This window comes from Streptomyces sp. CB02959, assembly GCF_002803155.1.
GTDB lineage: Bacteria > Actinomycetota > Actinomycetes > Streptomycetales > Streptomycetaceae > Streptomyces.
On sequence record NZ_NNBP01000006.1, the window covers coordinates 56,131 to 112,497 of the forward strand.

51 protein-coding genes, 1 pseudogene and 1 riboswitch (1 of these 53 only partly in view) are annotated in these 56,367 nt (G+C 73.8%); of the genes and pseudogenes, 28 read left to right on the forward strand and 24 right to left on the reverse strand.

Annotated elements, in window-relative coordinates; genetic code table 11:
• Window positions 1–984 carry the 5' portion of an S-(hydroxymethyl)mycothiol dehydrogenase gene (locus CG747_RS11795; RefSeq protein ID WP_100601650.1) on the reverse strand. 102 nt of this gene lie to the left of the window's left edge, so 984 of the gene's 1,086 nt are visible here — the first part of the coding sequence; the start codon lies at window positions 982–984; the stop codon falls past the left edge of the window.
• Window positions 985–1,238: 254 nt separating this feature from the next.
• A complete protein-coding gene (locus CG747_RS11800; RefSeq protein ID WP_257980347.1) occupies window positions 1,239–2,096 on the reverse strand; it encodes an IclR family transcriptional regulator in 858 nt (285 codons plus the stop codon).
• A gap of 168 nt (window positions 2,097–2,264) precedes the next feature.
• On the opposite strand from CG747_RS11800, the gene CG747_RS11805 reads away from it, so the two are divergent.
• From CG747_RS11805 to CG747_RS11815, 3 genes are all read left to right on the forward strand, one after another.
• Window positions 2,265–2,585 (forward strand): bifunctional 3-phenylpropionate/cinnamic acid dioxygenase ferredoxin subunit, encoded by a 321-nt coding sequence (locus CG747_RS11805; RefSeq protein WP_100601651.1) that lies wholly within the window; start codon window positions 2,265–2,267, stop codon window positions 2,583–2,585.
• Window positions 2,582–3,811 (forward strand): NAD(P)/FAD-dependent oxidoreductase, encoded by a 1,230-nt coding sequence (locus CG747_RS11810; protein ID WP_100601652.1) that lies wholly within the window; start codon window positions 2,582–2,584, stop codon window positions 3,809–3,811. The genes CG747_RS11805 and CG747_RS11810 overlap by 4 nt, the downstream gene beginning before the upstream one ends.
• Window positions 3,812–4,003: 192 nt before the next feature.
• On the forward strand, window positions 4,004–4,993 hold the full coding sequence (locus tag CG747_RS11815) for a DMT family transporter (RefSeq protein WP_100601653.1): 990 nt from the start codon (window positions 4,004–4,006) through the stop codon (window positions 4,991–4,993).
• Here CG747_RS11815 and CG747_RS11820 read toward each other — a convergent pair.
• Window positions 4,888–5,241, reverse strand: a complete 354-nt coding sequence (locus tag CG747_RS11820; RefSeq protein WP_100601654.1) for a PH domain-containing protein — start codon at window positions 5,239–5,241, stop codon at window positions 4,888–4,890. The two genes, CG747_RS11815 and CG747_RS11820, sit on opposite strands and share 106 nt — an antisense overlap.
• A 175-nt stretch (window positions 5,242–5,416) precedes the next feature.
• Here CG747_RS11820 and CG747_RS11825 point away from each other — a divergent pair, with 175 nt between their 5' ends.
• Window positions 5,417–6,016, forward strand: a complete 600-nt coding sequence (locus CG747_RS11825; protein WP_257980348.1) for an AAA family ATPase — start codon at window positions 5,417–5,419, stop codon at window positions 6,014–6,016.
• 139 nt (window positions 6,017–6,155) lie between these two features.
• On the opposite strand, the gene CG747_RS47910 is transcribed toward CG747_RS11825, so the two are convergent.
• The 6 genes from CG747_RS47910 to CG747_RS47140 all read right to left on the reverse strand — a co-directional run bounded on the left by CG747_RS47910 (window position 6,156) and on the right by CG747_RS47140 (window position 13,517).
• The gene (locus CG747_RS47910; RefSeq protein ID WP_180985492.1) at window positions 6,156–6,332 is read right to left on the reverse strand and encodes a hypothetical protein; all 177 of its coding nucleotides are present in this window, start codon (window positions 6,330–6,332) and stop codon (window positions 6,156–6,158) included.
• A gap of 212 nt (window positions 6,333–6,544) precedes the next feature.
• Window positions 6,545–8,206 (reverse strand): peptide-N4-asparagine amidase, encoded by a 1,662-nt coding sequence (locus CG747_RS11830; RefSeq protein WP_100601655.1) that lies wholly within the window; start codon window positions 8,204–8,206, stop codon window positions 6,545–6,547.
• Window positions 8,207–8,356: 150 nt separating this feature from the next.
• Complete coding sequence (locus tag CG747_RS11835) at window positions 8,357–10,744, reverse strand: ATP-binding cassette domain-containing protein (protein WP_308303771.1); 2,388 nt, start codon at window positions 10,742–10,744, stop codon at window positions 8,357–8,359.
• 413 nt (window positions 10,745–11,157) lie between these two features.
• Window positions 11,158–11,709 (reverse strand): sigma-70 family RNA polymerase sigma factor, encoded by a 552-nt coding sequence (locus CG747_RS11840; RefSeq protein WP_100601656.1) that lies wholly within the window; start codon window positions 11,707–11,709, stop codon window positions 11,158–11,160.
• The gene (locus tag CG747_RS47915; protein WP_180985493.1) at window positions 11,706–12,944 is read right to left on the reverse strand and encodes a helix-turn-helix transcriptional regulator; all 1,239 of its coding nucleotides are present in this window, start codon (window positions 12,942–12,944) and stop codon (window positions 11,706–11,708) included. The genes CG747_RS11840 and CG747_RS47915 overlap by 4 nt, the downstream gene beginning before the upstream one ends.
• A 243-nt stretch (window positions 12,945–13,187) precedes the next feature.
• The gene (locus tag CG747_RS47140) at window positions 13,188–13,517 is read right to left on the reverse strand and encodes a hypothetical protein (RefSeq protein ID WP_146022066.1); all 330 of its coding nucleotides are present in this window, start codon (window positions 13,515–13,517) and stop codon (window positions 13,188–13,190) included.
• Window positions 13,518–13,796: 279 nt separating this feature from the next.
• Here CG747_RS47140 and CG747_RS11855 point away from each other — a divergent pair, with 279 nt between their 5' ends.
• Complete coding sequence (locus tag CG747_RS11855; protein WP_100601658.1) at window positions 13,797–14,228, forward strand: protein-tyrosine phosphatase family protein; 432 nt, start codon at window positions 13,797–13,799, stop codon at window positions 14,226–14,228.
• Window positions 14,229–14,285: 57 nt separating this feature from the next.
• Window positions 14,286–14,687, forward strand: coding sequence for a DUF4345 domain-containing protein (locus CG747_RS11860; protein ID WP_100601659.1), 402 nt, complete (start codon window positions 14,286–14,288; stop codon window positions 14,685–14,687).
• Between the two features lie 267 nt (window positions 14,688–14,954).
• On the opposite strand, the gene CG747_RS11865 is transcribed toward CG747_RS11860, so the two are convergent.
• The 5 genes from CG747_RS11865 to CG747_RS11885 all read right to left on the reverse strand — a co-directional run bounded on the left by CG747_RS11865 (window position 14,955) and on the right by CG747_RS11885 (window position 19,294).
• A complete protein-coding gene (locus CG747_RS11865) occupies window positions 14,955–15,248 on the reverse strand; it encodes a hypothetical protein (RefSeq protein WP_100601660.1) in 294 nt (97 codons plus the stop codon).
• Window positions 15,245–15,970 carry an HNH endonuclease family protein gene (locus tag CG747_RS11870; protein WP_100601661.1) on the reverse strand — a complete coding sequence of 242 codons (726 nt, stop codon included), beginning with the start codon at window positions 15,968–15,970 and terminating at the stop codon, window positions 15,245–15,247. The genes CG747_RS11865 and CG747_RS11870 overlap by 4 nt, the downstream gene beginning before the upstream one ends.
• Before the next feature lie 245 nt (window positions 15,971–16,215).
• Window positions 16,216–17,226 carry a DUF418 domain-containing protein gene (locus CG747_RS11875; RefSeq protein WP_100601662.1) on the reverse strand — a complete coding sequence of 337 codons (1,011 nt, stop codon included), beginning with the start codon at window positions 17,224–17,226 and terminating at the stop codon, window positions 16,216–16,218.
• Between the two features lie 125 nt (window positions 17,227–17,351).
• Window positions 17,352–18,074: a response regulator transcription factor gene (locus tag CG747_RS11880; protein ID WP_257980349.1), complete on the reverse strand. Its 723-nt coding sequence runs from the start codon at window positions 18,072–18,074 to the stop codon at window positions 17,352–17,354.
• Entirely contained in the window at window positions 18,071–19,294 is a 1,224-nt protein-coding gene (locus CG747_RS11885; protein WP_146022067.1) for a sensor histidine kinase, read from the reverse strand. The genes CG747_RS11880 and CG747_RS11885 overlap by 4 nt, the downstream gene beginning before the upstream one ends.
• Before the next feature lie 260 nt (window positions 19,295–19,554).
• On the opposite strand from CG747_RS11885, the gene CG747_RS11890 reads away from it, so the two are divergent.
• Complete coding sequence (locus tag CG747_RS11890) at window positions 19,555–20,151, forward strand: hypothetical protein (RefSeq protein ID WP_100601665.1); 597 nt, start codon at window positions 19,555–19,557, stop codon at window positions 20,149–20,151.
• Between the two features lie 169 nt (window positions 20,152–20,320).
• Here the strand turns inward: CG747_RS11890 and CG747_RS11895 are convergent, their stop codons facing one another.
• Window positions 20,321–21,361, reverse strand: coding sequence for a DUF5954 family protein (locus CG747_RS11895; RefSeq protein WP_100601666.1), 1,041 nt, complete (start codon window positions 21,359–21,361; stop codon window positions 20,321–20,323).
• Between the two features lie 154 nt (window positions 21,362–21,515).
• Between CG747_RS11895 and CG747_RS11900 the strand changes: the two genes are divergently transcribed.
• Together CG747_RS11900 and CG747_RS11905 are read left to right on the forward strand one after the other, a co-directional pair.
• A complete protein-coding gene (locus tag CG747_RS11900; RefSeq protein WP_257980350.1) occupies window positions 21,516–22,010 on the forward strand; it encodes an NUDIX hydrolase in 495 nt (164 codons plus the stop codon).
• Between the two features lie 129 nt (window positions 22,011–22,139).
• A complete protein-coding gene (locus CG747_RS11905; RefSeq protein WP_100601887.1) occupies window positions 22,140–22,856 on the forward strand; it encodes an N-acyl homoserine lactonase family protein in 717 nt (238 codons plus the stop codon).
• A 210-nt stretch (window positions 22,857–23,066) separates the two neighbouring features.
• On the opposite strand, the gene CG747_RS11910 is transcribed toward CG747_RS11905, so the two are convergent.
• A complete protein-coding gene (locus CG747_RS11910) occupies window positions 23,067–23,498 on the reverse strand; it encodes a maleylpyruvate isomerase N-terminal domain-containing protein (protein WP_257980351.1) in 432 nt (143 codons plus the stop codon).
• Window positions 23,499–23,512: 14 nt separating this feature from the next.
• Between CG747_RS11910 and CG747_RS11915 the strand changes: the two genes are divergently transcribed.
• The 8 genes from CG747_RS11915 (at window position 23,513) to CG747_RS11950 (ending at window position 34,869) form a co-directional block, all read left to right on the forward strand.
• Window positions 23,513–24,142, forward strand: coding sequence for a C39 family peptidase (locus tag CG747_RS11915; protein WP_100601668.1), 630 nt, complete (start codon window positions 23,513–23,515; stop codon window positions 24,140–24,142).
• 210 nt (window positions 24,143–24,352) lie between these two features.
• A complete protein-coding gene (locus tag CG747_RS11920; protein ID WP_146022068.1) occupies window positions 24,353–24,604 on the forward strand; it encodes a hypothetical protein in 252 nt (83 codons plus the stop codon).
• A gap of 165 nt (window positions 24,605–24,769) precedes the next feature.
• Window positions 24,770–26,419 carry an APC family permease gene (locus CG747_RS11925; RefSeq protein ID WP_100601670.1) on the forward strand — a complete coding sequence of 550 codons (1,650 nt, stop codon included), beginning with the start codon at window positions 24,770–24,772 and terminating at the stop codon, window positions 26,417–26,419.
• A 334-nt stretch (window positions 26,420–26,753) separates the two neighbouring features.
• A complete protein-coding gene (locus CG747_RS11930) occupies window positions 26,754–27,548 on the forward strand; it encodes a class I SAM-dependent methyltransferase (protein ID WP_100601889.1) in 795 nt (264 codons plus the stop codon).
• A 58-nt stretch (window positions 27,549–27,606) separates the two neighbouring features.
• A complete protein-coding gene (rodA, locus tag CG747_RS11935) occupies window positions 27,607–28,806 on the forward strand; it encodes a rod shape-determining protein RodA (protein ID WP_374701768.1) in 1,200 nt (399 codons plus the stop codon).
• A gap of 229 nt (window positions 28,807–29,035) precedes the next feature.
• Window positions 29,036–29,479 (forward strand): hypothetical protein, encoded by a 444-nt coding sequence (locus CG747_RS11940; protein WP_100601671.1) that lies wholly within the window; start codon window positions 29,036–29,038, stop codon window positions 29,477–29,479.
• Window positions 29,480–29,536: 57 nt separating this feature from the next.
• Entirely contained in the window at window positions 29,537–33,910 is a 4,374-nt protein-coding gene (gene eccCb, locus CG747_RS11945) for a type VII secretion protein EccCb (RefSeq protein WP_100601672.1), read from the forward strand.
• Between the two features lie 197 nt (window positions 33,911–34,107).
• Window positions 34,108–34,869 carry a GNAT family N-acetyltransferase gene (locus tag CG747_RS11950; protein ID WP_100601673.1) on the forward strand — a complete coding sequence of 254 codons (762 nt, stop codon included), beginning with the start codon at window positions 34,108–34,110 and terminating at the stop codon, window positions 34,867–34,869.
• On the opposite strand, the gene CG747_RS11955 is transcribed toward CG747_RS11950, so the two are convergent.
• Together CG747_RS11955 and CG747_RS11960 are read right to left on the reverse strand one after the other, a co-directional pair.
• Window positions 34,856–35,590, reverse strand: a complete 735-nt coding sequence (locus CG747_RS11955; RefSeq protein WP_100601674.1) for a DUF4389 domain-containing protein — start codon at window positions 35,588–35,590, stop codon at window positions 34,856–34,858. The genes CG747_RS11950 and CG747_RS11955 overlap by 14 nt on opposite strands.
• Window positions 35,591–35,772: 182 nt before the next feature.
• Window positions 35,773–37,221, reverse strand: coding sequence for a glutamate decarboxylase (locus CG747_RS11960; protein WP_100601675.1), 1,449 nt, complete (start codon window positions 37,219–37,221; stop codon window positions 35,773–35,775).
• A 227-nt stretch (window positions 37,222–37,448) separates the two neighbouring features.
• On the opposite strand from CG747_RS11960, the pseudogene CG747_RS49265 reads away from it, so the two are divergent.
• The 5 genes and pseudogenes from CG747_RS49265 to CG747_RS11980 all read left to right on the forward strand — a co-directional run bounded on the left by CG747_RS49265 (window position 37,449) and on the right by CG747_RS11980 (window position 44,451).
• A pseudogene (locus CG747_RS49265) lies at window positions 37,449–37,732 on the forward strand (DUF6309 family protein).
• Between the two features lie 340 nt (window positions 37,733–38,072).
• Window positions 38,073–38,231, forward strand: coding sequence for an SCO0268 family class II lanthipeptide (gene lanA / locus CG747_RS11965; protein WP_100601676.1), 159 nt, complete (start codon window positions 38,073–38,075; stop codon window positions 38,229–38,231).
• Window positions 38,232–38,381: 150 nt separating this feature from the next.
• Window positions 38,382–41,672: a lantibiotic dehydratase gene (locus CG747_RS11970; RefSeq protein WP_100601891.1), complete on the forward strand. Its 3,291-nt coding sequence runs from the start codon at window positions 38,382–38,384 to the stop codon at window positions 41,670–41,672.
• Window positions 41,669–43,075, forward strand: a complete 1,407-nt coding sequence (locus CG747_RS11975; protein WP_100601677.1) for a lanthionine synthetase C family protein — start codon at window positions 41,669–41,671, stop codon at window positions 43,073–43,075. Before CG747_RS11970 ends, CG747_RS11975 begins: the two co-directional genes overlap by 4 nt.
• A gap of 335 nt (window positions 43,076–43,410) precedes the next feature.
• The gene (locus CG747_RS11980; protein WP_100601678.1) at window positions 43,411–44,451 is read left to right on the forward strand and encodes an alcohol dehydrogenase catalytic domain-containing protein; all 1,041 of its coding nucleotides are present in this window, start codon (window positions 43,411–43,413) and stop codon (window positions 44,449–44,451) included.
• A 68-nt stretch (window positions 44,452–44,519) separates the two neighbouring features.
• Here CG747_RS11980 and CG747_RS11985 read toward each other — a convergent pair whose 3' ends face one another.
• On the reverse strand, window positions 44,520–45,476 hold the full coding sequence (locus CG747_RS11985; RefSeq protein ID WP_100601679.1) for a helix-turn-helix domain-containing protein: 957 nt from the start codon (window positions 45,474–45,476) through the stop codon (window positions 44,520–44,522).
• 70 nt (window positions 45,477–45,546) lie between these two features.
• On the opposite strand from CG747_RS11985, the gene CG747_RS11990 reads away from it, so the two are divergent.
• From CG747_RS11990 to CG747_RS12005, 4 genes are all read left to right on the forward strand, one after another.
• Complete coding sequence (locus CG747_RS11990) at window positions 45,547–45,891, forward strand: cupin domain-containing protein (protein ID WP_257980353.1); 345 nt, start codon at window positions 45,547–45,549, stop codon at window positions 45,889–45,891.
• 560 nt (window positions 45,892–46,451) lie between these two features.
• Window positions 46,452–47,492, forward strand: a complete 1,041-nt coding sequence (locus tag CG747_RS11995; RefSeq protein WP_100601893.1) for an ATP-binding cassette domain-containing protein — start codon at window positions 46,452–46,454, stop codon at window positions 47,490–47,492.
• Complete coding sequence (locus CG747_RS12000) at window positions 47,489–48,286, forward strand: ABC transporter permease (protein ID WP_100601680.1); 798 nt, start codon at window positions 47,489–47,491, stop codon at window positions 48,284–48,286. The genes CG747_RS11995 and CG747_RS12000 overlap by 4 nt, the downstream gene beginning before the upstream one ends.
• A gap of 118 nt (window positions 48,287–48,404) precedes the next feature.
• On the forward strand, window positions 48,405–49,673 hold the full coding sequence (locus CG747_RS12005; protein ID WP_100601681.1) for a cytochrome P450: 1,269 nt from the start codon (window positions 48,405–48,407) through the stop codon (window positions 49,671–49,673).
• Between the two features lie 74 nt (window positions 49,674–49,747).
• Here the strand turns inward: CG747_RS12005 and CG747_RS49270 are convergent, their stop codons facing one another.
• Window positions 49,748–50,674, reverse strand: coding sequence for a GNAT family N-acetyltransferase (locus tag CG747_RS49270; RefSeq protein ID WP_257980354.1), 927 nt, complete (start codon window positions 50,672–50,674; stop codon window positions 49,748–49,750).
• Between the two features lie 286 nt (window positions 50,675–50,960).
• Complete coding sequence (locus CG747_RS12015) at window positions 50,961–52,382, reverse strand: DUF5685 family protein (RefSeq protein ID WP_100601682.1); 1,422 nt, start codon at window positions 52,380–52,382, stop codon at window positions 50,961–50,963.
• A gap of 291 nt (window positions 52,383–52,673) precedes the next feature.
• Between CG747_RS12015 and CG747_RS12020 the strand changes: the two genes are divergently transcribed.
• Entirely contained in the window at window positions 52,674–53,117 is a 444-nt protein-coding gene (locus CG747_RS12020; protein WP_100601683.1) for a hypothetical protein, read from the forward strand.
• A 7-nt stretch (window positions 53,118–53,124) separates the two neighbouring features.
• On the opposite strand, the gene CG747_RS12025 is transcribed toward CG747_RS12020, so the two are convergent.
• Complete coding sequence (locus tag CG747_RS12025; protein ID WP_100601684.1) at window positions 53,125–53,994, reverse strand: bifunctional 5,10-methylenetetrahydrofolate dehydrogenase/5,10-methenyltetrahydrofolate cyclohydrolase; 870 nt, start codon at window positions 53,992–53,994, stop codon at window positions 53,125–53,127.
• A 27-nt stretch (window positions 53,995–54,021) separates the two neighbouring features.
• Window positions 54,022–54,109: riboswitch (ZMP/ZTP riboswitch) on the reverse strand.
• 68 nt (window positions 54,110–54,177) lie between these two features.
• A complete protein-coding gene (locus CG747_RS47925) occupies window positions 54,178–55,239 on the reverse strand; it encodes a hypothetical protein (RefSeq protein ID WP_180985495.1) in 1,062 nt (353 codons plus the stop codon).
• Window positions 55,240–55,414: 175 nt separating this feature from the next.
• On the opposite strand from CG747_RS47925, the gene CG747_RS12035 reads away from it, so the two are divergent.
• Window positions 55,415–55,813, forward strand: a complete 399-nt coding sequence (locus tag CG747_RS12035) for a hypothetical protein (protein WP_100601685.1) — start codon at window positions 55,415–55,417, stop codon at window positions 55,811–55,813.
• A gap of 81 nt (window positions 55,814–55,894) precedes the next feature.
• On the opposite strand, the gene CG747_RS12040 is transcribed toward CG747_RS12035, so the two are convergent.
• Window positions 55,895–56,359 (reverse strand): hypothetical protein, encoded by a 465-nt coding sequence (locus tag CG747_RS12040; protein ID WP_146022069.1) that lies wholly within the window; start codon window positions 56,357–56,359, stop codon window positions 55,895–55,897.
• Window positions 56,360–56,367 lie beyond the last annotated feature (8 nt).

Sequence of the window (56,367 nt, forward strand, 5' to 3'; positions counted from 1 at the left end):
GTCGAGCCGGCCGCTGAGGTAGCGGTCGATGAGGACGGGGAAGTCGCGACTGGGGAGGCAGTCGCCGTACCAGGAGGACTTCAGCGCGCCGCCGCGGGAGAAGAGGTCGATGAGCGGCAGTTCGATCTTCATGGCGGGGTCGGGCACCCCGACCTGGACCAGGGTGCCGGCGAGGTCCCGCATGTAGAAGCCCTGGCGGTAGGTCTCGGGGCGGCCGACCGCGTCGATGACCACGTCGGCGCCGTGCCCGCCGGTCAGTTCCCGGACCGCCTCGACCGGGTCGGTGCGGCGGGAGTTGACGGTGTGGGTGGCACCGAAGCGGGTGGCGCCGTCCAGTTTGCGTTCGTCGATGTCGACGGCGATGACGCGGCGGGCCCCGGCGATCGAGGCGCCGGCGATGGCGGCGTTGCCGACGCCGCCGCAGCCGATGACGGCTACCGTGTCGCCGCTGCCGACCGCTCCGGTGTGGACGGCGGCGCCGTAGCCGGCCATCACCCCGCAGCCGATCAGCCCGGCAGCCTCGGGCCGGGCCGAGGGATCGACCTTGACGGCCTGTCCGGCGGCGACCAGGGTCTTCTCGGCGAACGCGCCGATGCCGAGGGCGGGGCTGAGCGGGGTGCCGTCCAGGAGGGTCATCGGCTGGGCGGCGTTGCGGGAGTCGAAGCAGTACCAGGGTCGGCCGCGCCGGCAGGACCGGCACCCGCCGCACGGCGCCCGCCAGGCGAGCACCACGTAGTCACCGGGCGCGAGGTCGGTGACACCGTCGCCCACGGCCTCGACGATCCCGGCCGCTTCGTGGCCGAGCAGGAAGGGGAACGCGTCGCCGACGGCGCCCTCGCGGTAGTGCAGATCGGTGTGGCAGACGCCGCAGGCCTGGACGTCGACGAGCACTTCTCCCGGGCCGGGATCCGGGACCAGAATCATCTGGGGACCGACGGGTGCGCCCTTCTTCGCCGCGACGACGGCATGGACTCGGTGTGGCATGCCCTACCCCTCAGTGTTGCGCCCTGCACGACTGGTTGCGCGATGGGAGACATACTGGGAACGGCGTATCGGCACCGTCAAGAGGTGCGCGCTAGCGGTTTGTAAAGGGCTGGTTACGCATCCGAACGCGGGGCGCACCGCCCGCGCACGCCCCGTGCACACGGAAGCGGGGCCGGATGGCACCACCCGGCCCCGCCGCGGACGACCGTCACCCGGCGGTCAGCGGGCGCCGCGCCCGCTCCGCCCGGATCCCGTCAACAGGCGTACCCCATCCGCCGGGAGAGCTCCTCACCAGCGGCGACGGTGCGCTTGACCACCTCCGGCAGCCGCTCGTCGTCCAGCCGGTACGCGGGCACCGACACGCTGATCGCGCCGATCACCGAACCGTCGTGCGCCCGGACCGGTGCCGCGACCGCGCGCAGCCCGAGTTCCAGCTCCTCGACCGCGACCGCGAAGCCCCGCTCGACGACCTCGGCCAACTGGTCGCGCAGCGCGACCGCGGAGGTCACGGTCCGCTCGGTCAGCCGGGGCAACTTCCGCGCCAGTACGGCCTCCTGGACCGGAGACGGCTGGTACGCGAGCAGCGCCTTGCCGCTGGACGTGGCATGCAGCGGCGTCCGCCGGCCGAGCCAGTTCTGGGCGGTGACCGACGCCGGTCCACGGGCCTGCATGATGTTGACCGCGGCATCGCTCTCCAGGACCGCGATGTTGACCGTCTCGCCCAACTCGTCGGCGAGCGTCCGGCAGACCGCCGCACCCTCCTGGGAGATGTCCAGCCGGACGGCCGCGGCCCCGGCCAGCCGCAACACCCCGGCGCCGAGGTAGTACTTGCCGCGTTCCTGCTCCTGGGCGACCAGTCCGCGGTTCTCCAGCACGCCCAGCAGCCGGAACGCGGTCGACTTGTGCACGCCCAGCTCGTCGGCGATCTCGGTCACCCCGGCCTCGCCGAGTCTGGCCAGGATCTCCAGCACGGTCACCGCCCGGTCCACCGACTGGACCGCGCTCACCGCACCTCTGGGCGGCTTCTCCGCCACGGTGTCGTGCGGCTTCGGGTCCGGCCCGCCCGCCGGCTGCCGCTCCCCCCGCGCCTCCGCCTTGGCCGTTTTCGTCATAGGTCCGTGTCACCACCCAGCTCGCTGCCACCATCCAGCGGCCCGATCGGGCCGGCTTTCCCGGGGAACGCTTGACGCGCCGCGCCCCCGTCTGGATTCTGTTGCGCATAACGCTCTGTCGTGCGGATTGCGAAACTCGATAGTACCGAACAGTAACAGGGGGGCCCAGTGATACCCGTCTGCCACCTCGCTGATCTGCCCGCCGGCGAGTCCGTTCGCCTCGACACCACGCCTCCGATCGCCGTTTTCCACGCCGACGGAGAGCTGTACGCCATCGACGACACCTGCACCCACCAGGACGCCTCACTCGCGGACGGCTGGCTGGAGGGGTGTCTGGTCGAATGCCCGCTGCACGCCGCTTCATTCGATCTCCGCACCGGAGCGCCGACCTGCCTGCCCGCCCGCCGCCCCGTCCGCACCCACCCCGTGACGGTCGAGGACGGCATGGTCTACGTCCACCTCACCGCCGAGGAAGGCACCGCCGCATGAAGTCGGTCACCGTCATCGGAGCCTCACTGGCCGGGCTGTACGCCGCACGGGCCCTGCGCGCCCAGGGCTACGACGGCCACCTCACGATCGTCGGGGCGGAGCAGCACCTCCCGTACGACCGCCCGCCGCTCTCCAAGGGATTCCTCACCGCACCGGCCACCGCACCGGACACCGCCCCGGACACCGGGACCCCGTCCGCAGAGACCGCGTCCGCAGAGGCCCAACTCGCCCTCACCGACGCCGAAGAGATCGCCGGACTCGACGCGGCATGGCTCCTCGGCACCCGCGCCACCGGCCTCGACCCCCACCGGCGCGCCATCCGCCTCGACACCGGCCGCACCCTCACCACCGACGGTGTCGTGCTCGCCACCGGCGCCGCCCCGCGCCGCCTCCCCGGCCCCGCTCCGGCCGGCTCGCACACCCTGCGGACCCTCGACGACGCCCGGGCCCTGCGCGCCGACCTGACCGGCGGCGGCCCGGCCCGGGTCGTGGTCATCGGCGGCGGCTTCATCGGCGCCGAGGTCGCCGCGTCCTGCGCCGCCCTCGGCCACCAGGTCACCGTCGTCGAGGCCGCACCACTTCCCCTCGTCCCCCAACTCGGGCACACCATGGCCGAGTTGTGTGCCCGACTGCACGGCGACCACGGCGTCGCCCTGCTCACCGGCACCGGCGTCCGGGGGCTGCGCAGTGCGGGCGGCGACGACCGGGTCACCGCCGTGGAACTCGCCGACGGCCGGCTGCTCCCCGCCGACGTCGTCGTCACCGGCATCGGCGTCCGCCCCGCGACCGGCTGGCTCGAAGGCTCCGGCCTGCCGCTCGGCGACGGCGTCCGCTGCGACGCCGGCTGCGTCACCCCGATCCCCGCCGTCGTGGCCGCCGGCGACGTCGCCCAGGTGGCCGGCGCCCGCGCCGAACACTGGACCAACGCCACCGAACAGGCCGCCACCGCCGTACACAACCTCCTCGCCGGCCACACCGCCCGCACCCACCACGCGCTCCCCTACTTCTGGTCCGACCAGTACGGCGTCCGCATCCAGTTCGCCGGCCGGTACCGGCCCGGCGACGTGCCCCGCATCGTCGAGGGCTCCCCGGACGACCGCAGCTTCCTCGCCCGCTACGAACGCGACGGCCGCACCACCGCCGTCCTCGCCCTCAACCGCCCGCGCCCCTTCATGCGCCTCCGCCGCGAACTCGCCCGAGCCGTCCAACCCGCCGCCACCGCCTGACCCGCCCGAGCCACCGCTCCCCGCCGTCCGTACGAAGCCACCACCCACCACCGCGCCCCCGCACGGAAGTTGGGAGCTTCCCCCGATGCGGGTCGCGGCCCCGACTCGCTACCGTCGGGCGCAGGATCCGTCGGGTGCTCCGCCGCGGCCTTCCGGGCCGCGGATCCTGCCCGGCACGTCGGAGCGAGGACCATGACGGCGGACGGCGGAAACCGGCTCGGCGGAAGCGTGCCCGTAGCGGCGGCGGCGGTGTTGTGGGGCACCGTCGGACCCGCGCAACTCCTGGCCGACACCGGGGTGTCACCGGTGAGCCTGGGCGCCTGCCGGATGCTGCTCGGCGGCCTGGTCCTCGGCCTGTGCACGGCCCGGCCCCCGGGCCTGCGGACGCTCCGGCACCCCGCGGCCCGGGGCTGGACCGCGGTGGGCATCCTCGTCACCGTGGCCTTCCAGATCTGCTTCCTGGAGGCGGTGGAGCGGATGGGGGCGGCACTGGCGACCGCGGTCGCCTTCGGGTCGGTACCCGTGGTGTCCGGGCTGTGCGCCCGGCAGTTCATGCGGGAGCGCCTCACCGCCAACTGGTGGTGCAGCACGGCCTGTTCCGTCGCCGGGATCGCCCTGCTCCTCGTCCCCGGCGCGGCGGCCCGCGCCGAGCTGCCCGGGGTACTGCTGGGCATCGGGGCCGGCGCCGCCTTCGGCCTCTACATCACGGCCACCAAACGGCTCGCCCGCTGCGGCGCCGACACCACCGCCGCCGCACCGGTGAGCGTCCTGGGCGCCGGCCTCCTGGTCTCCCCCTGGCTGCTGGTGGCGCCCGACGGACTGGCCACCCCCCGCGCACTGCTGCTGATCGGCTGGCTGGCGCTGGGCACCACCGCACTGGGCTACCTGCTCTTCACCCGCGGCGTCACCCGGATCAGCGCCGCCACCACGGGGACACTGAGCCTGGGCGAACCGCTGGTCGCCACCGTCCTGGGCATCGCCCTGCTCGGCGAGCGGCCGACCGTACCGGCGGCGCTCGGCGCGGCCCTGCTGCTCGGCGGTCTGGTCGTGGTCTCGCTACCGGCCCGCGGCAGCCGCTACCGCCGGCCGGCGCCGCCCGCCGTCGAGTCCGGCGGCATCCGTTCGCGCAGCACCGCCTCCATCGCGTCCGGATCGTCGGGGGTGAGGAACGGCCGGACGTAGCGGCCGACGTCGAGGACGAGCGCGGTGGTCTTGGCCATCCGCCGCGGGTCCAGGCCGGCCCAGTACCGGGGATGCCCGCTGCCCCAGATGCGACCCTGCCCCGTCAGGGCCCCCATCTCCACCCGCCGCACCGATCGGATCGCGCTGTACGGGATGGTCTTGGTGCCCCACGGGAAGTAGTAGCCGCGGATCCGCAGCGCGTCCGGGGTGCAGGTGATCCAGCGATCCTGGTAGTAGGTGGTCGTCATGTCCGCCTTCCTCCCTCCGGAAGTGGTCGGCTCCCGGCTCCGGTAGGGCGAGCATACGGAGCCCGGCCGCGGCCGGGCGGACCGGGTGCGGGAGCGTCGGAGTGTCCCCCGGCGGCCGCCTTCGGCGGGAGAAAATCGCGGGACCGGCGGGGCGGCGGCGCACATAATCGGCGTCATGACCGCGAACGTTCCCGACACCGCCCGCGGGCGGGTCACCCCGCAAGGCCCCTGGCTGGCACCCGGAATCGTGGTGATCACCGGCATCCAGGCGGCCGGCAAGTCCACCGTGGCGCAGGCCCTCGCCGAGCGGCTGCCCCGGTCGGTCCATCTGCGCGGTGACGGCTTCCGCCGCAACATCATCCGCGGCCAGGTCGGTATGACCCCGGACGCGGGGGGGGAGGAAGCCCTCGCCCAACTGCGGCTGCGGCACCGACTGACGGCCACCAGCGCGGACGCGTACGCCCGGGCCGGTTTCACCGTCGTCGTGCAGGACATCCTCCTCGGCGAGCACCTCGCCCAGCTGGCCGGCGACATCGCGACCCGCCCGCTCGCCGTCGTCGCCCTGCTGCCCGATCCGGAGACGGTCGCGGCACGGGAGGCGGCCCGCCCCAAGACCGCGTACGGACCGGACTGGAGCGTCGCCGACCTGGACGTGCTGCTGCGGGCCGAGACGCCCCGGGACCTCGGGCTGTGGCTGGACACCTCGCGGCAGACCGTCGACGAGACGGTGGACGCGATCCTCGACCGGGCCTGGACCGAAGGCTCGGTGGCCTGACGCCCGCCGACTGTGCGCCGGCAATGACATCGTCCGCCCCGCACCGCGGCGTTGCGCGGGGCCGGGCGGACCGGCCGCCACCGTCGTGGCGGTGGCCGTGGACGGCCCGGGGGCGACGCCGTCCACGGCCACCGGACCGTCAGCGCAATGCCATCACATTGGTGGCCTTCGCGCCGTGCACATCGAACACGACCTGCTGACCGACGTCGGTGGTCTGGGTCTCCATACCCGAGAACGGGAGCCGTTCTCCGCGCTCATCGGCGATGATGCCCACACAGTCGCTCTTGTTGAACAGCACGATGGTTCCCTGCGGCATCGCTTCCTCCGTGGACGGACAGATCTCGGCGGCGGGCCTGCCCCGCCGACTGCGGTGAGTAGGAAACCTATTACGGAACGTGCGCCAAGAGGGAAGGCGGCGACGGCCCTCCGGCCACACTTCGCCGAAGTCGACCGAAAGTCAGCCCCCTTTGTTTCACTTTCGCGACGCAGCAAATGCCCGCGGCAACGCCGACCGCACCCATCATCGGCTCAGCAGCCGTACCGGTCCTCCGTCAACTCCCCCTGCACCGTGGCCAACGTCCGGTCGTAGCAGGAGCCAGGACCGTGCAGGCGGTAGCGCTCGCGCGAGACTCCGGTGGCGTGCCGCTGATCGCGGGGCACGTTCTGGTTGTACGCGGCGTCGCCGGTGTAGGTGTCGTCCAGCAGCGACCAGTCGGTGCGCCGTCCGCCGCGCAGGGTGGCGAGGTCCGCGCGGTCGCCCATGGTCATGGTCGTACGCAGCCGGTTGCCCGCGTCCACGGTCGTCGCGCCGTCCATGGTGTAGGTGCGCTGGGTACGGGTGGTGGTCGCGGGCCCCCGGCCGCCTACCGTCACCGTTTCCGCGTCGTGCCAGCGTGCCCGGAGCGCGTCGGTCGTCTCGTCCGCGTTCCAGCGGTGGGTGGAGTTCGCGGCGAGCCGGCGCGTGACGGTCGTGGTGACCCGGCCGTGCGAGGTGTCGAGGTATCCCGCGACCGTGAGCGCATGCCCGCCCTCGGCCGTCAACCGGCGCTCGGCGCCCGGCTCGTAGGCCGTCTTGTCGACCGGATCGCCCGCCTGGTTCGTGACCAGCGCGCCGGTCACCCGGGCCGCCCCGGCGTCCTGCCAGACGAGGATGTTGGTGGGGGTGCTCCAGCCGCTCTGCCCGGCCGGCAGCCCGGTGACCGACACCGCGACCTGGTGCGGACGCCCGTCGTTCAGCACCCCGGCGAACGGCGTGAGGTCGTATTCCAGCGGCCGGACGTCGAAGGCCCGCGGGCCGGGGATCACGTACCACAGGAAGGGATTGGACCAGCCGCCGGTCCACACGGTCGGGAAGGGCGCCGCGATACCGGCGAGCCTGCCGTCGATCCGCACCTGCACCTCGCGGTACGGGCCGTCCTTGGTGCGGCAGGAGTACGGCGCCGCGTCCGGCACGGTCAGGTACCAGAACTCCTCGCAGCCGCCGCCGGATCCGGTGGCGTACACCTCGGCGACGATGCGTTCACTGTTGCGCGGCGTGGTCAACTGACCCTGGTACACCGCGTCCTGGGTGTGGGCGCCCTGGAGGGTGAGGACCTTGTCGGGCGCGGCGGCCGCCTTCACGCGGCCCTGCGCCGCGTAGAAGGTCAGCGTCACCTTGACCTTGATGACGCCGGTGTAGGTGCCGTCCACGGTGTTGCCGATCAGCATCTCGACGGGCTGCCGCGCACGCAGCACGGAGGCGTACCGCGTGACGTCCTTCTCCACGTGCCAGGCGATGCCCTGGGGCGAGGGTTCCGGGGTCGAGGTGCGGAGGACCTCCACGCCGCCGATGTGCAGATAGCCGAGGCGGTCGAACTGCCGCCCGGCCACGGATCCTTCGAGCCTCAGGACGACCTTGCTCCAGCGGTGGCCGCACTTTTCGGCGTTTTCGGTGGTCTTGGGGCTTCCGGGGTCTCCGGTGTCGCCGGGCGGTATGTAGGTGCCCTTGTAGGGCGTGTAGTCACGGAACGCGGTGTCGGCGACCGTGACGCTGCAGGAAGGAGTGTCGGGGACGGACACGGGTGGACCCGCGGTGATCGGGTCGTGCCAGTCGTTGCCGAACTCGGTGGGCGGCGTCGCGGCCCCGGCCGGGACCATGCCCAGCACCAGTCCGACGACGGCGGCACACAAAGCGAGAAGCGCTCGTCTCATGGATCAGGAGTCAAGCGCCTCGTACTGCCGTGCACCAGTGCCCTGTTGGCCTGATCCCCCGCGCGGTGCCGCACTCGCCGCACTCGCCTCGGCCGTCGCGGCGCGCGAGCCGGGCCCGGACCGCCGGCGCGGCGGCCCGGGCCCGTCCCGTCAACTCCGGTCGGGAGAGCCGTCGACGGCCCCGCACAGCTCGACCTGGTGGCGGCGGACGGCCTCCGCCGCCCAGTCGCACATCGTCAGCCGGGGCAGCGTCCCGACGTCGAACCAGTGCAGCAGCACCCCCTCGGTGAGGGGCAGCACGGCCGCATCACCGTTCCAGTGCCCGAGGAACACCTGGATGCACCCGCGAACGGTGCCGTCCGGCCCCGAAAGCCGCAGCAGCGCGAACGGCACCAGGTCGGGCACCGTCAACCCGGCCTCCTCGCGCAGCTCCCGGGTGACCGCCTGGTAAGCGGTCTCGCCCGCTTCCGGGGCGCCGCCCGGCAGCGACCAGGTGCCGGGGTCGTAGATCACCTTGTGCGCGTCCCGGAGGTGGAGGAGGTACTGTCCGCGGTCGTTGACGAGCAGCGCCACGGTGCTGGTCACCTCGGGCCGGCGCGCCCCGTCCACGGCTTCCGCCGGATCCAGCGGGACCACCTCCGTGGCGAACGGGCCGTCCCCCTCGGGCCGGTGCACGTCCCGCGTGTGCTGATAGGTCCACAGTTCACGGAACATCCCCGGCTGCTCGACCAGTTCGGGGAACGTGCCGTGCTGCACCACCCGGCCCTTGTCCAGGACCAGGATCCGGTCGGCCACCGCCACATTGGTGAGCCGGTGGGTGATCAGGACCACCGCTCGGGTCTCCGCGACCTCCCGCAGACCGGCGAAGATGCGGTGCTCACCGAGCGGGTCCAGTGCGGAGGTCGGCTCGTCCAGGACGAGCAGTCCGGCCGGCCGGTGGAACGCCCGGGTGAGGGCGATCCGCTGCCACTGCCCGCCGGAGAGCTCCTGCCCGCCGAGCCAGTCGCGGGCCAGCACCGTGTCGAGCCCGGACCGCAGTTCGGTGACCACCTCGTCGGCACCGGACCGGGCGCAGGCGGCGTGCACATCGGCGTCGCCGCCCTCGGTGGACCGGCCCAGGGTGATGTTCTCGCGGGCGGTCAGCGGCCAGCGCGCGTATTCCTGGGGCACCAGCGCGACCTGCGTCCACATGGCGTGCGGATCGAGGTCGCCGGTGGGCACGCCGTCCCAGGTGACCGCCCCGGTGGTCGGCAGGTACAGCCCGCTCAGCAGCTTGGCCAGCGTGGTCTTGCCGCTGCCGTTGTAGCCGACCAGGGCGACGACCTCACCGCGCCGCAGGGTGAACGAGACGCCGCGCAGCGCGTCCTGAGCCGCCTCCTCGTACCGGAAGACGAGATCCCGCACGCGGATCTCGCGCGGGGCCGCGGGCACGGCGGTGCCGCGGCGCATCCGGAATCCGCCGGCCTCCGCCAGGAATTCCGACCAGTCGTCCATGTAGAGCCCGGTGCGCATGATGCGGGCGCCCCCGGCGACCAGGCCGCGCAGCGCCGACCCGACCGTCTGCAGCGCGAACACCGCGGTACCGGCGTGCCCGACGCTCATCCGGCCGGTGGCCAGCAGCCACACCACCGCGCCCCAGACCGCCGTCGACGCCAACCCGCCGCAGACCGCGCCCACCGCGGACATCCGCGCCCCGGTGTTCGCCGCGCGCCGGTCGGCGCGGTTGATGCGCTCGGTGATCTGGCGGTAGCGCCCGACGAGGAAGTCGGCCATGGTGCCGGCCCGGACCTGGTCGGCGGCGTACCGGTCGCAGACGTGCCAGCGCAGGATCGACAGCAGGCGGTAGTCGCCACCGGCGCGCAGCCGCGCGAGGTACCGCACCCGGGCCGCGCCCACCTGGGCCACCGCCTGGGGCAGGCTGGCCAGCGCCAACAGGGGCAGCAGCGCGGGGTGCAGCGCCGTCAGCACCGCCGCGCCGGCGGCCAGGGAGGCGACCGAGGCGATCAGGTCCTGCCCCTCCGCGACCAGGTCCTGGACGATCTCCGCACCCCGGTCCGCCGCCTCCTTGCGGTGGGTGAACCCGGGCGCGTCATACGCCGTCAACTCGACCTCGGTGACCGCCTTCAGCAGCCGGAGTTCGGCCTCCCGGGACATCTGCGGCCCCAATCGCGACGACAGCCAGACCACCACGATCCCGAGCGCGGCCCGCACCCCGGCGGCGACCGCCAGCAGGAGCACCGACGGCCAGGCCCCGAGCAGCCGTCCGTAGATGTCCCCGCCGGACAGCAGCGCCGTGATCGTCCCGCTGACCGCCAGCAGACCGAGCGCCTGCATCGCGCCCGAGGCGGCCTGGCAGAGAAGCAGTCCCAGGGCCGCCCAGCGGTCGATCCGCCAGGCCAACGCGACCGACCGCCGCACCAACTGCGGCAGCCGCCGCGCCATGTCCACCAGCCGGATCTGCCGCCCGGCCCGCTCCCGGCTGCCGGTCCGGTCGACGTACTGCAACTCCTCGCCGCCGGTCGGCTCCTCGCCGGTCACCGGCCCGGGTTTCTCCTTCCGTACCGGGTCGTCTCCCCCAACGCGTTTCATCCGCATGGTTCTCGTTCCCCTTCCACGGTCATCGGCTCGTGCCCGCCGCCGGCGCGGCACCGCCGGGGCGGCCGACCCCGTGGGGCGGGCCGCTCCGGATCCCGCGGTGTCAACCGCGCGCCGCGCCCGGACGCGCCACCGGAGGGGAATTCGAACGGAACCGGGCCCCGCTCAGGCACGGGCGTCCCGGCCCGCCCTCCTCCTCCGAGGCACACGAGGGGCACAGGTGCCCTAAAGAACGGCCCGCACGGGCCCCCGTAACGGGCAATCCGGGGGCACACATTGAACAGACGTTCCCCCGCTCGCGGGAGGCCGTGGGGGACCTGACCTCCGAGCACCTCCGACCACTCGAACAGCTCGGGTCACTCGTGCGGGGTATTGCGGGCGGGGCCCGGCAGGCGGCTTGCGGGCGGGTGCCCCATGGCCTCCGGCAGCGCCCGGCCGCGCCCCGCGGCCAGCGCGTAGCGGACCCGGCTGATCTCCTCCCCCATCGCCTCCGCGGTGTCCTCCACCGAGTGGCCGAGCACATCGTGCAGGACGAACGCGTCGTATTCCAGGGCGGGATGGCGTAACGCCGGCTGCGCACGGTGACGTAACGCCAGGTCCGCCAGGTCGCGCCCCGGCCCCTCGCTCCGCTGCCTTATGCGGGCGCTCACCAGGATCCAGGCACAGGCGGCCGGGTTGGGCCGGCGGACGATGTCGGCCCACCGGATGACGACCTCGCCCATCGCCTCTCCCAGGACCCGGGACGCGGCCGGTTCCGGCACGTGGGCCAGGGCATAGCCGAGATAGCAGGCATAGTGCAGGGCGTAGAAGGCTTCGAAGGCGGGCGGCAGGGCGACCGCGGGCGGAGCAGCGGGCGTCGCGGGCCGGCGGTCGCCCCGGGCCGGCGCACGGGAGACGGCCGGCGTCATCCGAACGCCTCGGCCCGCGGCGTACGGCGCTCCGGCGCCAACCCGTAGGAAAGACACGAGAGTTGGGTGAGCCTGGCGTGGTCCCAGAGCGGACGGATGTCGTCCGGACGGCCGTGCAGGACGCCGACGACCGCACCGACGGTCTCCCAGTCCGGGACCAGGGAGCCGTGCAGCAGCCCCTTGACCTCGCGCTCGGTGAGGGCGTTTCCACTGGAGAGGCAGATCTGCGTGGCGTCCGGGCAGGCCGCGGACAGGTACAGCCCGCGCAGTGCCGCGTGCAGGCTTCCGGCGCGGGCCGGGCGCCGCCCGTGGGCGGCGTCCCACAGGGGGCGGACGGCCTCCGGGTCGCCGCCGCAGGCGTGCACCATCCGGCGGGTGATCTTCCAGGAGGGGCTGCGCTCACCCGAGAGGATCCGGGAGATGTACGAGGCGCTCACCCGCACCTCGTCCGCCAGCGCCCGGAGCGTCTTGTCGCCGGCGCGCTGGAGGTGGGACAGGGCCGAGGCGAGCGCGGTGCGGGAGTCCTGGCCCGGTGGCCCGCTGTCCGGCCCGGCCGCGTCGCCGCCCGCTCTGCCCCCGCCTTCGCCACCCTCGCCCTCCGGGTGCGCGCGGCGCGACGGGGAGGTGCGGACGACGACGGCCCGGCGCCGCTCGGCATCCGTCCGGACGGCGGGCGTCAGCGGGTCCGGGCGGCCCGGGACGGTCGGCTGGTCCGGGCGGCCGGGGACCGGCGGCGGCTCCGCGCGGCCGGCGGGCGGCGGCACCGCCGCGGTGGCGGCGAGCGCGGCGCGCCGCGCCCGCCGCTTGGTGATCTTCCGGGCGATGCTCTCCGCCGTGTACGCCCGGCCGACCTTGTCCACCGTGACGTGCAGGGCCTCGGCGATGGCCGGGCCCCTGTGCCCGCGGTCGCGGGCCTGCTGCACCACGGCGGCGGTCACGCAGTCCAGGTCGCTGCTGAGCTCGACGACCTGCCGCAGTCCGGCGAGCGCGTCGCCGTCGCGTATCTGGGTCCGCAGCACGGCGATCCGGCAGGCCATGTCGTCGGCGACCTGGCGGGCGTCCTCGTCGTGGGACTTGGTGTCCGGCGTCCGCTGCGAGCTGCGGATCTTGCGGACGGCCCGGCCGCAGGAGTCGCTGCAGTACTTCCGGCGCCGCCCGGGACCGGACCCGCTCTCCACCTCGTTGGGGCAACCGGTCCTGGCGCAGGGGACCGGTCCAGGATCCTTAGGAGTCATCAGCTGTAATCCTTCTGGGGGATGTGCCACCGTGAACTCGCCGCAGAATTGGGCGATTTGCGGTTTGCCGGCCGGCTTCGCGGCCGTGCGCCGCGGGCCGTCCGGCGCCGCGGCGCGGCACCGGCACCGCGCCGGGTGGCCCGCCGCGGCACCGGAAGGACCTCCGGTGCCGCGGCGGGCCCGGGTCTCGGACCACCGTCCGCGCGCAGTCCGCCGGGACGGGCGGCTGCGCCCCGTACCGCGTCAGCCGGCTCGTCGGCGCTGGTGGCGGAGACGGGGGCGGCAGGCGGCGATCAGCACGGCCAGCGCCACGGCCGGCACCCAGTGGGCGTCGGCACCGCGCACCAGGATGTTCCCCAGATACGGAATCGCGAGGAACGCGCCCAGCGGTGCGGTGAGTTGGACGTCGCACCGGATACCGAACCGGACCGCGGACCGGCCGCCCACCGGGTCGTTGACCGGGAAGTCACGCCGGTCCTCGGTTTCAACCGGGCCCCCGCGAGGGATGTTAGCTTCGTAGCGCTTCAACTGGGCTGCCTTCAGGCGCCAGTGAGGTGTTCGGTCAGGGGGCATCTGTCGCTCCTTGAACGAGATGGATGCGAATGAGTGGCCCTGGCACCGGTTCCCAGCCTTGCCAGGGCCACCTCGTGTCCCGGGACGGTACATCGTCACAGAACCGATCCACCAACGCTACAGTCGGTTAATGGCACGATTGCGGTTGCCGTTGCCTTTCCAGTTGCGAATCCAACCTCGCCGCAACACCCGTTCGACCTCTTCCCGCGGGCGGGCGCCCCTTCCCCCGACTCCTCGACTTCCCGCCCAACTCCCCCTCCGGAGAACTAGGGTGAACGGGTGCGCGAGACCTGGAACGCCACCGACCCCGGAGTCCTCCAACTCCCCTCCGGCCGACTGATCCGCGGCCGCGGCCTGCGCCGGCCGCTCCCGGACGGCCCGACGCCCGCCTACGCGGTCTATCTGCTCGGCAAGCAACCACCCCAAGTCCCTTGGGAGACACAGTGGTTGCGCTGGCCGGACTTCCGCCTGCCGAGCGACCGCGCGCAGGCGCGGCGGGTGTTCCGCGAAGCGTGGGACCGCTCGGCGGCGGAACGCGTCGAGCTAGCCTGCGGCGGCGGCCGCGGCCGGACCGGTACCGCGCTGGCCTGCCTCGCCGTCCTCGACGGCGTGCCCGCCGATCGGGCGGTGGAGTTCGTCCGCCGGCACTACGACCGGCACGCCGTGGAAACCCCTTGGCAGAAGCGGTACGTCCGCGGCTTCGCACCATGACGGGTCCGCTGCACCGCAGGACGAGCCAACGCCCGGACGACGAGGAGGACGGTGCGCATGGACAAGGCGAAGGCGCTCAAGGGGCTGGCCTGGGTGATGGGGGTGGCCTGCGTCGCGATCGGCGCGTACCACCTGGTGCTCGGTATCGCCTCGGTGCCGGGCGAGGAGCTGACCGGTGCCACCGTCGACAGCCGGGAGCGCTTCTACAACGCGATCTTCCTCGGGTTCGGGCTGGCCTGGCTCTGGGCGGCCCGGCAGTCCCCGATCCCGTCGGCGGCGGTGCGGCTGCTGACCGCGGTCTTCCTGCTCGGCGGGGTCGGCCGGGTGCTGTCGCTGCTCGCCCACGGCTGGCCGCACTGGTTCCAGATCCCCCTGTCGGCCCTTGAACTCCTGCTCCCGCCGCTCTACTTCTGGCTCGCGGACGCCGACGAGAAGGCGGCCGCGGCGGGACGCGGCTGACGCACTTCGCTGGTGCGAAGGCGGGGCCGCTGCCAGTGCCGGGTGGTATCCCTGGGGACACGGAGAACGAGCCCGCCGATCCAACCGATCCCACCGATCCCGTCGATCCCGTCGATCTCACCGGTCCCGCCGGCCTCGCCGTGGTGCGCGCCGCGCGGTCCATCGGGCACGGGTCATGGGTCATGGGTCATGGGGCATGGGGCATGGAGCACGGGGGCCGCGACCGTTCGGCCGGGCCCCCGTCGGGGTGTCCGGTGGGCGCCGGCGTCAGGGACGCGGGGCGGTACCGGGCATCTGGGCGGCACCGCCGGCGCGCACCGCCTCCAGCGCCGCCCGGTGGAGCGCGTCGATGCCCCCGGGCGGAATCCGGACAGAGCCGCCTTCGAGGTCGTAGGACTCCTCGGCGCCGGTGTACTGGATGACGACGCCGGCGGTCCCGTCGCCCCTGGCGGTGGTGGTGACGGTCAGGTCGCCGGTGATGACGCCGACCTGAACCGTCATCGCGCCACCGGGGCCGGCCGTGACCCGGTCGGTGAGTGCGTGGTGCTCGGGGGTGGTCACTGTTCGCAGGTGTCCAGCATCTCGGTGAGCTTGTCCTTCTCCGGTTCGGTGATGTTCAGGTGGTAGAGGTGTTTGACGTCGGTCCAGGCGCGGGCGTAGGTGCACCAGTAGGCGTGCCGCGGCGGGGACCACTGGTCCGGTGACTGGTCGCCCTTCTGCCGGTTGGAGGAGGCCGATACGGCGATCAGCTGGGCGTGCACGAGGTCGTTGGCGAACGCCCGGCGCTCGGGGGTGGTCCACTCGTCGGCACCGGAGCGCCAGGCGTTGGCCAGCGGCACGATGTGGTCGATGTCGAGCTGGCCGGAGACGTGGAAGACCTTTGCGTCGTACTCGCTGAACCACGTGCCGGAAATGGCCCGGCACTTCTCGTCCTGCTTGACGTCCTCCCCGTCCCGGGCGAGGACCACCTCGCGGGTGTCGCATTCCCCGTACTGCTTGATCCAGTGCGGGAATTTCGCGCGGCTGTAGCCGTTCATCGAATGCGGGGCCGCGATGTGCAGTCCGGCGAGTTCGGCGCGTGCCACCGCCTCGGACGGTGGCTCGGGGAGTTTCAGCGGGACGGTACCGAACGCGGCCTCGGCGGGCCGCAGTTCGGGGGCTGGGGCGGGGGCAGGGCGCGGAGCGGGATCGGCTATCGCCGGGGTCGAGGCGACGGGGAGAACCGCTGCGATGATCAGGGCCGTTGTGGTGGCGGCGCGGCGCCACCAGGTATGGGTCGACACCCGGAGAGCATCACCAGGCGAAACGATTCCGCATCCCGGCATTCACTCCTTGGTGGGTAAATTCGGGAGTCTTGCATTCCGATGCGAATGCGGCCGGTACAAAGCGCGCCCCGCCCACGGGAAATGGCCGCGGCCCGGCACCGGGAAGTACGGATTTCCGGCGGCCTTCCGACGGCTTTCCGGCAGTTTTCCGACGGCCGGCCGCCGTCCCCGGCAGGGCACGCCGCCGGGCAACGCGGTCCCGTTCAGCGGCGGTTGGGAACCCGTTCCCACCAGGTCACACAGCGCAGGCACCACTCCACCGGGCCGTACCGGAAGCGGGCCAGCCACCAGCGGCCGAAGAGCGTCTGGACGGTGAGGATCACCGGGGCCGACGCCATGGCCGCGCCCCAGTGGAGGGAGTGCCGCAGACCGAGCACCGGGGCGGCCGCGACGACCAGGAGGGTGGCGGTCAGGTAGTTGGTGAGCGCCATGCGGCCGAGCGGTTCCAGCACCGCGGACAGGGGGGTGCCCAGCCGGGTGCGCAGCAGCAGGAGCAGGGTGGCCGCGTAGGCGACGGCGGCCAGCAGTCCGGCCCCGGCGGCGACCCGGGTGGCGTGGGCATCGGCACGATCGATGGCGTACTGCCACCAGACCGCCGCCGCCGCGAGCGGCGCGGTCACCGCGAGCACCGCGGCGAGCCGGCCGGTGCGGTGCTCCAGGGCGCGCGGCAGGCCCAGACGGGCGCCCGCGAGGCCGAGGAGGAACAGGCCCGGGATCGTGGGGATGCCGCCCGAGGCGAGCGTCACGGAGGCGAGGGTGAGGGCGGCGCCGGCCCCGAGGACGAGCGGGGTGGGCAGCCAGGTGGCGGGCAGCAGCACGATCAGCCCGATGACGGCGTAGGGGGTGAGCGCCTCTCCGGGGTGCAGCAGTTGGTGTGCCGCCCCGAGGACGCCGAGCGCGGCCAGGCGCCGTACGAGGAGCAGCCGCGGCCGGTCCGAGCGGCGGGCGGCACCGTCGAGGAAGAGCGCGAAGCTGATGCCGAAGAGGAACGAGAAGATCGGGAAGAAGCGTTCCTGGACGGTGAGGTCCAAGAGGGCGCGGACCGGGTGCAGGCCCCCGGTGCTCGGCCCGAAGCGCATGTCGGTGATCTGCGGGACGTTGACCAGGAGGATGCCGCACAGCGCGAACCCGCGGAGGGCGTCCAGGGCGCGGATGCGGTGCCGGCCGGGCGCCGGGGCCGGTGCGGGCGGTGCCGGGGTGGAGGTCTGCTGCATGCCTCCACGGTCGGCCGGCGGGGGCGCCCGTGGCCTCTGCCGTTCGGCCGAAATCGCCCGGTCGCCCTCGGCCGAACGGCCGACCCTGCGCCGGGCCCGCGGCCGGGTAGGGCGGCGGCCGGTGGTCAGCGGGACCGCACGGCGCCCGTTTCCCAGGCCCAGGCGGCGATCTCCACGCGATTGCGGACGCCCAACTTGGTCTGGATGCTCCCCAGGTGCGTCTTCACGGTGCCGAGGGAGAGGTGGAGCTCCTGGCAGATCTCCTGGTTGGTGCGCCCCCGGGCGACCAGTCCGGCCACGTCCATCTCACGGTCCGTGAGCGGTCCCGCGGGTGGTCCGCCGGTGTCCGCGCCGGGGGCCGCGCCCTGGTGCGGGCCGAGCCGTTCCAGCAGCCGCAGCGTCACCGACGGCGAGACCAGCGCGTCGCCGCGGGCCGCGGCCCGGACCGCCTCGACCAGCAGGCCGGGGCCGGCGTCCTTGAGGAGGAATCCGCAGGCACCGCCCTGGAGGGCGCCGTAGACGTAGTCGTCCTGGTCGAAGGTGGTCACCACGACGACCCGCAGCGGATCGGTGGCGTCCGGTCCGGCGAGGATCCGGGTGACGTCCAGGCCGTCGAGCTTGGGCATCCGGATGTCCACCAGGCAGACGTCGGGCCGCAGCCGCCGGGCGACCTCCACGCACGCCGCGCCGTCGGCGACCTCGGCGATCACCTCGATGTCGGGTTGGGCGTCGAGGATCAGCTGGAAGCCGGTACGGACCATCTCCTGGTCGTCGGCGATGAGCACGCGGGTCGCGGGGGCCCGGTGCGCGGATTCCGGCGCGGGTGGGGACGTCGGGTAAGGGCTCACGGTTCCGATCGTGCCATGCCGGCGTCGGCGTCCGGGCCCTGGTCGAGCACCGGGAACGTCGCGGTCAGCTGCCAGCCGCCCTCCGGCGTCGGCCCGGCGGTCAGCGAGCCGCCGACCGCCTCGGCACGTTCGCGCAGGCCGACCAGTCCGAAGCCGCCGCGGCCCCCGGCGGGTGCGGCGGCGTGCTCGGCGGACGGGCCGTTGCTCACCTCGACGGCGAGTTGCCCGGTGCGGAGGGCTGCGCGGACGGCCACCGTGGACGCGCCTGACGCGTGCCGCCGCACGTTGGTCAGGGCCTCCTGCACCGCGCGCTGGACGGAGGTCTCCACTTCGGGTGCGAGGCGGGCGCGGCGGGCGGCTGCGCCGATCCGGACCGTGGCGTCCGGTCCGCCGCCCCGGGAGAAGTCGGCGGCCAGTTCGGCCAGCGCGGCGTAGAGCTCACCGGGGCGCACCGCGCGGCCCTCTTCCTCGCGCAGGACCCGGACCAGGCGGCGCATCGAGTCCAGCGTCTCCAGTCCCGCCTTCTCGATCCCGAGCAGCATGGTGTCGACGCGCTCGGGGGCGGTCTCACGGATCGTCCGGGCGGCCTGGGCCTGGATGACGATGCCGGTCACGTGGTGGGCCACGAAGTCGTGGAGGTCGCGGGCGAGTTCCCGCCGTTCGCCCTCGCGTACGGCGACGACGGCGCGGGCCCGGCGGGCATCCAGGGCCCGCAGGTAGCAGCCCAGGCCGAGGGCGGCGCCGACGGCGAGGGTGAGGAGGAAGGCGAAGTTCACGAATTCGCCGCGGTGCCAGAGCCGCAGCGGGGCCGCGACGACGGCGGTGCCGAGTGCAGCGCACAGGACGACGGCGACCCGCGGTGGTTCGACCCGCCGGGCGGTGAGCACGAGCAGGCCCAGCAGCGCCCCGGTCTCCGGCAGGCCCCACGTCCCGGCGGCGCTCCGGCCGGGCACGAGAGCGAGCGCCACGGTCACCGCCCACGAGCCGGCCGCCGCGACCGCCGACCGGCGTCCTGCGGTCGACCACCCGTCGGGCATCAGCAGCAGCGTCGCGAACAGCGGCGCGGTGGCCAGGGGGACGAAGTCCGCCGCGCTGTGCGGATAGCCGGTCAGTGGTTGGACGCTCGCCCAGTCGGCCAGCCAGAACAGGGCGAGGACCAGGGACAGCGAGCCGGTGGCCATCCACCGGGCCCGGCGCGGGAAGGGTGCGTGACGTTCCACTCCGGCAGGTTACGCAGGCACCGGCGCGCGACGGGTCGGCCGAACGGCCGACCTGCCCGGCCGCCCGCGGTGGCAGGTCACGGTGCGGGCGGGCGTGCGCCGAACGTCGTCAGCGGCGGGAACGATGCGGGGCCCGCCTTCACCGCGTACGTGGTCGACGACCGGTGCGGGGGGGGCGGATGACGCGGGGTCCGGTTGTCAGTGGCCGCCCGTAAGGTCGTCTCATCATCCTGCTTCGGTTTCGACAGTGACGAGGGACCATGTTCGAAGAGCGGCTCGCCGAGTTCTCCCGCGAGCGACTGGACGGCCGTCCGATCCCGGACGACTTGCGCGCGATGCTGGAGGCGGAGTGGGGCGGCCGCACGGAGATAGCTGACCTGCTGGGCCTCACCTTCTTCGAACCCGGGCAGCTCCACCCGCTCCTCGACACCAGCTACCTCAGCGAGAAGGAGCGCGCCGACCCCGAGATGCAGGCCGTCAACGCCGCGGCCGCGGAGATGGCCCGGTACGTCAAGCTCGTCGCCGAGGGCGGCAAGGGCTGGATCGGCTACTGGCACCACCCGGACGAGCCCGCGGACGGCCCCACGCCCCTCATCGAGCTCGACACCGAGTTCACCTACTGGAGCATGGCCGGCCGCACCCTCGCCGAGGCATGCGCCGCCGACCAGGCCGAATACCATGACGAGCCCGATGAGCGGCGGGCGTTCGCGCTGCTGTCCGCCCAGCTCGCCGAGTTCGGTCTGCCGCTCGGCGTGACCGACTACGACGCCCTCGACGAGCTGGAGTTCACGGTGGACCCGGAGGAGCTGACCGACGACCTCATCGACGCCGAGCGGGCCCGCCGCGGTCTCGGCTGAGCGGTGGTGCGGCGCGGGGTGTGCGGGCCGTGGCGGCCGTGGTCGCCGGTGCGGGCGGGGGACGGCGCGCAGCGGGCGGCAGGGCGGCGGCGCCCGGGTGCCTGATCGTCGCGGGGGTGCCGGAGGGGAAGTCGAGGGTGCCGACGCCGAGGGCCGGGCTCGCCGGGGCTCAGCTGTCGTAGTGGAGCGTGCCGTCCTCGTCCATGGTCGGGTGGATCTTCGTCGGGCCGTAGTCGTCGACGTCCGACGGACGGGGCGACTCCGGGCCGTCGGGGCCGGTGCGGACCATCCGCTCGATGCGGCAGATCTGGAACGCCTTGTCGCCCACCCGCACCTCGTTGGCGCGGCCGGCGGCCTTGAACTCCTCGGCGGCCTGCGCGTAGCGCTGCCGTTCCGCGTCGCTGAACTTGTAGACCTCGGGCCAGAATTCGACCATGGCGTCGGCGAGCAGCCGCCGTGCCTCGTGCGGGGTCGGCATCAGCGCTCCCCGCGGTTGCCAGCCCCCGTGGCGGCGTTCGGCCACGCCGAAGCCGACCGGCAGCAGGACGACGTCCGGGTAGGCCGTGCGGGCGCGTTCGGACTCTTCGCGGACGGCGGTGGGGAAGCGCGTCCCGGAGTAGGCGAAGCCCTGGAGCGCGACCTTCATGGCCGCGGCCATGGGGCTGGTCTCGCGGCCGGGGACGAGGGCGAAGTCCCGGTCCGGTGACGGGGTGGTGCCGCACCGGCCCTCCCAGGTGCGGTCGACCGGTTCGAGGTCGGTGGGCCGGGGTGGTTCCAGACCGCTCCGGCCGGTGCGGGCGAACTCGTCGCCGCGGACGACCCGGTAGCGGGCGTCGCAGACCGTCAGTTCGTCGAGCGGTTCGCTTTCCAACCGCGCGACCGCGGCCAGCAGTTCGCGCCGCACGGCGGGATCGTCGGTCTCGTCCTTGGCCTTGAACCACAGGTGGGAGTTGAGGGTGTCCCGGGTGTCCTGCGGGGTTCCGTCCGTGACGGGTTTCAACAGGCGCCATTCCGGCTCGTGTTCGGGCTTCCGCGCGGGGTCCGCGGGGTCGAGGACGGCGAGACCGAAGACCGGGCCGCGGAGCGCGAGGTCCGGATAGCGGCGGGAGGCGTCCACGGCGTCCGCCTCCGCGACCCACTCGGCAGGGTCGTCGCGCCGCATCAGGTCCTGGTGCAGCCGGTCGATCTGTCGCTTCCAGTCATCGGTCATGCGCGCATTGTGGCCGCTGTACGCGCCGGGTTCGGCCTGAACGGTGGATGTGACCCACTCCTGTGGGTGAATGTGCGGGAAAGTGTTGCCGCCCCGGGATCGGGGCAGGTCGCCAAAGAGCCGAGAAAGGCACGGGATGGGCAGCGGAACGGGCATGGATACGGGTGCGGTGACCAGCCGGCAGCGGGGGGACCGACCGCCGCAGGCGCAGACGGTGTTCGGGGTCGGCGTCATCGTGCTGGACGCGGACGGGCGGGTCCTGCTCGGTCTGCACCGCGCGGGGAGCTGGGAGTTGCCCGGCGGCAAGGTCGATCCGGGCGAGGGCGTGCGGAGCACCGCGGCCCGGGAGCTCCACGAGGAGACGGGTCTGCGCACCGCACCGGACGATGTGCGGGTCTTCGCGATGCTGCACGACGACGTCCAGGGGCTGAACCGCATCTCGATGGCGTCCCTCGTCACCCGCTTCGAGGGGACGCCGCACGTCGCGGAACCGCAGCACATCAGCCGCTGGGAGTGGCACTCCCCCACGGCGCTGCCCGGGCCGCTGTTCACGCCGTCCGCGCAGATCCTCAGCGTGTGGCGCCCGGAGTTGGCGATCGCCGCTCCGGCTGCGCACCGGCTCGATGTGATGTGCGTCGGGACGACCTGACGGAGCCCGGGCCGGTCGCCTGTGGGCCGGACGCCGATGGGGCGGGCGCGGCCACCGTTGACCGTGGAGTCGGCGGTGGCCGCCGGAAAGCGGCTGCGGACGGCCGGCCGGTCCGGCGACCATGGGGGCATGCAGACGACCTCAACGCATCCGGCGGTGCACCGGCTCGACCTGGGCTACTTCGTCCGACCGGCGTCGGAGACCGGCGGCCCGGAGCCCCGGGTGGAGCCCGCGCTCGCCTACCTCGTGAAGCACGACCGGGGGCTGCTCCTCTTCGACACCGGCATCGGAGCCGCCGACCCGGAGACCGAGGCGCACTACCGCCCGCAACGCCGCCCGCTCCAGGCCGCGCTGGCCGGTGCCGGCGTCTCCCTGGCCGACATCTCACTCGTCGTCAACTGCCATCTGCACTTCGACCACTGCGGCGGCAACCCCCTGCTGGCCGGGAAGCCCGTCCTGGTACAGGACGTGGAGCTGGCCGCGGCGCGGCGCGGCGACTACACCATCGACGAGCTGATCGACTTCCCCGGCGCGTGCTACGAGGAGCTCGCCGGGGAGGCCGAGATCTGGCCGGGCGTCCGGATCGTGCCGACGCCGGGCCACACCGACGGGCACCAGTCACTGGTCCTCCACCGCCCCGACGGCACGGTGGTGCTGGCCGGTCAGGCGCATGACTTCGCGTCCCACTACGCCTCCGACCAGCTGGCCCGCCGAGCCGCCCTGGACGGCATGGCGCCGCCGCTCCCCGGCTACCGCCGCTGGCTTGACCGGCTCGCCGCATTCGACCCGCGCCGGGTGTACTTCGCCCACGACTGCTCGGTCTGGGAGCCGCCGCGCGCCGGATGACGGGGGCCACGGGGACGGGTGCCGCAGCGGGGAAGCCGAGGCCGCCCGGCCGCGTTCAGGCGACCGACTCCGCTGCCTCGTCCCATCCCGGCACCGGTGGCAGCGGCCACACCGGCGGGACCGGCAACCGCCCGACGGACACCGCCGTCCCCTCGGTGGCACCCTCCGCGGCGGGCCCCTGCGCCGGTGCGCAGCCCGGCCCGGCGCCGGTCACCACGACCGTGGCGTCCGTGGCCCGGCCGCTGAGCCAGCCGAGCAGGACCGGAGCTCCGCGGCCAGTGCGTCCGCCGGGCGCGCCGCCGCCTCCGCCACCGCCCGCGCCAACGCCTCGCTCCCGGCCCCGGGTCCGGGCTCAACTCCGTTGCGGGCGACGGCCAGCAGCCAGGTGTACGCCTCGGCACCGCGCGCCACGTGGGCGAGGACCTGGCCGCGGGTCCAGCCGGGGAGCCGGGACGGTGCGCGCACCTCGGCGTCGCCGAGTGCGGACAGGGTCGCGTCGAGGCGGGCGCCGGACCGGGTGAGTTCGTCGATGAGCCCCGCCGGGTCCGCCGGTCGCACGGGGGGCTCGGGCCGGTTCGGGTCGTCGGGCTGCGGCATGCTGCGGGACACCTCGTCCCCTCCTGATTCGGCGCGGTCGGTCATCGGTACTCTGCACCATGACCACCGACGCCACCCTCGTCCACCCCGTCCCGTACCACTCCCAGTGGGCCTCGCCCGAGCTCGTCCCCGCGATCCTGGCCGGGACCATGTCGGCCGCCGAGGACCCCCGCTGGCCGGAATACGGGGCCGAGAGCCCGGCGGAATACGCCTGGTGGTCCTGGCGCCTGTGCGGGATGGCCTGTCTGCGGATGGCGTTGGAGTTCTGGCGGAAGTCGGCTCCGCCGGCCATGCACCTGGCCGCCGAGTGCCTGGACGCCGGGGCCTACGTGCGCCGGGCGGACGGCCTGGACGGCCTGATCTACGCACCGTTCGCCGCCTATGCGGAGCGCCGTTGGGGCCTGATCGCCGAGTCCCGGCCCACCCTCCCCCGGACGGAGCTCCCCGCGCTGATCGGCGCCGGCCGACTCGTACTCCTCTCCGTCCACCCCGCCATCCGGGACGCCGACCCCGAACCGCCGCAGCGGGGCGGGCACCTGGTCCTGGCCGTCGGCGTCACCCCGGACCACGTGGTGATCCACAATCCCTCCGGACTCCCCGGCCGTTCCCAGGAGTTCGCGCACGTCGCGTGGCAGGCGCTGGACCGGGTGTACGCCGGGCGCGGGGTCGTTCTGGGGCAGCCGGAGTAGTTCGGCCGGTTGCCCGCCCGCCCTGGTGGTTGCTTGGGCAAGCAGTCAGGTAGCTGCCGCCGGGTACGCGTTCGAGTCGATGCCGGACGGCACCCCAGCCGCGCCCGCGGACGATGCGGATCCCGCACGCCGTCAAGCCGTGTCACGACCTCGCGGGCGCGCCGCTGCCCCCGTGTGGGTGATGGTCAACTCCCCTTCCCACCAGGGAACATGGAGCAAGGCACGGAGGGAGGGGTGGCGGATATGCGGGAGAGCGGCAGCGCACGGGACGGGCGCCGGTGCGTCCCGTTGGGGGCCATCGGTCTGACGCTCGCGCTGGCCGCCAGCGTCGCCGGGATCGCCTGGGCGGTCGGCCTCGACGAGACCGGCGTGGAGGTCGCCCCGCCCAGCAGCGACACCCTCCGCCCCGCCACCACCGCTCCGGCGCCGGCACCTGCCGGCTTCCCTCCGGCCCGCCCGTAGCGCCCGCGGGGCAGTCGGCGCCCGGCCGCGGCACGCCCGGCGCGGCGTGCCTGCTCTCCTCTCGGCCGTCCTGAAGTATTGGGGCAAAAGGGACGTGTGCCCGCTCAGGCCAGCGGGCGCATCGTCACCCGACGCACCCGACGCAGCAGAACGAGGGCACGCCCCATGCAGATGCACCAGCCGCCCGCACCAGCCGCGCCCCGCAATCCCGGTCTGAAACGGGAGATCGGGCTGATCGGGCTGATCTGGACCTCGGAGGGGTCCATCATCGGATCCGGATGGCTGTTCGGGGCGCTGTTCGCGGCGCAGGCGGCGGGCACCGCGGCGTTGGTCTCCTGGGGCATCGGGGCCGTCGCCATCGTCATCCTGGCGTTCGTCCACGCCGAGCTGGGAGCGATGTACCCGGTCGCGGGCGGCACCGCGCGCTTCCCGCACTACGCGTTCGGCAGCGCGGCCGGCGCGTCCTTCGGCTGGTTCTCCTGGCTCCAGGCGGTCACCGTGGCGCCGATCGAGGTGATGGCGTCGCTGAACTACCTCAGCGTGCACGCCCCCTGGGTGCAGACCGGCAAGAACCACCTCACCCCGGCCGGGTACGGGCTCGCCGTCGCCTTCATGGCGTTCTTCGTCCTCGTCAACTTCTTCGGCATCAGATGGCTGGCCCACACCAACAGCGTGGCCACCTGGTGGAAGGTGGCCGTCCCCGTCGTCACCATCATCGTGATGGGGGCCGCCGCCTTCCACCCCGGCAACTTCGGGTACCAGGGGTTCGCGCCCTTCGGCGCCAAGGGCATGCTCTCGGCGATCAGCACCAGCGGCATCATCTTCGCGCTCCTCGGCTTCGAGCAGGCCGACCAGCTGGCGGGCGAGAGCCGCAATCCGGCGCACGACATCCCGCGGGCGGTCATCGGCTCGATCCTCATCGGCGTGCTGATCTACGTGGCGCTCCAGGCGGTGTTCATCGGGGCGCTCCCGCGCAGCGCGTTCGCGCACGGCGGCTGGGCCGACCTGTCGTTCACCGGCAAGGCGGGGCCGTTCGCCGGCCTCGCCACCTCCGTCGGACTCGGGTGGCTGGCGACGCTCCTCTACATCGACGCGGTCATCTCGCCGTCCGGGACCGGCCTGATCTACGTGACGGCCACCTCCCGGGTCTCGTACGGGCTGTCCCGCAACGGCTATGTGCCGGAGGTCTTCGAGCGCACCACCAGGCGCGGTGTGCCGTGGTTCGGTCTGCTGGTCGCCTTCGTCATCGGGCTCGTCGTCTTCCTGCCGTTCCCCACCTGGCAGAAGCTGGTGGGCTTCGTGACCTCGGCGAGCGTGCTGATGTACGCCGGCGCCCCGCTCGCCTTCGGGTGCCTGCGGAAGCAGGATCCGGACCGGCCGCGTCCGTACCGCCTGCCCGGTGGGCTGTTCTGGTCCCCGGTGGCGTTCGTCGTCGCCAACTTGATCATCTACTGGGCCGGTTGGGACACGCTGTGGCGCCTCGGCGTGGCGATCGTCCTCGGCTATCTGGTCCTGGGCGGCTCGGCGCTGCTGAAGCTCAACCCCAGGGCACCGCACCCGGACTGGCGGCACGCGCAGTGGCTGCCGGTGTACCTGCTGGGCATGGGGGTGATCTCCTGGCAGGGCGGCTTCTGCAGCACCGGTCCGGCGTCCAAGGTGTCCTGCGGTGCGACGGACGCCCTTCCGCTGTGGTGGGACATCGCGCTCATCGCTGCGTTCAGCCTCGTCGTCTACTTCTGGGCGCAGGCGGTGCGGCTGCCGGACGAGCGGACGCAGGAGTACATCGGGTCGGTCGAGGTGGTCTCCGGGGCGTGAGCCCTCCAGGCGGGCCGGCGGCACGGAAACCCGTTCGGAAACCGGGCCCGGCGCGGCGGGGAACGGCCCCGTGGCGGGGTGGGGCGGGGTGGTGGGCGGCGGTTCCGGTGGAGGGTGGCGGGGTGGGGCGGCGGGCCTGGGCGCGGTGCGGCAGACGGGCCGCGGGGCGCTCGGGCCGACGGGTCCGACCTGGCCGTTCGGCGCGGTCCCTCGTACTCTCGGCCGGCAGGACCGAGCCCGTGAACGGGGCTCGGCGACGCGGGGACGGGGTGGGTGGATGGGCGAGGCAGAGGGGTTCGCGGAGCCGGGGCGGGAGGCCGGCGGCGACGGGCGGGTGGAGCGGAACATCCGGACGGTGGAGGACGTACTCCGGCTGCTGGACGGGCTGTTCGCGCCGGGGGCCGACCGCTGGACGGCGGATGCGGCGGCCTGGTGGGACGGCTTCTACGCGGACCGCGACCGTCCGGTGCCGTTCTTCGTGGCGAAGCCGGACGAGAACCTCGTCGAGTACCTCGACCGCGGGCTGGTCACCGCCGGCCGCGCACTCGATCTGGGCTGCGGTCCGGGGCGCAACGCGCTGCACCTCGCCGCGCGGGGCTTCGAGGTGGATGCCGTCGACCTCTCCCCGGCGGCCCTCTCCTGGGCCGAGGACCGCGCCCGCGAGGCGGGGGCGGCGATCCGCTTCCACTGCGGGGACGCGTTCGCCGCGCTCGCCGACCCGGGCGGCACCGCGGGCAGCGGGCTGAGCGGCCCGTACGACCTGATCTACGATTCCGGCTGCTTCCACCACCTGCCGCCGCACCGCCGCGTCAGCTATCTCGCCCTCCTCGACCGGGCGTTGGCCCCCGGCGGCCACTTCGGTCTCACCTGTTTCGCGGCCGGGGCGATGGGTTCCGAACTGCCGGACGCCGACCTCTACCGCGGGTCCGGCCTGCACGGCGGTCTCGCCTACACCCCCGAGGCGCTCCGCGCGCTCTTCCCCGAGCTGACGGAGGTCGCACTGCGCCGGATGCGGGACGAGCCGCCGGAGTCCCCTTCGTACGGGGCGGCTTTCCTGTGGACGGCCCTGTTCCGGCGCGGCGCGGGCTCCGCCGGGGCGAACGCACCGACACACCGCACGTTTTCATAGTTGCGCAACTTAGCGGAGTACTGTCCTGCCTGTCGTGGCTCCGTCCGGACAGGAGGCCCTGGTGAGCGTCGTCAGCTTTCCCGTGCGCGGGACCACCCGCGCCAAAACGGCCTGGGGCCGGATCCTCGGGCGGGGGTCCCTGCTCCGCCGGCTCGACTGGATGTTGTTCGGAGCGGCCTTCGCGCTCTCCGCCCTCGGTGCGCTGCTGGTCTTCTCCGCGACCCGCGGCCGGATGCAACTCAACCAGGGCGACCCCTACTTCTTCGTCGTACGGCACCTCGTCAACACCGGCATCGGGCTCGCCCTGGGGGCGCTCACCCTCTGGTACGGGCACCGGCGCCTGCGCGACACCGCGGCCATCCTCTACGGCGTCACCGTGCTACTGGTGGCGCTGGTGCTGACACCGGTCGGCGCGACCATCAACGGCTCCCGGCGGTGGATCGTGATCGGTGGCGGCATGTCCATCCAACCCGCCGAATTCGTCAAGGTCGCGATCATCATCGCGATGGCGGTGGCGCTCACCGCCCGCGTGGACGCCGGCGACCTGAGCCAACCGGACCGGCGGGGCATCGTCCGGGCGCTCGCCCTGGGCGGGTTCCCGGCGGTACTGATCCTGCTCACCCCCGACCTCGGGCAGGTGCTGGGCGTCGCGGCGATCGTGCTGTGCATGCTGATCGCGGCGGGCGCGCCCAAGCGGTGGATCCTGGGCCTGCTGGGCATCGGCGTGCTCGGCTGCCTGGCGGTGTGGCAGTTCCACCTGCTGGACCAGTACCAGCTCAACCGGTTCGCGGCGTTCGCCGATCCCGCGCTCGATCCGTCCGGCGTCGGCTACAACACCAGCCAGGCGCGGATCGCCATCGGCGCGGGCGGACTGACCGGCTCCGGGCTCTTCCACGGGGCCCAGACCAACGGCCAGTTCGTGCCCGAGCAGCAGACCGACTTCGTCTTCTCGGTCGCCGGGGAGGAGCTGGGCTTCCTCGGAGCGGGCCTGATCATCGCGCTGATCGGGGTGGTGCTGTGGCGGGCCTGCCGCATCGCACGGCAGTGCCCGGACCTCTACGGCACGGTCGCCGCGGCCGGGATCGTCGGCTGGCTGGCGTTCCAGGCGTTCGAGAACATCGGGATGAACCTCGGCATCATGCCGGTCACCGGCCTGCCACTGCCGTTCGTCAGCTACGGCGGGTCGTCGATGTTCGCCGGGTGGGTCGCCATCGGACTGCTCCAGTCGATAAGGACCCAGCGGGTGATGTCGGCCTGAACGTCGGGGCGGTGCGCCGCGGCCAGGCGGCACCGCGATGATGACGGCGGTGTCGGCCGGGAGCCGCCCCCGGTCCGGGCCCGTGTTGCCGGGTCGGGCCGGACCCGCCGGGCGGCTCCGGTACCGCCGGAGATCCAACAGCCTCGCTTTGCAGCAGCGTTGAGACATTCCACGCCTCTCTCCAGGCGCGGCTGCCTCTAGAATCCTGCGGTAACGCGAAAGGTGGCCCATGACGATCACGGGGGACGTCATCGTCGTCGTGCACGACGAGCACGCCGACGACCAGGAACTCGACGAACTGATCCGGCAGTTGCACGAGGAACTGCTGCGCCTCGACCTGCCCGACGTCGAGCGCGGGCAGAGCACCGGTGCCACCGGTGGCAAGAGCGGACTGCTGGCATCGCTCGGCACGCTGGTGCTCAGCGGCGGCTTCTCGGTCGCCGTGCTGCGCTCGGTCACCCGCGTCGTGCGGGACGTGGTCCAGCGCAGCGGAGCCCGCAAGGCCGTCCTGGTCAGCGGGAAGAACCGGCTGGAGATCCAAGGGGCGTCGAAGAGGACCACCGACGCGGCGGTGGCGGCCTGGATCCGGGCGGTGGCCGACGGCCCCGACGCCGTGCCGGGCGGAGCGGCATCCGGGCCGTCGGCACTGGAGGGCACCACGGGGGACGCCTGATGGCGCGGCCGGACGGCGCCGGGGCGCGCCCGGAAGCGCGGACCTCGGGAGACTGCCGTGGGTGAGCGCCGCGCCCTGCTGATCGCCACCGAGCGCTACCTCGACGACTCGCTGCCCCAGCTCCGGTCGCCGGTCCACGACGCCCGCAAGCTGGCGGCGCTGCTCGAAGACCCGGACCTCGGCCAGTTCGACTCCGTACAGGTCCTGGTCGACGAGTCCAAGGCGGTCATCGAGGAGGCCGTCGAGCGGCTCTTCACGGACCGTGAGGTGGACCTCGCACTGGTCTACCTGTCCTGCCACGGGCTGAAGGACAGGCGGGGGCGGCTGCACTTCGCGACGGTGCGGACCAGCCGCGAGATGATCCGGGCCAGTTCGGTCTCGGCGGAGTTCATCAAGGAGTCGATGGAGTACAGCCGGGCGCAGCAGAAGATAGCGCTGTTGGACTGCTGCTTCTCCGGCGCGTTCGGCATGTCGAAGGGCGACCCGGGCCTCGACGACATCCCCCGGCAGTTCGTGGACCACCGCGGAAGCTATGTGATCGCGGCGGCCAACTCCGTCCAGGAGGCCATCGAGGACGAGACCCCGGGCGGCGGGCCGGCCGAGTGGAGCTCGGTCTTCACCCGCGCCGTGATCGACGGCCTGAGCAGCGGGCGGGCCGACCTCGACGAGGATGGCTGGGTCACGGCGCAGGAGCTGTACCAGTACGTGTCCGACACGGTGGCCCGCACGCACGAGCAGCGGCCCACCTTCTTCGGCAGCGACATCCAGGGCGGCACCCGGCTGCGGCTGTCGAAGGCGTCCCCGCACGCGCACCGGCCGTTCCCCGGCCTCGCCGAGACCGACGGCCCGTCGCCGCTCGCCACCGTCGACCAGCTGCTGCCGCCACTGGCGGTGACCCCCGACCGCGGCCTCACCGCCGAGGACTGGCGGAAGAACGGGCAGTTGATCACGCCGATCGGGCGGTCCCATCGGACCGAGGGCCGCCGGGTCCAGATCCATCACGTGGACCTCTCCGGCGGAGCCGGACACGTGGCCGTGGCCGGCGGGCCGCGCAGCGGAAAGACCCTGCTGCTGCAGACGCTGGTGACCTCGCTCGCGCTGACGCACACCCCGTACGAGGTCGAGTTCCACTGCGTCGACTTCGGCGGCGGCGGACTGCGCCGGCTCAGGCACCTGCCGCACGTCCGCGGCTTCGCGCAGCGCCAGGACCCGGACGGGGTGCACCGGGTGGTCGCGCAGGCGGTGGCGCTCGGCACCCGCCGGGAGCACGACTTCGAGCGCCTGCCGGCGATCGACTCCATCGAGGCGTACCGGGGCGCGCGGGCCCGCGGCCTGCTCGCCGACCAACCGGTCGGCGACCTCTTCCTCGTCATCGACGGGTGGGCGGAGTTCGCCGAGCACTTCCAGGACCTGGCGGTGGCGCTGCGCGGCATCGGGACCACCGGTCTGCGCCACGGGGTGCATCTGATGGTGAGCACGTCCCGCTGGGCGGCCCTCCCGCGGCCCCTGCTGGAGGTGATGCTGACCCGCTTCGAACTGGCGCTCAGCTCCCCCGAGGAGTCCCTGATCCACCCGGAGCTGGCCGCCCGGCTCACCCCGGCCACACCCGGTGTGGCTCTCTGCAACGACCGGGCCGAGAAGCGGTACGTGCACATCGCGCTGCCGCGTACGGACGGGGCGGCATCGGTGCACGACCTGGCGACGGCCGCGGCGGAGCTGGGCGCGCGGGTGCGCGGTGGCTGGGCCCGGTTCGCGGCGGAGGAGCCGGCTCCGCCCGTGCCGCCCGCTTCCCCGGACACCCTGCCGTTCACCGAGCTGCTGGCCATCGAGGACCCCGGCAGCTTCGACGCGACCCGGTCCTGGCGTCCGCGCAGCCCCGAGCAGCGGCTCCGGGTGCCGATCGGGATCGACCAGGAGGGACAGCCGGTCTTCCTGGACCTCAAGGAGGCGGCCCAGAACGGGATGGGTCCGCACGGACTGTGCGTGGGTGCCACCGGCTCCGGCAAGTCCGAGCTGCTGCGCACCCTGGTGATGGCGCTCGCCGTCACGCACTCCTCGGAGCACCTCAACTTCATCCTGGTCGACTTCAAGGGCGGCGCGACCTTCGTCGGCCTGGCGGAGCTGCCGCACGTCGCGGCGGTGATCACCAACCTCGCCGAGGACACCACGCTGATCGACCGGATGCGGGACTCGATCAGCGGCGAGCTGCAACGCCGCCAGGAGCTGCTGCGCTCCGCGGGGAACTACGCCAACCTCACCGACTACGAGCGCGCCCGGGCCGCGGGGCTGCCCCTGGAGCCGCTGCCCTCCCTGGTCGTCGTGGTCGACGAGTTCAGCGAACTGCTCACCGCCAAGCCGGACTTCATCGAGATGTTCGTCCAGATCGGGCGGATCGGCCGCTCGCTGGGCGTCCACATGCTGCTCGCCTCGCAACGCCTGGAAGAGGGCCGGCTGCGGGGCCTGGACACGTACCTGTCGTACCGGATCGGGCTGCGGACCTTCTCCGCGGCCGAGTCGCGGGCGGCGATCGGGGTGCCGGACGCCTACCACCTGCCCGCGACGCCGGGCAGCGGCATCCTCCGGTACGGCGGCGAGGTCGTGATCCGGTTCGCGGCCGCGTACGTCTCGGGCGTCTACCAGGCGCCGGGGGCGGCCGCCGGCACCGGGACGGCCGAGGACCCCGCGGACGCCCTCGCCGACCGCGTGCTGGACGTCCTCATCCGGCGGCTGGCGGGCCAGGGCCCGCCGGCGCACCCGGTCTGGCTGCCGCCGCTGGACGACTCGCCGACCGTCGACCAGCTGCTGCCGCCGCTGGTGACCACCCCGGAGCGCGGTCTGCACCCGGCCTCCTACACGGCGCTGGGCCGCCTGGTGGTGCCCGCCGCCCTGGTGGACAAGCCGTACGAGCAGCGCCGCGACGTGATGTACCTGGACTTCTCCGCGGGGGCCGGGCACGGGATGGTCGTCGGCGGTCCGCAGACCGGCAAGTCGACCGCGCTGCGCTCGATGATCGTCGCGTTCGCGCTCACCCACACCCCCCGCGAAGTGCAGTTCTACTGTGTGGACTTCGGCGGTGGCGGGATGCTCGACCTGGCGCGGCTGCCGCACGTCGGCGGGGTCGCCACCCGGCTGGAGCCGGACCGGGTGCGCCGTACGATCGCCGAGGTCAGCGGGATCCTGGAGCGCCGGGAGGAGTTCTTCCGCGCCCACCGCATCGACTCCGTCGCCACCTACCGGCGGCGCCGGGCCGCCGGGGAGTTCCCGGACGAGGCGTGGGGCGACGTCTTCCTGGTGATCGACGGCTTCTCCGCGTTCCAGGCGGACTACGAGCGGCTGGACGGCACCCTCCTCGACCTGGCCGGGCGCGGTCTGGGCTTCGGCGTCCACCTCGTGCTCAGCGCCGCCCGGTACACCGAGATCCGGCCGGCCCTGCGCGATCAGCTGCTCAACCGGATCGAACTGCGGCTGGGCGACCCCTCCGAGTCGGAGTTCGACCGGCGGGAGGCGCAGAACGTGCCGGTCGGCCGAGCCGGCCGCGGGCTGTCGCCGGAACGGCTGCACTTCCTCACCGCGCTGCCGCGGATCGACGGCGTCGGCGAGACCGACGACCCGGGCGTCGCGCTGGGCAAGCTGGCGTCGTTGGTGCGGACGGAGTGGGTGGGGCCGGTGGCGCCGCCGGTGCGGGTGCTGCCGGCGGTGTTCCCGGCCACCGAACTGCCGGCACCGGCGGAGGGCCTGCCCGGTGTCGCGTTCGGCATCGACGAGGCGGACCTGGCGCCCGTCCGGATCGACTTCGAGAGCGACCCGCTGCTGGTGGTCTACGGCGAGACCGAATCGGGCAAGTCGGCGCTGCTGCGGCTGCTGCTCGCGCAGCTCGCGGCGCGCTACCCGGGCAAGGAGGCCCTGATGGTGGTCGCCGACTACCGCCGGGACCTGCTGGGCAGCCTGCCCGACGACCACGTCACCGACTACTGCACCGCCGCCCCGCGGCTCCACGAGGCGGTCGCCGGGCTCGCCGAATCACTGGGGCGGCGGATGCCCGGACCGGACATCACCGCGGAGCAACTGCGCAACCGCAGCTGGTACGACGCACCGGACGCGTTCGTGATCGTCGACGACTACGACCTGGTGCCGACCCGCGGCGGCAACCCGCTGCAGCCGCTGCTGGAGTACCTGCCGTTCGCCCGCGACGTGGGGCTGCGCCTGATCCTGGCGCGGAGCACCGCGGGCGCCGGCCGGGCGGTCTACGAACCGCTGCTGCAACGCGTCACGGAGCTGGGTGCGCAGACCCTGCTGTTCTCCGGCGACCCGGCGGAGGGCGCACTGGTCGGGCCGCACCGCCCGACGCAGCTGCCGCCGGGCCGGGCGCGGTTCATCGGCCGCAAACGGGGGCCGCGACTGGTGCAAACGGCCTGGTTGCCGCAGGGTTAGGGCCCGGCGGCGGCTGTCCGGCGGGGGCGATTTGCCCCCTCCCGGGGGCGGTGTGCGAGAGTGGGTTTTCCGGTCGGCCGGGCGTTTCGCCCTGTGCGGCGATGGCCGCCGGAACTCCCGCTGGACCCCCTCCGTGCCCCGCACGGTTCCTGCCCGTCCGGCCTCCCCTCCCCCGAGCGACTTCTTCCCCGAGAGCGATGCAGGCGACGACTCTTCTCCCCCGGACCGCGGATCTGTTCACCCAGGGCCTGGAGCGGCAGGCCGGCTCCGCGCTGCTGCGCTTCGGCGCCGCACGGCCGCGGCCGGTCGGCCGGGTCAGTTGGTCCGGCGACGGTGCGGTGGCCTGGCTCGACGAGCCGCGCGGCCATGTCTGGAGCGTCGGCGAGCCGATCGCGGCGGCCGGCCTCGTCCTCCGTGCCGCCCATCAACTCCCGGACACCATAAGGGAGTTCACCGGCCCGCGGGGCACCGACGCGTTGCTCGGGCGGCATCTGGCGGTGGCCGACCCGATCGCCTGGGTGTTCCGGTGGACGCTCGACGAGCCGCCGGTCCATCCGGCGGAGGAGCGGGTGGTCGCGCTGGACGCGACGCACCACGACGAGCTGCTGGACTTCCTCACCGAGCACAGCCCGGCGTACTCGACCGGGCCCGGCTCCGCGGACGTCAGCCTGTGGGCCGGGATCCGCGGCGCGGACGGGCGGCTGGTGGCGTGCGGTGCGCTGAGCACGCTGCGGGACAACGGCGCCCCGCTGATGGCGTCGGTCGCCACCGACGCGGCCCAGCGCGGCCAGGGGCTGGGGGCGGCGCTGACCTCGTGGCTGACCCGGTACGCCGTCCGCCGGTACGGGTTCTGCACCCTGTGGCAGCTCGCCGACAACGCCCCCGCCGAGCGGCTCTACACCCGCCTCGGCTACCGCAACGAGGATCCGTGCGTGGCCGGGCGGTTCACCGCGCGGTGACCACCGGGGGGTGCCGGTGGTGGAAGCGGTTCCACAGGCGGCCGGCGCTGCGGCCGGCGCTGCGGCCGGCGCGCTCCGGCCGCAGCGGCGGGAGCGCGTCGGTCAGGAAGAAGAGGTAGGCCAGGATCTGGAGCACCCAGCGGTTGAGGGCGAGGAGGCCGCGGAACTGGCTCCGGGGGTAGCGGCCGGTCCGGAGCAGCGCGGCGGCGGGCGAGCTCAGGACCAGGATCGTCAGGGCGACCAGCGCCAGGATGGCCGACAGTCCGCCGATCCACCACACCAGGCGGAAGACCAGGCCGACGAGCACCAGCAGCAGGAGCTCCGGGAGGGCGCGCAGCCTCGACAGGAGCAGCCCCGGGCCGCGGGGCAGGTGCTCCGGACGGTCGATGTACAGGCGGGCGGGGTAGTCGGGCACGTCGCGGAGGGTGAAGGGCGGGTAGCGGTCGGTGGCCAGCGCCCCGTAGGAGTAGTAGGCCACGCGCCAGACCCAGCGCAGCACGCCGGTGGTGAAGCCGAACAGCCACCGGGGGTAGCGCCCGGTGAAGAAGATCACCGGGAAGGCCAGCACGGTGGCCAGCAGGAAACCGATGCCCAGGACGGTCAGCATGATGTGGTGCGGGACGAGGAGCAGCCACTTGACCGCCCAGAGCCAGCGGGACAGCGGTTCGTCCAGCTCCGCCTCGACCCGTACCGGCTGGTAGTCCGCGGCGAGCGTCGACATGGCCGTCAGCTCCTTCCGCCGTAGTGGCCGGATCCGGCCGGAGCGGGCCCCCTCTCCTCCAGCTTGACCGAGTCGGGCCGGTTTGGCAGCGGTCCCGGGCCGACATTCTCGCGACGGGCGTCCCCCTTCCGGCTCCGGCCCACCGGCCCGGGGCACCGGGCCGGGGACGGGACCGGCTGCGGTCAGTCGCGGACCTTCTGCTCCGGGATGGCCGGGCGGCCGGCCTGCTTGGTCTCGGCGCCGTGGGCGAAACCGCCGGCGTCGGCGGCGTCGCGGTGCGGGCGCTGCTGGGCCTGGAGGCGCGGCAGGACACGGCGGAGGTCTTCGAGGAACAGGTCGCCGAGGTCGTGGCCGAAGCCGTTGCGGACGACGACGCGGAGGGCGGCCAGGTCGGTGCGGTTGGCGGGGAAGGTGTAGGCGGGGACCTGCCAGCCGCGTTCGCGGAGGGCGGCGGAGACGTCGAAGACGGTGAAGTTGGTGACGTCGTCGCTGATCCGGAAGGCGAAGACGGGGAGCTGGCTGCCGTCGGTGAGCAGCGTGAAGGGGCCCATCCCGGCGATCTCGGCGGCGACCCGGGTGGCGACGTCCCGGCTGGTCTGCTGGACGGCGCGGTAGCCCTCGAAGCCCAGGCGCAGGAAGTTGTAGTACTGCGCGATGACCTGGGCGCCGGGCCGGGAGAAGTTCAGCGCGAAGGTGGGCATGTCACCGCCCAGGTAGTTGACGTGGAAGACCAGGTCCTCGGGGAGCGCGTCGGCGTCCCGCCACAGGGCCCAGCCGACGCCGGGCATCACCAGGCCGTACTTGTGGCCGGAGGTGTTGATGGAGGCGACCCGCGGGAGCCGGAAGTCCCAGACGAGTTCGGGGTCGAGGAAGGGGGCGATCATCGCGCCGGAGGCGCCGTCGACGTGCAGCGGGACGTCGATGCCGGTGCGCTCCTGGAGGGCGTCCAGGGCCGCGGAGATCTCGGCGACCGGCTCGTAGGCGCCGTCGAAGGTGGAGCCGAGGACGGCGACGACGCCGATGGTGTTCTCGTCGCAGAGTTCGACGGCCTGCTCCGGGGAGAGGATGAAGCGGTCGCCCTCCATGGGGACGTAGCGCGGCTCGACCTCGAAGTAGTTGGCGAACTTCTCCCAGCAGATCTGGACGTTGATGCCCATCACCATGTTGGGGCGCTCGGCGGACTTGCCCTCGGCGCGCCGGCGGTGCTGCCAGCGGCGCTTGAGCGCCAGCCCGGCGAGCATCGCGGCCTCGCTGGAACCGGTGGTCGAACAGCCCACCGCGGCATGGGAGTCGGGGGCGTGCCACAGGTCGGCGAGCATGTGTACGCAGCGCGCCTCGATCTCGGCGGTCTGCGGGTACTCGTCCTTGTCGATCATGTTCTTCTCGGCGCACTCGGCCATCAGGCGCTGGGCCTGCGGTTCGGCCCAGGTGCTGACGAAGGTGGCGAGATTGAGCCGGGCGTTGCCGTCCAGCATGAGTTCGTCGTGGACGATCTGGTACGCGGTGTCGGGGTCCATGCCGTCGGCCGGCAGCTCGTACCGGGGGACGTGGACCGGTTCCCGGCTGAAGACCGGGTTGACGGCGAGGTTGCGGCTGGCGTCGCGGTGCTGGTGCGGGCGCTTGAGTGGCATGGTGAGCGTGTCCTTCTCGGGTACGTGCCGGGCCGTGCGGCGGACGGTCCGGTCGGCCCTCCCGCCCGGCCGGGCCGGTCCGCACGCGGCGGCCAGGTTAACGGGTGCGGGTGTGCGGGGGCGGTGGGTTGTGCCACCCCGGTGCGACGATCGGCCACCGGGATATCGCCCCGAAGGCCGCGCGGGATGGCGAGGGCGGCGATCGGGAACTCGTCCCGCCGACCGGCATGACGGTGGCCGAGACCGCCGAAACGCTCCGCTCCCAGCAGGACGCCTACGCGCGGAGCAACCCCGTCTGCTGGCGGAAGCTGCTCCGGCAGCGCACCGCCCCCCGCACCCGCTCTTCCTCAGCGCCCGGGCCGTCAGCGGCGTGGACTACGAGGGCCTGCGGGTCAAGGAGGGCGTCACCCACCTCGACGGGCTGCACCGCATGATCGCCTGGGCGGCCTGGCACCGGCTCCCCGAGGGCGAGGAGACCCCCGCCTACGTGGCGTTCGCCGCGCCCCGCTGAGCCGCGAACGGCGACCGGGCGTCGGATGGCGGGTGCGCGATGCGGCTTCCAGCGCGCCCGAATTCCTAGGACGTCCGAGTAGTTGCCGCGACTTTCGGACAGTTCCGGAGAGGGCTGGCGACCGCCCGTGGGCCGCGTCTCCCGGCAGGGCCCGGCGCCGGACCAGGGCAGGTGAGGTCGTGCCACCGGACCCGGGACCGGCCGATCCGGCGTGCGCGTTCGTCCGGTTTTCGCCTCCCTGTCCCGTGTTACCACGGTGAAAGGTGGGCCTACCGAGCCCCTTGGGGTGCTCGGGTTGATTCGACCGGTTGTGTGGCTCGACAAACCTTTTGGAGGGAACATGCGTACCGAGATCGTTCTTCAGGAATTCGACGACGCCGACCTCGACCTGGATCTGCGCATCTCCGATGTCTCGGACCAGGCCCAGGAGTTCGGCCAGGGCACCTACACCTCGCCGAGCAGCTATGCGATCGGCACCCGGTGTCCCACCTGCTGCTGACCTCCGGGTGAGCTCCCGAGCGGGGCGGGCCCGGCCCGCCCCGCTCTCCCGTACACCGCAGTGAATCCTGTGCCGCCGGCGACGTGGGGAACGAACCAGGTGCGACCAGATCTGGATGTGTTCGAGGTCCGAGAGCCGGTGCTGGTGCGGATGGCCAGTACGCCGCGGGGCCGGGACGACGGCCGCGTCGACCCCGGCGACCCGGCCACCGGGGTGCGGCAGTTGGTCGGCGACCCCCTGCTGCGCCAGGCCGTCGAGGTGGCCAGCGGCAGCCTCGCGCACAGCCTGGACCGGCTGGACACCGCGGACGGCGCGGCGACCCTCGGCCGGAAGCGGACGCTCAGCGCGGCGCGGACCCTCACCCGGTACGCCCGGCGGGCGGGCGGCCGCCCCACCCCCTTCGGCCTGTTCGCCGGCGTCGGCCGCGCCCACTTCGGCCCCGCGGCCAAGGCGGAACTCACCGGTCCGGGCGAGGTGGCGGCCCGGCTCGACGGCGGCTGGCTGCACCGCCGCGTCCTGGACTGGCTGGCGGTCCCCGAGGTCCGGCGCCGGGTCGACGTGGTGCTCAACGACCTGTGCGTCCGCCGGGACGGGCGGCTGCTCCTGCACTCCGGCGAACGCGAGGCGTCGGTACGGGACAACGCGCTGGTGGGCGTGGTCCGGGCGGAGGCCGCCCGACCGGTGGCCTACGCCGCACTGCTCGACCGGTTGGCCGCGCGGTTCCCCGCCACCGCCCCGGAGCGGATCGACACCCTGCTCGCCGGACTGGTGCAACACGGCTTCCTCCTCACCTCCCTGACCCCGTACCGGATCGACGACGCGCTCCTCGACCGGATCGAGTCCGCGCTGGCGGGGGTCGTGCCCGGCGGCTCCGAGGGGCTGCGGGCGGTCCGCGCGGCAGCGACCGCCTACGCGGCGGAACCACCGGGCGCGGGCCGCCGGGCGTGGCAGGCCCTGCTGGCGGGCGTCCACCGCCTCGACACCGCCGGGGAGGAGAGCGGGGGCACCACGGCCGGCGGCCCGGACGCCGCGGCCCGCCGCTCCGGACGGCGCGCGCCCGCTCCCCCGGCCGCGGACGGCGCCGGACGGCCGCCGGTCCAGGTCGACCTGCGGCTGACCGGCGACTTCGTGCTGCCGGAAGCGATCGGCGCGGAGGTCCGGCGGTACGCCGCGGCGATCTGGGCGATGACCCCCGAGTGGGGGACGCTGGCGTACATGCGGGACTACCGCGACCGCTTCATCGAGCGGTACGGAACCGCCTGCGCGGTCCCCCTCGCCGACCTGGTCGATCCGCACCGCGGGCTGGGGCTGCCGCCGGAGTACCACGAGGGCGGTGCGGTGGCGCCCGGATCCCCCGGGCCCGGCGGCGGCGACGCCGACCGGGCGCGCCGGACCGCCGTCGCCGAACTCGTCCAGCAGGCGGTACTGGACGGCGGCGACATCGAGTTGACCGACGACGACGTGGCGCGGCTGGCGGCCGCCGCCGGGCACGCACCGGGCGGGCGGCCGCCCCGCACGCTCGAACTGTGCTTCCAGGTGCTGGCCGACAGTCCGGCCGCGCTCGACCGGGGTGACTTCCTGCTCCTGGGCAGCCCGCACATCGGGTCGTGGACGGCCGGCGCGACGGCGGGCCGCTTCGCCGCCGGCACCGGGCTCACCGGCGCGCTGTCCCAACTGGTCGGCGGGCAGGGCGAGGAGGCCGACGACGTCCTGCCGGCACAGGTGGAACTGGCGCCGCGGGACCCGCGGTCGCTGAACATCGTGCAGGTCCCGCCGCTGCTCCCGTACCGCATCCCCGTCGGGGTCGCCGACGACCGCGGCGACCCGCACTGCCTGGACTGGCGCACCCTGCTGGTCGCGGCCGGGGAGGATGGTCTGCGCCTGCTGCATGGCCCGACGGGCCGTCAGATCGCACCGGTGATACCGCACATGCTCGCGCTCGACACCCAGGCGCCCCCGGTGGCCCGCTTCCTGGCGGACCTGGCAGCGGCCCGGCCGCGGGTCTGGTCCGGCTGGGACTGGGCGGGCCTGGACGTGCTGCCGTACCTGCCGCGGGTCCGCTACGGCCGGGTGCTGACCTCTCCCCGCCGCTGGCTCGCCGGGCGCCGGCTGCGGGACGCGGCCCGGACGCCGGGCGCCGCCGCCTGGGAGGACGGCCTGCACGCCTGGCGCCGCCGCAACCGGGTGCCGGACCGGCTCCAGATCGCCCGCAACGACCAGATGTTCCCCATCGACCTGCGCGAGCCGTGGGACCGGTCGCTGCTACGGGCCGAACTGACCGCCGTGGAACCCCGGTTCGTCCTGTACGAGGACCTCACCGCCGACGGCCGCGGGCTCGGCTGGAACTCCGGGCACAGCACCGAGATCGTGGTGCCGCTGGCCCGCGCGGGCCGGACCGGGCCGAGCGGCCCGCCCGCCACGCCGCGCTCCGCCGCCGCACCGGAAGCGTCTCCTCCGGCGCGCCGCGCGGCGGACGCGGGTGCGCCGGCTGCCGCCGGGCCGCTCCGCCCCGCCCCCACCCGGGTCCATCTCCCCGGCGAGGACTGGCTGTTCGTCAAGCTCTACGCCGACCCGGCGGCCCATGACGCGCTCCTGGCGGACCGGCTGCCCGCGCTCCTGGCCGAGGTCGAAGCCGCTACCGACCGCTGGTTCTTCCTGCGCTACCGGGACCCGGAACCGCATCTGCGGCTGCGTTTCCACGGCGCGCCCGCGGAGCTGACCGGCCGGGTGCTGCCCGCCGTCGCCCGGCATGTGCGGGAGCTGATCGGGTCCGGGGCGGTGCGCACCATGACGCTGGACGCGTACCGGCCCGAGACCGACCGGTACGGCGGCCCGGCGGCCCAGGCGGCGGCCGAGCGGCTCTTCCGCACGGACAGCCGGTCGGCCCTGCTCCAGCTGCGGGCGCGGCGGGCCGGGGCGGCGACGGTACCCGACGAGGTGCTGGCCGCGGCCGGCCATGCGGTCCTGCTGGACTCGCTCGACGACTGGGACTGGTGCGCCTGGGTGGACCGCATGTTCACCAAGGGCCCCGACCACGAGGTCTACCAGCGGCACCGCGCACTGGCCGACCGGCTGATCCGGCCCGGCGAGACCGCCGGGGACACCGCCCGGCACGCCGCCCGGGCACTCGGCATGCCCGCCCTGGCGGACCTGTGGACGGAGTCGCCGGAGCCGCGGGCGTACGGGGAACTGCTGCGCGCCGCCCCGGAGGCGGACCGCGACGAGGCCGTCCTGTCCCTGCTGCACATCCGGCACAACCGGCTGTTCGGCATCGACCGGGCGGCGGAGGGCCGCGGCTACGCGGTGCTCCGGGGTGCGGTCCGGTCGCTGCGCGGCCGCCGGGCGCACGGGGTCGGACCCGGTGGTGCGCCACCGGACGGCACCGGCGGCCGGGCCCCGGCTCCGGACGGCGGCGCCGTCGCCGCGGGGGCGGCCCGATGACCACCGCCGACCCGACCGCGACCCGCGCACGCACCGCCCTCCGCGACCGCGCCGGAGCCGTGTCGGCGGAGCTCCTCGACCGGCTCGCCGACCCGGCCGCCACCATGGCCGCGACCCGGATACCCGCCGAAGCGGCCGACGACGGCCGCCCCGAGGGCATCTGGGCGGAACTGACCCTCGGCAGCGGCAGCCCCGGCCTCTCCCTCGCATTCAGCGGCGGCACCGGGCCGGCCACCGACCGCCCGGCCCGCGCACACCGCTACCTCGCCGTCGCGACCCGGGCAGCGGCCGACGGCGGCACCGTTCCGAGCGGGATCTTCAAGGGCCCCGGGGCACTGGCCTGCGCGGTCCTCGTCGCCCACCGCGCCACCGGCGGCTACGTCTCCGCGCTCCAACGGCTCGACGCGTACCAGCGCGACCTGGTCCGCACCGCACTGCCCGACGTCCCCGACGGCCCGCTGACCACCATCGGGCACTACGAGGTGGTCCGCGGGATGACCGGCGTCGGCCGCTACCTCCTCGCCCGCGCCGACACCTGCACCGACGAACTCACCGCCGTCCTGGGCTACTTGACGCGGCTGGCGCTCGGGGACGTCGCCCACCCCCAGGGCCACCGGGTGCCGCGCTGGTGGGCCCTCGACGCCCCGCGGATCGGCGCCGAGGCCACGCTCCCCGGTGGGCACCTCAACCTCGGCCTGTCACACGGTGTGGCGGGGCCGCTGGCACTGCTCTCCCTCGCCTGGCAGCAGGGCGTCCGGCTACCGGGTCAGCGGGACGCCATCGCATCCGCGGCCGACCTGCTGACGCGGTGGGCGGTGCGGGACGCGCACGGGGTGTACTGGCCGGGCCATCTCAGCCTCGCCCAATGGCTGGCCGGCCCCGAGGCGTACGCCGAACCGGCCGGCTGGCCCTCCTGGTGCTACGGCGCACCGGGCGTCTCCCGCGCCCTCCAACTGGCGGGACGCGCCCTCGGCAGACCGGACTGGACCGCACTGGCCACGGCTTCGGTCGAACGGCTGCTGGCGCTCCCCCTGGACCAGTGGGGCGTCACCGACCACGCGCTCTGCCACGGCTGGGCCGGCGCGCTGCACCAACTCGGCCGGCTGGCCGAGGACTTCACGGTCGGCGACCACGAGGCACCCGCCGCCCGCCGCACCGGCGGGCACGCGCACCGCGCGCTCACCGACCGCCTCGCGGTCCGGCGGGACGAGGTGGCGACCCGCCTCCTCGACGCCTTCCGGCCCGACGCGCCCTTCGGCTACCGCTTCACCATGACGCGGGTGCCGTTCGCCTCCGACGTCTCCGGCTATCTGGACGGCGCGGCGGGCGTCGCCCTGGCCCTGGACGCCTATGCGACGGGCGGCGCCACCACGGGCTGGGACCTGCCGCTGCTGCTGTCCTGAGCCCCCCGCCCCGGGCGGTCCGCGCCCGCTGTGCGGGGGCGCCGCGGACCGCCGTCGCCGCTCGGCGCGCGTGATCGGCCCGGAGCTGCTGTGCTGGTTCAAGGAGGCCGTTGCACCGGCAGCCGACGGCGCCGGCAGGTATCCGAGCCGCACGTACGCGGGAGCACGGACACGGGAGACACGTACACGGGAAGCGCGCAGGGAAGCCGGGGCGGACCCGACGCGGGGAACGGCCGCCACGCGGGCCAGCGGGCACGCGGCGGAGCGGGTCCCCGGCGTGCGGGAGCCGGTACGAGGCGCCGCCGCACCGGCTCGCGCAGGTGGGAGAGGTCCAGATGAGCAGCTACCGAGTCGCGCAGGTCGGCGCCGCCGGCGCGCCCTTCGAGATCGTCGAACGTGAGGTGCCGCGGCCGGGTCCCGGGCACGTGCGGATCGCCGTGGACGCCTGCGGGATCTGTCACAGCGACGCCATGTTCGTCGGCGGCGCGCTGCCGGACATCTCCTTCCCCCTGGTCACCGGCCATGAGATCGCCGGGCGCATCGCGGAGGTCGGCGAGGGCACGGACAGCCACTGGAAGGTCGGCGAGCGGGTCGCGGTGGGCTGGTTCGGCGGCAGCTGCCACCACTGCACCGCCTGCCGGCAGGGCGACTTCATCGTGTGCGAGCAGCTGAAGGTGCCGGGCTGGGCGTACGACGGCGGGTTCGGCGAATCGGTGATCGCCCCGGCCGACGCGCTGGCGCGGATCCCCGACGGCCTGGCCGCGGCCGACGCGGGGCCGATGGCCTGCGCCGGGGTCACCACCTACAACGGGCTGCGGCGCAGCCCGGCCCGGCCCGGCGATCTGGTCGCCGTACTCGGCCTCGGCGGCCTGGGGCACCTGGGCGTGCGGTTCGCCACCGCGATGGGTTTCGAGACGGTCGCGATCGCCCGCGGCGCCGACAAGGCGGACTTCGCCAAGCAGCTCGGTGCGCACCACTACATCGACAGCACCGCCGGAACGTCCGTCGCGGACGCGCTCCAGTCCCTCGGCGGCGCCCGGGTGGTGCTGGCCACCGCCGCCAACTCCGCCGCCATCTCCGCGACCGTGGACGGTCTGACGCACCGCGGCGAGCTGGTGGTCATCGGCGCGGACACCGAACCGCTGGCGATCAACCCGACCCAGCTGCTGATGCGCGCCCGGGTCGTCCGCGGCCACCCGTCCGGCACCGCGCAGGACGTCCAGGACGCCATGGAGTTCTGCGTGCTCCAGGGGATCCGCCCGATGATCGAGACGATGCCGCTGAACGACGTCAACGAGGCGTACGGGAAGATGCTCGCCGGGACGGCCCGGTTCCGGATGGTGCTCACCCACACGGAAGCCGGACGCGCGCACTGACACCGGGCGTCCGTGCCCGGGTGGTCCTCCGACCGTCCCGTCCCCCGGAGCCCTCGCGGTCGGCGCCGTCACGCCCCCGTGCGAAATGCCCGACGGTAGGCCCCCGGTGTCGTCCCCAGCGCGCGGAGGAAGCGCCTCCGCAGGTTGGTGGCCGAGGAGAGGCCGACGCGGCGGGCGACGGCGTCCAAGGGGAGGTCGGTGGACTCCAGTAGCTCCCGGGACGCGGCGATGCGCTGGGCGAGCAGCCACTGCCCGGGGCTCGCACCGAGCTGGTCGGCGAACCGGCGGGCGAGCGTGCGCGCCGATACGCCCTCGTGCGCGGCCAGTTCCTCGACCGGGAGCGGTTCGTCGAGCCGTGCGGTCATCCACTCCAGGAGGGGCGCCAGCGAGCCGTCCATCTGGACGGGGCGCGGTGGCGCCGTGTACTGGAGCTGGCCGCCTTCCCGGTGCGGTGGCATGACCATGCTCCGGGCGACCTGTGCGGCGTAGCCGGCCCCGTGGTCGGCGCGGACCAGGTGCAGGCAGAGGTCGATGCCCGCTCCGGAGCCCGCGCTGGTGGCGACGTCGCCGTGGTCCACGTACAGCACGTCCGGGTCCACCTGGACGGCCGGGAAGAGTTCGGCCAGTTGGCCGGCGCGGGCCCAGTGGGTGGTCGCCCGCCGCCCGTCCAGCAGCCCGGCGTGCGCCAGCGCGAACGCACCGGAGCAGATGCTGACCAGCCGCGCCCCCCGCTCGTGCGCCCGGCGCAGGGCGCGGACGACGGCGGGTGCGGGCGGCTCCTCGGGAGGCAGCCACCCGGGGATGACGACGGTGTCCGCGCCGTCCAGCGCGGCCAGCCCGTCCGGCACGAGCATGTCGTACCCCGCGAGGGTGGCCACCGGGCCCGGCCGTTCCGTGCACACCCCGAAGGCGTACCGGACCGGGACCCCGCGCCGCTCGATACCGAACACCTCTGCCGCACAGCCGAGTTCGAAGGTCGATTGCGGTGTGCGGACGAGCGCGACCACACGATGGACGGCAGACATGACAGGAAAGTACCTCAGGATGTCTTTTCTGACACTCGGCCGGTCGGCACCGTTCCACGAGGCTGTCCCCATGGCAACGAAAGAGAACACGGACGACGCGATGGCCGGTTACGTGTGGTCCGCCGTGGCGGACGCACCGGTGCGCGAACTGTTTCCCGGCATCCGGCTGCGTCCGCTGTGGAGCGGGGAGAACGGCGCCAAGGCCCAGGTCGTGGAGCTCGACCCGGACACCTCCTGGGAGGGCATAGACGTGCACGAGCCGGGCCCCGAGGAGGTGTTCGTGGTCTCGGGCGTCTTCAACGACGGCGAACGGGACTACCCGGCCGGCTCGTTCATCCACGCACCCGCCGGCTCCTGGCACGTCCCGCAGACGAAGACGGGGTGCACGCTGTTCGTGTTCTACCCGGAGGGGTAGCGCCCCAGGGGCGCCCCCGAGCGGCGGAACGAGCTACGGAGCGGCGCCCTGCGGGAGGACGCCCGTCACCACCCGACGACCAGCAGCCCCGCCCGCCGCCCCACCCGACATCCCAACGCCCCGGCATCCCGACATCCGTCCAAGCCGCCGTCCGAGCCGTCGCTCGGACGGCGGCTCCGTCGTGTTCGCCGCACACCGGTGACACCAGTGGCGTCAAGCATGGCGCCACAAGGTGCCGCACATGACACCATCGGCACCACCGAGACGCCACCACCGCATACCCCAGTCACCGCAACCCTTTTACGGCCCTCCGGGCGCCACTCCACACACCCCCGGAGCGCCGGGCGAAACACCCACCGACGCACCGATCGACACCATCACGACACACACATGACGCCACGACGCTCGCCATGGCACCAAACATGTGCCACTATGGCGCCATGGACCTGACGCCCTACGTCGGCACCTTCCGGCACGGCCACGCGGCCGCCTCGTACACGGCGACACGTCCCTCGCAGACGCATCCCCATCCCGAGAACGGACCTGCCGTCATGGCACGTATGACCGCGGCGCCAGCCGCCACGAACCGGACCGCACCCGCCCCGACCCCCACCCGCCCCGCGGCGATCTCGGCCGTCGGGCTGGCCAAGTCCTACGGCGACAAGGTGGTGCTCGACGGGATCGACCTGACCGTCCCCGAGGGCACGATCTTCGCCCTGCTGGGGCCGAACGGCGCCGGCAAGACCACCACCGTCCAGATCCTCTCCACCCTCATCCCGGCCTCCGGCGGCCAGGTGCGGGTGGCCGGCCACGACGTCTCCCGCGATCCCGACGCGGTACGCACCGTGATCGGCGTGACCGGCCAGTTCGCGGCGCTGGACAACCTCCTCAACGCCCGGGAGAACCTCCTCCTGATGGCGGATCTGTACCATCTCGACCGCCGCGAAGGCCGCCGGCGGATCACCGAACTGCTCCGCCGCTTCGACCTCACCGATGCGGCGGACAAACCGGTCGCCACCTTCTCGGGCGGTATGCGCCGCAAGCTCGACCTCGCCATGACCCTGGTCGGCGATCCGCGGATCATCTTCCTCGACGAACCGACCACCGGACTCGATCCGCGCAGCCGGCGGACGATGCAGGAGATCATCCGCAGCCTGGTCGACGACGACGGCGTCACCATCTTCCTGACCACCCAGTACCTGGAGGAGGCCGACCAACTCGCCGACCGCATCGCCCTCCTGGACCACGGCAAGCTGGTCGCCGAGGGCACCGCGGACGAACTCAAGCGCCGGATGCCCGGCGGTCATCTCCGCCTCCGGTTCGCCGACCTGCACGGCCTGGAAACCGCGGCCGCCCTCTTCGGCACCGCCACGCCCGACCGTGACGCGCTCACCCTGCGGATCCCCGGCGACGGCCGGATCCCCACCGTGCGCGCCGTTCTCGACGCCCTGGACGCCGCGTCGGTCGAGGCCGCGTCCCTCACCGTGCACACCCCCGACCTCGACGACGTCTTCCTCACCCTCACCGGCCGGCCGCAGCAGGGGCAGCGGTCCGCGCAGTCACCCCAGTCGCCCACCGCCCGGACGGAGCAGGACCGATGAGCACCCCCTCGTACGCGCTGCGCGACTCGATGACGATGCTGCGGCGCAACCTCAAGCACGCACAGCGCTATCCGTCCATGACGATCTCGGTCGTCGCCATGCCGATCCTGATGCTGCTGCTGTTCGTCTACGTCTTCGGCGGCGCGCTCGGCAACGGCATCGGCGGCGCGTCCGCGGCCAACGGCCATGGCGGGTACGTCAATTACGTCGCGCCGGGAATCATTCTGATGGCGGCGACGTCGGGAGCGGTCGCCACCGCGGTGTCCGTGTGCACCGATATGACCGAAGGGATCATCAACCGCTTCCGCACCATGGCGATCTCCCGCGGTTCGGTGCTCACAGGGCATGTGGTCGGCAGCGTCATCCAGACCATGCTCAGCCTGGTCCTGGTCATCGGGGTCGCACTGGCGGTGGGCTTCCGGCCGCACGCCACACCGCTCGGCTGGATCGCCGCGATCGGCCTGCTCGCCCTGCTCGCCTTCGGCCTCACCTGGCTGGCGGCCGCGATGGGCCTGGTGGCCAAGACCGTCGAATCGGCGAGCAACGCTCCGATGCCGCTGACCTTCCTGCCCTTCCTGGGCAGCGCCTTCGTCCCGCCGGAGTCCATGCCGGCCGGAATCCGCTGGTTCGCCGAGTACCAGCCCTTCACGCCGATCAACGAGACCCTGCGGGGCCTGCTGATGGGCACACCAATCGGCAACAGCGCCCTGGCCGCCGTCGCCTGGTGCGTCGGCCTCGCCCTGGCCGGCTACCTGTGGGCGCGCGCCGCCTTCCGCCGCAGCGTCCAGCGCTGACCCGGCAGCTCCGCCCCGCCGCACGGCCCCTCGTCCCGAAGCCGCGCGGCCCCTCGCACCACACCACGATCACTCTCAGCCATCGCCCAATCGCCTTATGCAATGGAGGACTTGCACCATGTCGCACGAATCCTCGGCATCCGCGAACCCTGCGCGGCCCGCGGCCCCCTCGTCCGCGGAGACCGGACGGCAGGAGCCGGAGCCGCTCACCGAACTGCCGCTCACCCGCCCCGAGGGATGCCCCTTCGATCCGCCCGCCGAGCTGGCCGGACTCCGCGCGGAGCAGCCGCTGCGCCGGATGCGGTACCCCGACGGGCACCTCGGCTGGCTGGCCACCGGGCACGCGGTGGCCCGCGCGGTGGCCGCCGACCCCCGCTTCAGTTCGCGCTACGAGCTGATGCACATACCGTTCCCGGGCATGGCGGACGCGACGCTTCCGCCGGCCCCGGTCGGCGACCTCACCGGCATCGACCCGCCCCACCACACCCGCTACCGCCGGCTGCTCATGGGGAAGTTCACGGTCCGCCGGATGCGCGAGCTGACCTCGCGCGTCGAGCAGATCACCGCCGAGCACCTGGACGCCATGGAGCGCCAGGGCCCGCCGGTCGACCTGGTCACGGCGTACGCACACCCCGTCCCCGCGTTGATGATCTGCGAACTGCTCGGTGTGCCCTACGCCGACCGCGAGCGCTTCCAGCACCACGTCACGGCGATGACCGACACGAACGGGACGCTGGAGGACCAGTACGCCGCCATGGCCGCGCTCCAGGAGTTCGTCGGGGAACTGGTGCTCGCCAAGCGCGCCCGGCCCACCGACGATCTGCTCAGCGACCTGACCGGCTCCGATCTCACCGATGAGGAACTGGCGGGCATTGGCAGCTTCCTGCTGAGCGCGGGCCTGGACACCACCTCCAACATGATCGGCCTCGGCACCTTCGCCCTGCTGACCAACCCCCGGCAGGCCGCCGCCCTGCGCGCCGACCGCGACCTCGCCGACGGGGCGGTGGAGGAGCTGATGCGCTACCTCACCATCGCCCACACAGGGGTGCGGGCGGCGCTGGAGGACGTCGAGCTGGACGGACAGCTGATCAAGGCCGGCGAGTCGGTCACCGTGTCACTCCAGGCCGCCAACCGCGACCCGGAGCGCTTCCCGGACCCCGACCACCTGGACCTGCGGCGCAAGGCCACCGGCCATCTGGCGTTCGGCCACGGCATCCACCAGTGCCTGGGCCAGCAGCTGGCCCGCATCGAAATGCGGGTGGCCTTCCCCGCGCTGCTGAACCGCTTCCCGACGCTGCGCCTGGCCGTACCGCCGGAGGAGGTGCCGCTGCGCACCGACCCGACGATGCACGGTGTGCAGCGGCTCCCCGTCACCTGGGACGCGTAGCGGCGCCGCCCGGAGGCCCGGCGGGAACCGCACGGAAAGCCCGCAGGCCCCGCCGCAGCCCCGCCGGACACCCGTCAGACGCCGAACGCCGCCGCGTACCGGATCACTCCGCCCGGCACGGGGCGGGACGCGTCCAGGGTGAGGGCCATCAGCGCCTCGTCCGGCGCGTCGAACGGCGCCCGGATGCCGAAGCGGGAGGCCGGGACGAAGCCGAACCTCGGGTAGTAGTCGGCGTGGCCGAGGACCACCACCAGGCTTTCCCCCTGCGCCCGGGCGGCGTCGAGCGCGGCCCGGATGGCGGCCGCCCCGGCGCCCTGGCGCTGGTACGCCGGCACCACCGCGCAGGGGGCCAGGGCCAGTGCGGGCCGATCGTCGATGTGGCAGCGGGTGAGCAGGGCGTACCCGGCGAGGGTGCCGTCCGGTGCCTGGGAGACCAGGGAGAGGCCGTCGATCCAGGCATCGGGGTCCGCGCGCAGGGCGTCGACCAGGTCGGCCTCGTAGGCGGTGGGGAACGCCGCGAGGTTGATCGCACGGACCGCGGCGATGTCCTCGGAGGTCTCGGTGGTCCCGGGCGTCCCGGAGATCTCGGGGCGGGTGGTCCAAGTGGTGTGCATGGCAGTTCCGTTCAGGAGTGTGGAGGGCGGCGCGGTGGTGGGTGCGGCGGCCGGGGCGGGACGCGGGCGCAGCTCGTAGCAGCCGGCCCGGTGCGCCTGTGCCTGTGCCTGTGCCTGTGCCTGTGGGGAGGGTTCGGAGCCGCCCCCTTCGTTTTCGGTGGCGACCTGGACGCCGCCGGGCGCGGGCAGCCGTCGCCGGTTCCGCGGGGCGATGTCGAGGTCGATGGCGCAGGCCGGGTCCGCGGCCCAGAGGACGTCGGAGCCACCGTCGGAGAAGGGCGGGCTGCCCGTCGAGCGGTGCGGCGCGGTGATTCCGTCGTGCACACCGCGGTGCGCGGCGGCTCGCGGTCCGTCGAGGACGGGATCAGCAAGAGGGTGTGGGGACAACGGCGAGACCCTTGGAAGAAGGGGCCCCGATGTGCGCCCGAGCAGGACCGCCCGATCCGCACGCGGTCGGGCGGCCGCCGGCAGGCGGAGTGCTCAGGTCAGACCCGGGGCCCGGGAGAGGAGGATGGTCCGGGCACCGCACATGGCGGTGGGCTCCGTGACAGTCATCAACTCATCTCCCCTTCGGTCCGTGTCGTCCTGGCCGCGTGCCTGGGCGGTGCGGCGGGGCCGACGCTAACACGCGCGCCGAAAGCCCCACCAACACTTTTCCGGCCCGATGCGCCCCTCAGCAGTCGCAGCAGCAGCCATCGCAACAATCGCAGCCGTCGCAGCACCCGGAGCAGCAGTCGCAGCCATCGCAACAGTTACAGCAGTCGCAGGAATCGCAGCCGTCGCAGTTGTAGCAGCAGCCCTCCCGCTTCTTGCCGGACCACGGCCCCTCGAACTCCGATGCGCAGCAGACTTTGCAGGTGCAGCACAGCCCGATGGCGAGCGCACAGCCCGCCCAGAAGCCGCGGGGCTTCCTCGGCTCCGGGGAGATGAACCGCGGCAGCCGGCCGTCACCGCCACCCGCCCCGCCGTCGCCCCCGTGACCGCCCCCGTATCCGCCGCCCGCCCCACCGGGTGGCACCGGTCCGCCGCCGGACGGGGCCTGCGGGGCGTTGAGGTACTGCTGCCCGTTGGCGTACGGGCCACCGGCCGGCGGTCGCCCGTACGCGGGAGCCCCGTCGGCCCCGTTCCCGTACGGGTTTCCGTAGGGGTTGTTCCCGTACGGGTCCTGCGCGTACGGATTGCCGCCGTACGGGTTCCCGCCCTGGGGGTCGTGGGGACCGGGGGCCTGGTGGGAGCAGGTGGACGTACCGAAGGCGCGGTCCACCGAGCGCCGCAGTTCGTGCACCAGCAGCACATGGACCAGTGCGGAGTCGGTGAACTCCACGTCGCGCAGCGCGAGCCGGATGCCGTGCAGCGCGTCGTCGCACAGCCTGCGGGCCTCGGCCAGGCCGGCGCCGGTGGCGGTGAGCGGGTTCCAGGCGCCCTCGGCGGCGTCCGCGGTCCGGTCCTCCACGGCGTCGAGGAGGTGGGCGAGCCGGCCGAAGAGCCGGCCGGCCTCGGCCAGCGGCGCGGCGTTGCCGGGGCGGCCGGACAGCACCGCGGTGTGCGCGAAGGCGGCCGCGGTCGCCGTCTCGGTCGGCTCGGTGATCACCGTCAACGGCGTTCCGGGCCCGGCCAGTTGCTCGATGCCGACCTGCCGGTCGACCGCGTCGACGAGGACGGCGGTGTCGAAGCCGAGCCTGGCGCCGCTGCGCGCACCGGCCCGGTCCCAGCCCGCGGCGACCCGGCGGGCCGCGGCGGCCATCGGGCGGCGGCGCAGCATCCCGTTCCCGTCGGCGACATGGTCGCGGATCTTCGCCGAGGCGAGGACCAGGGAGACCGAGGCGGCCAGTCGCGCCCCCTCGCCCCGGGCGACCGAGGCGGTCCGCATCCCCCGCAGCGGGCACGGGCCGGCGGTACGGCGTCGCAGCTCGGCCCGGCCGGACTGGGCGTCCGTCAGCACGGACACGATCAGCCCGTCGTAGTTGGTGACGATCCGGGCGAACTGGCCGTGGTCGGCGCGCAGTGCGAGGCACAGGCCGCACAGATGGGCCATCCACTCGGTCTTGAGCCCTTGGGACAAGCGGTGGGTACAGGGCCTGACGATTCCGAACATGTAAGAGCAAACCCCCGTGTGTCATGAACATGCGCCGATGGCAGCGGCGGCAGGGAATGCTACCCATCGGGCCGTTGACCTGCGCTCTCACCCTGCGCACCGAGCGCCATCCACGGCGGCACAGGGCTCCGACCGGGGACCGGAACAACTGCCTCTGCCCCCGTTTCACCCTTTCTGCTGATACCGCGGCCGCGGCCCGGGTGGAAGCATGACCGCGCCGTCGCGCGGGTGGCCGGGCCACGAGCGCGTCCGGCGCCCGACTCGCAGCCGTTCGAAGGATCGTGGAGCGTCATGAAGGCGATGAGGCAGCTGACCGCGGTGTGCGTCGCAGGTGCGGCGCTGGTCGCGGGAACGGTCTGCGCCGCGGCACAGACCGCCCCGGCCCCGGCCGCCCCCGGCAGGGGCCCGGTCCCGACCGCCCACCGCGTCGTGCTCGCCGACCAGGACACCGGTCGGGCGCTCACCGCGCGTCCCGGAGACGAGATCGAGGTCCGGCTCACTGGCGTCCGCGACCGCGGCACCACCTTCGCCTGGAGCCAGCCGGTATCCGGCGCCCCCGCGGTGCTCAGGCGGTCGGCGGCCGGTACGACGCCGACCGGGAGCGCCACGGGCCGCTTCACCGCGGCCGGGCGGGGCACCGCCGCGCTCACCGCGCGGCGCACCTGTCACGCCGCGCCCGGCGCCCGCTGCCCGCACGTGGTCGTGGTCTGGAAGGTCACGGTCACGGTGCGGTGAGGGGGCGTCAGCCCGCCGCCCCCGCCTGCCGGGTCGCCGCGTCGACGGTCTGGGCGAGGAGGGTGGCGATGGTCATCGGGCCGACGCCGCCGGGCACCGGGGTGATCAGGCTCGCGACCGCGGCCGCCGACGCGAAGTCCACGTCGCCGACGTTGCCGGCGTTGTAGCCGGCGTCGATGACGACGGCGCCGGGCTTGAGCTGGTCGCCGTGGAGGAACCGGGCACGGCCCACCGCGGCGATCAGCACATCGGCCTCCCGGGTGTGGGCGGTGAGGTCGGCGGTGCGGGAGTGGCAGTACGTGACGGTGGCGTTGCGGCCCAGCAGCAGCATCCCCACCGGCTTGCCGAGGATCGCGCTGCGCCCGACGACCACCGCGTGCTTGCCGGTCAGGTCGACGTCGTAGTGGTCCAGGAGGCTCATGATGCCGCCGGGGGTGCAGGACGCGAAGCCCGGCATGCCCAGGCTCATCGCGGCGAAGGAGTGCGCGGTGACCCCGTCGACGTCCTTCTCCGGCGCGATGACCTCGAAGGCCGCGCGCTCGTCGATGTGCGGGCCGACCGGGTGCTGGAGCAGGATGCCGTGCACGCCGGGGTCGGCCGACAACTCCCCGATGGTGTCGACGAGTTGGGCGGTGGTGGTGTCGGCGGGGAGCGCGATGTGCCGCGACTGGATGCCGGCCTTGGCACAGCGGTTGCGCTTCATCCGGACGTAGGTCACCGAGGCGGGGTCGTCGCCCACGAGGACGGTGGCCAGGCAGGGGGCCTGCCCGGTGCGCGCGGTGAGCGCCGCGGCGCGTTCGGCGGCCTCCTCGACCATGCGGCGGGCGAGCGCGCTGCCGTCCATCAGGCGGGCGGTGGGGGACGTGGTCTGCGACATGGCGCCTCCTGAGCGTCGTACGTCGTACGGGATCGCCCAGGCGCACGGCATTGACCAAGCAGGTCGAGCCGCTCCCCGGTGGTAACCCACCCAAGCGCCAGTCACGGCTCGCGCACCACTGTAGGCGATGGCCGCGCGGCGACGGGAACGGGCGTTCGTCCGCGGTGGTGCCGGCCCCGGGCGTCAGGGCGACTGCTGGCCGGGGCTGGAGGTGTACGGCGAGGTGGCGGCCTCCCACTGGCTGAGGATGCCGTCCCAGTCGTGCTGGGCGACGGTGACGGCGCTGGGGTCCCAGGCGGGCGCCTGGGCCACCGGTGGCGGATGGGGCGCCCAGGGGTTGTGGGGCTCCTGTGGCGCCCAGGAGGCGTAGGGGTCCTGGGCCGTCGCCCAGGGAGCGGGATGGGTCGGCGACCCCCAGGTCGCGTGCGGCTCGTACGGGGGCGGGGGCGGCGCCGACTCGGTGCGCGCGAGGTGGCCGGGGTCCGAGGGGGCCGCTGGTTGGCCGTCGGTCATCCGTCGGTGGCGGCCGATCCGGTCCGGGGAGGAGGGGCGGGCGGTGTGGGACTCGACGGCTAGTTGGTGCGCGCGGGCGGCCAGGAGGGCCACGTCCAGGCCCAGTTCGGCGGCGAGCGCGCTGAGGTCGGCGCCGGTGTGGTGGCTGTGCACCAGGACCGCGTCCAGCGCCGGTGACCAGGCAGGTTCGGTGACGGGTCCGGGCATGGGGGCAGGGGCGGGGGCGGGCGCGGGTGGAACCGGGCGGGGCGGAACCCGGGGGACGGCGTCGGCCGGGGCGGCCGGGGCGGCGGGAACGGAGGTCACGCTGCCGGCGGTGGTGGCCCGGGGCCAGCCGTTCCCGATCGCGGCCGCCGCCGCGGCGGCGGCCGCGGCGGCGACGGCCGGCGGGGTGGGGCGGGCCGGCTCGGGCCTCTCCGGCTTCTCCTGGGCGTCGGACCGGCGCGCGGCCCGGCGCTCCCGGGCCGACTCGTCGAGCAGGCTCTTGGCCACCGCGCGGGCGTCGTCCTTGCCGACGGTACGGCGGGCCAGGCGCACCTCGCGGGCGTCGAGGCCGAGCAGGTCGGCGACCACTTCGTCGCTGCCCACGGTCACCGCGAAGGCGGCCAGGGTCCGCGAACGGCGGGCCTCGGCCTCGTCGAGGAGTCCTTGCGTCCGGCGGACCTCGTCATCGCTGATGCAAAACGCCTGTGCGAGTACCGCGTGGCGCTCCCACAACTCCCTCGGTTCCATGTCAGCGACAACGGTTTTTGGCCGGTGTTGGTCCGGTTCTCAACGAGAGATCACTGTAAGAGGTGATATTCCCTGCATCGCGCGCAGTACTTTGGGATGTTATGAGAGGGAGCGCTAGGGGCCGACCGGGGGCGTGCGCAGTGACCGATCGACCGGACACATCGTTTCTACGGCCATGAGTGCTCCGTCTTCCGTCACCGTTGCCGGCCACGGCCGGACCGCTTTCGTCCCGCGCCCGCCGGTGGACCGGCCCGCTCGCCCCGGCGCGGAGGTCATCCCCGCACCGCCGCGGATCAACGCAGAAGTCGTCCGGCAGACGCCCCTGTACGCGGGGCTGGTGAAGATCTGGACGGAACGGGCCGCGACGGTGCCCGGGGTCGCCGATCCGGAGTGGCAGCGGCTGGTGTCGTACCGGGCGCTGATGGAGGAGACCGAGCTCGCGCTCACCGCGCTGCGGCCGCACCGGGCCCCGGACGTGCTGCCGGCGCGCCGGTCGATTCCGGTCCCGACCGCCCCGTACGGGACCGAACTCGCTTCGGCGCACGGCGGGTTGAGACCGGTGGCCCATCCGTAGCGCCCCGGGGCGTTGCGCCGACATGCCGGTGGGCCCGGGTACCAGCCCCGGGCCCACTGAGGTGGCGACGCGGCCGAGCGCCTAGAGGAGCCCGAGGAAGTCGAGGCCGAGGAGGCCGTTCCGGCCCAGGCCGTCGGCCCGGTGCTCCTCCTCGGTGCCGCGGCGACGCGAGTCGTCCTTGCGGCGGTCGTCGTTCTTGCGGCGGCCGTACGTCTCGTCGCCCCGGCCGGAGTCATCGTCGTCGTAGCGGCGGTTGTCGCCGCCGCGCCCGTAGTCGTCATCGTCGCGGCGGTTGTCGTTGCTGCGCCCGTAGTCGTCGTCGTAGCGGCCATGCCCGTGCCGGCCCTCGTGAGCGACGCGGTGCGCCTTCCGACCTCCGTGGCTGCCGCCGTGGGCGTGGCGACCGTGGTGGCACTGGCCGTGTCCGGAGCACAGCGCGGCCGGGGCGTTGCCGGGGGCCGCGGTCGCGGCGCCCGCCGCCGGGACCACCAGGGCGGCCGCGGCGAGACCGGCCACCGCGAGCCCGCGGGGAATCGAACGAAGCATTGTTCCAC

Coding starts and splice junctions, on each gene's coding strand:
- CG747_RS11800 (WP_257980347.1), bottom strand. CDS start 2,096: ATGACGAAAACGGCCAAGGCGGAGGCGCGGGGGGAGCGGCAGCCGGCG.
- CG747_RS11815 (WP_100601653.1), top strand. CDS start 4,004: ATGACGGCGGACGGCGGAAACCGGCTCGGCGGAAGCGTGCCCGTAGCG.
- CG747_RS11920 (WP_146022068.1), top strand. CDS start 24,353: ATGGAGCAAGGCACGGAGGGAGGGGTGGCGGATATGCGGGAGAGCGGC.
- CG747_RS12005 (WP_100601681.1), top strand. CDS start 48,405: ATGTCGCACGAATCCTCGGCATCCGCGAACCCTGCGCGGCCCGCGGCC.
- CG747_RS11895 (WP_100601666.1), bottom strand. CDS start 21,361: ATGACCGATGACTGGAAGCGACAGATCGACCGGCTGCACCAGGACCTG.
- CG747_RS11955 (WP_100601674.1), bottom strand. CDS start 35,590: ATGTCGACGCTCGCCGCGGACTACCAGCCGGTACGGGTCGAGGCGGAG.
- CG747_RS11860 (WP_100601659.1), top strand. CDS start 14,286: ATGGACAAGGCGAAGGCGCTCAAGGGGCTGGCCTGGGTGATGGGGGTG.
- CG747_RS11915 (WP_100601668.1), top strand. CDS start 23,513: ATGACCACCGACGCCACCCTCGTCCACCCCGTCCCGTACCACTCCCAG.
- CG747_RS12025 (WP_100601684.1), bottom strand. CDS start 53,994: ATGTCGCAGACCACGTCCCCCACCGCCCGCCTGATGGACGGCAGCGCG.
- CG747_RS47915 (WP_180985493.1), bottom strand. CDS start 12,944: ATGACTCCTAAGGATCCTGGACCGGTCCCCTGCGCCAGGACCGGTTGC.
- CG747_RS11905 (WP_100601887.1), top strand. CDS start 22,140: ATGCAGACGACCTCAACGCATCCGGCGGTGCACCGGCTCGACCTGGGC.
- CG747_RS11810 (WP_100601652.1), top strand. CDS start 2,582: ATGAAGTCGGTCACCGTCATCGGAGCCTCACTGGCCGGGCTGTACGCC.
- CG747_RS12020 (WP_100601683.1), top strand. CDS start 52,674: ATGAAGGCGATGAGGCAGCTGACCGCGGTGTGCGTCGCAGGTGCGGCG.
- CG747_RS11950 (WP_100601673.1), top strand. CDS start 34,108: ATGCAGGCGACGACTCTTCTCCCCCGGACCGCGGATCTGTTCACCCAG.
- CG747_RS11940 (WP_100601671.1), top strand. CDS start 29,036: ATGACGATCACGGGGGACGTCATCGTCGTCGTGCACGACGAGCACGCC.
- CG747_RS11900 (WP_257980350.1), top strand. CDS start 21,516: ATGGATACGGGTGCGGTGACCAGCCGGCAGCGGGGGGACCGACCGCCG.
- CG747_RS11995 (WP_100601893.1), top strand. CDS start 46,452: ATGACCGCGGCGCCAGCCGCCACGAACCGGACCGCACCCGCCCCGACC.
- CG747_RS11960 (WP_100601675.1), bottom strand. CDS start 37,221: ATGCCACTCAAGCGCCCGCACCAGCACCGCGACGCCAGCCGCAACCTC.
- CG747_RS12000 (WP_100601680.1), top strand. CDS start 47,489: ATGAGCACCCCCTCGTACGCGCTGCGCGACTCGATGACGATGCTGCGG.
- CG747_RS47925 (WP_180985495.1), bottom strand. CDS start 55,239: ATGGAACCGAGGGAGTTGTGGGAGCGCCACGCGGTACTCGCACAGGCG.
- CG747_RS12040 (WP_146022069.1), bottom strand. CDS start 56,359: ATGCTTCGTTCGATTCCCCGCGGGCTCGCGGTGGCCGGTCTCGCCGCG.
- CG747_RS11980 (WP_100601678.1), top strand. CDS start 43,411: ATGAGCAGCTACCGAGTCGCGCAGGTCGGCGCCGCCGGCGCGCCCTTC.
- CG747_RS47140 (WP_146022066.1), bottom strand. CDS start 13,517: ATGCCCCCTGACCGAACACCTCACTGGCGCCTGAAGGCAGCCCAGTTG.
- CG747_RS11970 (WP_100601891.1), top strand. CDS start 38,382: ATGGCCAGTACGCCGCGGGGCCGGGACGACGGCCGCGTCGACCCCGGC.
- CG747_RS11825 (WP_257980348.1), top strand. CDS start 5,417: ATGACCGCGAACGTTCCCGACACCGCCCGCGGGCGGGTCACCCCGCAA.
- CG747_RS11820 (WP_100601654.1), bottom strand. CDS start 5,241: ATGACGACCACCTACTACCAGGATCGCTGGATCACCTGCACCCCGGAC.
- CG747_RS11830 (WP_100601655.1), bottom strand. CDS start 8,206: ATGAGACGAGCGCTTCTCGCTTTGTGTGCCGCCGTCGTCGGACTGGTG.
- CG747_RS11840 (WP_100601656.1), bottom strand. CDS start 11,709: ATGACGCCGGCCGTCTCCCGTGCGCCGGCCCGGGGCGACCGCCGGCCC.
- CG747_RS11890 (WP_100601665.1), top strand. CDS start 19,555: ATGTTCGAAGAGCGGCTCGCCGAGTTCTCCCGCGAGCGACTGGACGGC.
- CG747_RS12015 (WP_100601682.1), bottom strand. CDS start 52,382: ATGTTCGGAATCGTCAGGCCCTGTACCCACCGCTTGTCCCAAGGGCTC.
- CG747_RS11985 (WP_100601679.1), bottom strand. CDS start 45,476: ATGTCTGCCGTCCATCGTGTGGTCGCGCTCGTCCGCACACCGCAATCG.
- CG747_RS47910 (WP_180985492.1), bottom strand. CDS start 6,332: ATGCCGCAGGGAACCATCGTGCTGTTCAACAAGAGCGACTGTGTGGGC.
- CG747_RS11925 (WP_100601670.1), top strand. CDS start 24,770: ATGCAGATGCACCAGCCGCCCGCACCAGCCGCGCCCCGCAATCCCGGT.
- lanA (WP_100601676.1), top strand. CDS start 38,073: ATGCGTACCGAGATCGTTCTTCAGGAATTCGACGACGCCGACCTCGAC.
- CG747_RS11875 (WP_100601662.1), bottom strand. CDS start 17,226: ATGCAGCAGACCTCCACCCCGGCACCGCCCGCACCGGCCCCGGCGCCC.
- CG747_RS11910 (WP_257980351.1), bottom strand. CDS start 23,498: ATGACCGACCGCGCCGAATCAGGAGGGGACGAGGTGTCCCGCAGCATG.
- CG747_RS12035 (WP_100601685.1), top strand. CDS start 55,415: ATGAGTGCTCCGTCTTCCGTCACCGTTGCCGGCCACGGCCGGACCGCT.
- CG747_RS11975 (WP_100601677.1), top strand. CDS start 41,669: ATGACCACCGCCGACCCGACCGCGACCCGCGCACGCACCGCCCTCCGC.
- CG747_RS11990 (WP_257980353.1), top strand. CDS start 45,547: ATGGCAACGAAAGAGAACACGGACGACGCGATGGCCGGTTACGTGTGG.